The organism is Devosia sp. UYZn731 (assembly GCF_040546795.1).
Taxonomy (GTDB): domain Bacteria; phylum Pseudomonadota; class Alphaproteobacteria; order Rhizobiales; family Devosiaceae; genus Devosia.
In genome coordinates this window covers 169,364-224,221 of sequence record NZ_JBEPOL010000008.1, presented here as the reverse complement: position 1 = coordinate 224,221, position 54,858 = coordinate 169,364, and the positions used below count along the sequence as shown (strand labels likewise).

Annotated in this window: 60 protein-coding genes and 1 other RNA gene (2 of these 61 only partly in view); 29 read left to right on the top strand and 32 right to left on the bottom strand. The window is 62.9% G+C overall.

From position 1 onward, the window contains the following. Positions 1-152, bottom strand: the beginning of a protein-coding gene (locus ABIB57_RS20240; RefSeq protein WP_354043053.1) for a YebC/PmpR family DNA-binding transcriptional regulator. It extends 595 nt beyond the left edge of the window; 152 of the gene's 747 nt are visible here — the first part of the coding sequence; the start codon lies at positions 150-152; its stop codon lies beyond the left edge, outside the window. 172 nt (positions 153-324) lie between these two features. On the opposite strand from ABIB57_RS20240, the gene ABIB57_RS20235 reads away from it, so the two are divergent. Continuing rightward, entirely contained in the window at positions 325-720 is a 396-nt protein-coding gene (locus tag ABIB57_RS20235) for a DUF805 domain-containing protein (RefSeq protein WP_354043052.1), read from the top strand. 207 nt (positions 721-927) lie between these two features. On the opposite strand, the gene ABIB57_RS20230 is transcribed toward ABIB57_RS20235, so the two are convergent. The 5 genes from ABIB57_RS20230 to ABIB57_RS20210 all read right to left on the bottom strand — a co-directional run bounded on the left by ABIB57_RS20230 (position 928) and on the right by ABIB57_RS20210 (position 3,094). Next, positions 928-1,743, bottom strand: coding sequence for a TIGR00282 family metallophosphoesterase (locus tag ABIB57_RS20230; protein WP_354043051.1), 816 nt, complete (start codon positions 1,741-1,743; stop codon positions 928-930). Then, positions 1,740-2,327, bottom strand: a complete 588-nt coding sequence (locus tag ABIB57_RS20225; protein WP_354043050.1) for a 5-formyltetrahydrofolate cyclo-ligase — start codon at positions 2,325-2,327, stop codon at positions 1,740-1,742. The genes ABIB57_RS20230 and ABIB57_RS20225 overlap by 4 nt, the downstream gene beginning before the upstream one ends. A 28-nt stretch (positions 2,328-2,355) precedes the next feature. Beyond that, a non-coding RNA gene (gene ssrS / locus ABIB57_RS20220) (6S RNA) lies at positions 2,356-2,513 on the bottom strand. Between the two features lie 40 nt (positions 2,514-2,553). Continuing rightward, positions 2,554-2,886 (bottom strand): type II toxin-antitoxin system RelE/ParE family toxin, encoded by a 333-nt coding sequence (locus tag ABIB57_RS20215; RefSeq protein WP_354043049.1) that lies wholly within the window; start codon positions 2,884-2,886, stop codon positions 2,554-2,556. Then, on the bottom strand, positions 2,831-3,094 hold the full coding sequence (locus ABIB57_RS20210; RefSeq protein WP_354043048.1) for a type II toxin-antitoxin system ParD family antitoxin: 264 nt from the start codon (positions 3,092-3,094) through the stop codon (positions 2,831-2,833). Before ABIB57_RS20210 ends, ABIB57_RS20215 begins: the two co-directional genes overlap by 56 nt. Positions 3,095-3,205: 111 nt before the next feature. Here ABIB57_RS20210 and ABIB57_RS20205 point away from each other — a divergent pair, with 111 nt between their 5' ends. Then, positions 3,206-4,108 carry a lytic transglycosylase domain-containing protein gene (locus ABIB57_RS20205; protein ID WP_354043047.1) on the top strand — a complete coding sequence of 301 codons (903 nt, stop codon included), beginning with the start codon at positions 3,206-3,208 and terminating at the stop codon, positions 4,106-4,108. Here the strand turns inward: ABIB57_RS20205 and ABIB57_RS20200 are convergent. Both ABIB57_RS20200 and ABIB57_RS20195 read right to left on the bottom strand, forming a co-directional pair. Then, positions 4,105-4,476 carry a cell division protein ZapA gene (locus tag ABIB57_RS20200; RefSeq protein WP_354043046.1) on the bottom strand — a complete coding sequence of 124 codons (372 nt, stop codon included), beginning with the start codon at positions 4,474-4,476 and terminating at the stop codon, positions 4,105-4,107. The two genes, ABIB57_RS20205 and ABIB57_RS20200, sit on opposite strands and share 4 nt — an antisense overlap. Positions 4,477-4,633: 157 nt before the next feature. After that, a complete protein-coding gene (locus ABIB57_RS20195; RefSeq protein ID WP_354043045.1) occupies positions 4,634-4,915 on the bottom strand; it encodes a DUF4164 family protein in 282 nt (93 codons plus the stop codon). Between the two features lie 188 nt (positions 4,916-5,103). Here ABIB57_RS20195 and tkt point away from each other — a divergent pair, with 188 nt between their 5' ends. The 15 genes from tkt (at position 5,104) to ABIB57_RS20120 (ending at position 19,199) form a co-directional block, all read left to right on the top strand. Further along, the gene (gene tkt / locus ABIB57_RS20190) at positions 5,104-7,077 is read left to right on the top strand and encodes a transketolase (protein ID WP_354043044.1); all 1,974 of its coding nucleotides are present in this window, start codon (positions 5,104-5,106) and stop codon (positions 7,075-7,077) included. A 45-nt stretch (positions 7,078-7,122) separates the two neighbouring features. Then, complete coding sequence (gene gap / locus ABIB57_RS20185) at positions 7,123-8,130, top strand: type I glyceraldehyde-3-phosphate dehydrogenase (protein WP_299724308.1); 1,008 nt, start codon at positions 7,123-7,125, stop codon at positions 8,128-8,130. A gap of 108 nt (positions 8,131-8,238) precedes the next feature. Further along, entirely contained in the window at positions 8,239-8,850 is a 612-nt protein-coding gene (locus ABIB57_RS20180) for a GyrI-like domain-containing protein (protein WP_354043043.1), read from the top strand. Positions 8,851-8,919: 69 nt separating this feature from the next. Continuing rightward, the gene (locus ABIB57_RS20175; protein WP_354043042.1) at positions 8,920-9,453 is read left to right on the top strand and encodes a putative glycolipid-binding domain-containing protein; all 534 of its coding nucleotides are present in this window, start codon (positions 8,920-8,922) and stop codon (positions 9,451-9,453) included. A 64-nt stretch (positions 9,454-9,517) separates the two neighbouring features. Next, a complete protein-coding gene (locus ABIB57_RS20170; protein ID WP_354043041.1) occupies positions 9,518-9,808 on the top strand; it encodes a hypothetical protein in 291 nt (96 codons plus the stop codon). A gap of 74 nt (positions 9,809-9,882) precedes the next feature. Next, positions 9,883-11,085, top strand: a complete 1,203-nt coding sequence (locus ABIB57_RS20165; protein ID WP_354043040.1) for a phosphoglycerate kinase — start codon at positions 9,883-9,885, stop codon at positions 11,083-11,085. Between the two features lie 58 nt (positions 11,086-11,143). Next, positions 11,144-11,407 (top strand): BrnT family toxin, encoded by a 264-nt coding sequence (locus tag ABIB57_RS20160; RefSeq protein WP_354043039.1) that lies wholly within the window; start codon positions 11,144-11,146, stop codon positions 11,405-11,407. Then, positions 11,391-11,687, top strand: a complete 297-nt coding sequence (locus tag ABIB57_RS20155; RefSeq protein ID WP_354043038.1) for a BrnA antitoxin family protein — start codon at positions 11,391-11,393, stop codon at positions 11,685-11,687. The genes ABIB57_RS20160 and ABIB57_RS20155 overlap by 17 nt, the downstream gene beginning before the upstream one ends. Positions 11,688-11,810: 123 nt before the next feature. Then, positions 11,811-12,833, top strand: a complete 1,023-nt coding sequence (locus ABIB57_RS20150) for a class I fructose-bisphosphate aldolase (protein ID WP_354043037.1) — start codon at positions 11,811-11,813, stop codon at positions 12,831-12,833. 172 nt (positions 12,834-13,005) lie between these two features. Then, positions 13,006-13,602: a thiamine phosphate synthase gene (locus ABIB57_RS20145; RefSeq protein WP_354043036.1), complete on the top strand. Its 597-nt coding sequence runs from the start codon at positions 13,006-13,008 to the stop codon at positions 13,600-13,602. After that, the gene (locus tag ABIB57_RS20140; protein ID WP_354043035.1) at positions 13,602-14,726 is read left to right on the top strand and encodes a tetratricopeptide repeat protein; all 1,125 of its coding nucleotides are present in this window, start codon (positions 13,602-13,604) and stop codon (positions 14,724-14,726) included. The genes ABIB57_RS20145 and ABIB57_RS20140 overlap by 1 nt, the downstream gene beginning before the upstream one ends. 120 nt (positions 14,727-14,846) lie before the next feature. Continuing rightward, positions 14,847-15,413, top strand: a complete 567-nt coding sequence (gene efp / locus ABIB57_RS20135) for an elongation factor P (protein ID WP_354043034.1) — start codon at positions 14,847-14,849, stop codon at positions 15,411-15,413. Positions 15,414-15,416: 3 nt separating this feature from the next. Further along, a complete protein-coding gene (locus tag ABIB57_RS20130; RefSeq protein ID WP_354043033.1) occupies positions 15,417-16,211 on the top strand; it encodes an inositol monophosphatase family protein in 795 nt (264 codons plus the stop codon). A gap of 963 nt (positions 16,212-17,174) precedes the next feature. Beyond that, complete coding sequence (locus ABIB57_RS20125; protein ID WP_354043032.1) at positions 17,175-18,170, top strand: flagellar motor protein MotA; 996 nt, start codon at positions 17,175-17,177, stop codon at positions 18,168-18,170. 3 nt (positions 18,171-18,173) lie between these two features. Then, positions 18,174-19,199, top strand: a complete 1,026-nt coding sequence (locus ABIB57_RS20120; RefSeq protein ID WP_354043031.1) for a peptidoglycan -binding protein — start codon at positions 18,174-18,176, stop codon at positions 19,197-19,199. Between the two features lie 147 nt (positions 19,200-19,346). Here the strand turns inward: ABIB57_RS20120 and ABIB57_RS20115 are convergent, their stop codons facing one another. Beyond that, a complete protein-coding gene (locus ABIB57_RS20115) occupies positions 19,347-21,161 on the bottom strand; it encodes an ABC transporter ATP-binding protein (RefSeq protein WP_354043030.1) in 1,815 nt (604 codons plus the stop codon). A 215-nt stretch (positions 21,162-21,376) separates the two neighbouring features. Here ABIB57_RS20115 and rpmE point away from each other — a divergent pair, with 215 nt between their 5' ends. Further along, a complete protein-coding gene (rpmE, locus tag ABIB57_RS20110; RefSeq protein WP_299722216.1) occupies positions 21,377-21,598 on the top strand; it encodes a 50S ribosomal protein L31 in 222 nt (73 codons plus the stop codon). Here the strand turns inward: rpmE and ABIB57_RS20105 are convergent. The 3 genes from ABIB57_RS20105 to ABIB57_RS20095 all read right to left on the bottom strand — a co-directional run bounded on the left by ABIB57_RS20105 (position 21,595) and on the right by ABIB57_RS20095 (position 22,906). Then, positions 21,595-21,777, bottom strand: a complete 183-nt coding sequence (locus ABIB57_RS20105) for a hypothetical protein (protein ID WP_354043029.1) — start codon at positions 21,775-21,777, stop codon at positions 21,595-21,597. The two genes, rpmE and ABIB57_RS20105, sit on opposite strands and share 4 nt — an antisense overlap. A 124-nt stretch (positions 21,778-21,901) precedes the next feature. Further along, complete coding sequence (gene rcdA, locus ABIB57_RS20100; protein WP_354043028.1) at positions 21,902-22,423, bottom strand: protease adaptor protein RcdA; 522 nt, start codon at positions 22,421-22,423, stop codon at positions 21,902-21,904. A 300-nt stretch (positions 22,424-22,723) separates the two neighbouring features. Beyond that, positions 22,724-22,906: a DUF1192 domain-containing protein gene (locus ABIB57_RS20095; protein ID WP_354043027.1), complete on the bottom strand. Its 183-nt coding sequence runs from the start codon at positions 22,904-22,906 to the stop codon at positions 22,724-22,726. A gap of 198 nt (positions 22,907-23,104) precedes the next feature. Between ABIB57_RS20095 and ABIB57_RS20090 the strand changes: the two genes are divergently transcribed. From ABIB57_RS20090 to ABIB57_RS20080, 3 genes are read left to right on the top strand one after another with little or no spacing between them, the layout of a single operon-like run. Beyond that, positions 23,105-23,833 (top strand): DUF1013 domain-containing protein, encoded by a 729-nt coding sequence (locus ABIB57_RS20090; RefSeq protein WP_354043026.1) that lies wholly within the window; start codon positions 23,105-23,107, stop codon positions 23,831-23,833. A gap of 36 nt (positions 23,834-23,869) precedes the next feature. Further along, entirely contained in the window at positions 23,870-25,729 is a 1,860-nt protein-coding gene (locus ABIB57_RS20085; protein ID WP_354043158.1) for a monovalent cation:proton antiporter-2 (CPA2) family protein, read from the top strand. A gap of 27 nt (positions 25,730-25,756) precedes the next feature. After that, positions 25,757-26,530 (top strand): sulfite exporter TauE/SafE family protein, encoded by a 774-nt coding sequence (locus ABIB57_RS20080; protein ID WP_354043025.1) that lies wholly within the window; start codon positions 25,757-25,759, stop codon positions 26,528-26,530. 221 nt (positions 26,531-26,751) lie between these two features. Here the strand turns inward: ABIB57_RS20080 and ABIB57_RS20075 are convergent, their stop codons facing one another. Beyond that, positions 26,752-26,928, bottom strand: a complete 177-nt coding sequence (locus tag ABIB57_RS20075; RefSeq protein WP_299722231.1) for a YdcH family protein — start codon at positions 26,926-26,928, stop codon at positions 26,752-26,754. Between the two features lie 152 nt (positions 26,929-27,080). On the opposite strand from ABIB57_RS20075, the gene ABIB57_RS20070 reads away from it, so the two are divergent. The 3 genes from ABIB57_RS20070 (at position 27,081) to ABIB57_RS20060 (ending at position 28,950) form a co-directional block, all read left to right on the top strand. After that, the gene (locus tag ABIB57_RS20070; protein ID WP_299722234.1) at positions 27,081-27,296 is read left to right on the top strand and encodes a YdcH family protein; all 216 of its coding nucleotides are present in this window, start codon (positions 27,081-27,083) and stop codon (positions 27,294-27,296) included. Positions 27,297-27,366: 70 nt separating this feature from the next. Continuing rightward, positions 27,367-27,861: a 5-(carboxyamino)imidazole ribonucleotide mutase gene (gene purE, locus ABIB57_RS20065; protein ID WP_354043024.1), complete on the top strand. Its 495-nt coding sequence runs from the start codon at positions 27,367-27,369 to the stop codon at positions 27,859-27,861. Between the two features lie 3 nt (positions 27,862-27,864). Next, a complete protein-coding gene (locus ABIB57_RS20060) occupies positions 27,865-28,950 on the top strand; it encodes a 5-(carboxyamino)imidazole ribonucleotide synthase (RefSeq protein ID WP_354043023.1) in 1,086 nt (361 codons plus the stop codon). A gap of 149 nt (positions 28,951-29,099) precedes the next feature. Here the strand turns inward: ABIB57_RS20060 and ABIB57_RS20055 are convergent, their stop codons facing one another. Next, positions 29,100-29,792, bottom strand: coding sequence for an alpha/beta fold hydrolase (locus ABIB57_RS20055; protein WP_354043022.1), 693 nt, complete (start codon positions 29,790-29,792; stop codon positions 29,100-29,102). 228 nt (positions 29,793-30,020) lie between these two features. On the opposite strand from ABIB57_RS20055, the gene rpsU reads away from it, so the two are divergent. Continuing rightward, positions 30,021-30,320 (top strand): 30S ribosomal protein S21, encoded by a 300-nt coding sequence (gene rpsU, locus ABIB57_RS20050; protein ID WP_299722245.1) that lies wholly within the window; start codon positions 30,021-30,023, stop codon positions 30,318-30,320. Between the two features lie 58 nt (positions 30,321-30,378). Here the strand turns inward: rpsU and ABIB57_RS20045 are convergent, their stop codons facing one another. From ABIB57_RS20045 to ABIB57_RS20030, 4 genes are all read right to left on the bottom strand, one after another. Beyond that, positions 30,379-30,753 carry a SecDF P1 head subdomain-containing protein gene (locus ABIB57_RS20045; protein WP_354043021.1) on the bottom strand — a complete coding sequence of 125 codons (375 nt, stop codon included), beginning with the start codon at positions 30,751-30,753 and terminating at the stop codon, positions 30,379-30,381. Between the two features lie 16 nt (positions 30,754-30,769). Continuing rightward, on the bottom strand, positions 30,770-31,591 hold the full coding sequence (locus ABIB57_RS20040; protein WP_354043020.1) for an alpha/beta hydrolase: 822 nt from the start codon (positions 31,589-31,591) through the stop codon (positions 30,770-30,772). Further along, positions 31,592-32,230 carry a DsbA family oxidoreductase gene (locus ABIB57_RS20035; protein WP_354043019.1) on the bottom strand — a complete coding sequence of 213 codons (639 nt, stop codon included), beginning with the start codon at positions 32,228-32,230 and terminating at the stop codon, positions 31,592-31,594. A 158-nt stretch (positions 32,231-32,388) separates the two neighbouring features. Next, a complete protein-coding gene (locus ABIB57_RS20030) occupies positions 32,389-32,931 on the bottom strand; it encodes a hypothetical protein (protein ID WP_354043018.1) in 543 nt (180 codons plus the stop codon). Positions 32,932-33,085: 154 nt separating this feature from the next. On the opposite strand from ABIB57_RS20030, the gene ABIB57_RS20025 reads away from it, so the two are divergent. After that, entirely contained in the window at positions 33,086-33,301 is a 216-nt protein-coding gene (locus tag ABIB57_RS20025) for a SlyX family protein (protein WP_354043017.1), read from the top strand. A 15-nt stretch (positions 33,302-33,316) separates the two neighbouring features. Next, on the top strand, positions 33,317-33,670 hold the full coding sequence (locus ABIB57_RS20020) for a VOC family protein (RefSeq protein WP_354043016.1): 354 nt from the start codon (positions 33,317-33,319) through the stop codon (positions 33,668-33,670). A 240-nt stretch (positions 33,671-33,910) separates the two neighbouring features. On the opposite strand, the gene ABIB57_RS20015 is transcribed toward ABIB57_RS20020, so the two are convergent. The 5 genes from ABIB57_RS20015 to ABIB57_RS19995 all read right to left on the bottom strand — a co-directional run bounded on the left by ABIB57_RS20015 (position 33,911) and on the right by ABIB57_RS19995 (position 39,378). After that, the gene (locus ABIB57_RS20015; RefSeq protein ID WP_354043157.1) at positions 33,911-35,314 is read right to left on the bottom strand and encodes an NAD(P)(+) transhydrogenase (Re/Si-specific) subunit beta; all 1,404 of its coding nucleotides are present in this window, start codon (positions 35,312-35,314) and stop codon (positions 33,911-33,913) included. Positions 35,315-35,322: 8 nt separating this feature from the next. Continuing rightward, entirely contained in the window at positions 35,323-35,625 is a 303-nt protein-coding gene (locus ABIB57_RS20010) for a proton-translocating transhydrogenase family protein (RefSeq protein ID WP_299722266.1), read from the bottom strand. After that, positions 35,626-37,161 carry a Re/Si-specific NAD(P)(+) transhydrogenase subunit alpha gene (locus ABIB57_RS20005; protein WP_354043015.1) on the bottom strand — a complete coding sequence of 512 codons (1,536 nt, stop codon included), beginning with the start codon at positions 37,159-37,161 and terminating at the stop codon, positions 35,626-35,628. 122 nt (positions 37,162-37,283) lie between these two features. Further along, a complete protein-coding gene (locus ABIB57_RS20000; RefSeq protein WP_354043014.1) occupies positions 37,284-37,523 on the bottom strand; it encodes an aa3-type cytochrome c oxidase subunit IV in 240 nt (79 codons plus the stop codon). A 46-nt stretch (positions 37,524-37,569) separates the two neighbouring features. Next, positions 37,570-39,378 (bottom strand): M3 family oligoendopeptidase, encoded by a 1,809-nt coding sequence (locus tag ABIB57_RS19995; protein WP_354043013.1) that lies wholly within the window; start codon positions 39,376-39,378, stop codon positions 37,570-37,572. Positions 39,379-39,571: 193 nt separating this feature from the next. On the opposite strand from ABIB57_RS19995, the gene ABIB57_RS19990 reads away from it, so the two are divergent. Beyond that, on the top strand, positions 39,572-41,056 hold the full coding sequence (locus tag ABIB57_RS19990) for a sigma-54-dependent transcriptional regulator (RefSeq protein WP_354043012.1): 1,485 nt from the start codon (positions 39,572-39,574) through the stop codon (positions 41,054-41,056). Positions 41,057-41,129: 73 nt separating this feature from the next. Next, positions 41,130-43,106, top strand: a complete 1,977-nt coding sequence (locus ABIB57_RS19985; protein ID WP_354043011.1) for a PhoX family protein — start codon at positions 41,130-41,132, stop codon at positions 43,104-43,106. A 78-nt stretch (positions 43,107-43,184) separates the two neighbouring features. Here ABIB57_RS19985 and ABIB57_RS19980 read toward each other — a convergent pair whose 3' ends face one another. From ABIB57_RS19980 to ABIB57_RS19940, 9 genes are all read right to left on the bottom strand, one after another. After that, a complete protein-coding gene (locus tag ABIB57_RS19980) occupies positions 43,185-44,705 on the bottom strand; it encodes an alpha/beta hydrolase (RefSeq protein ID WP_354043010.1) in 1,521 nt (506 codons plus the stop codon). An 8-nt stretch (positions 44,706-44,713) separates the two neighbouring features. Further along, positions 44,714-45,568 carry an SEL1-like repeat protein gene (locus tag ABIB57_RS19975; protein WP_354043009.1) on the bottom strand — a complete coding sequence of 285 codons (855 nt, stop codon included), beginning with the start codon at positions 45,566-45,568 and terminating at the stop codon, positions 44,714-44,716. A 192-nt stretch (positions 45,569-45,760) separates the two neighbouring features. Next, complete coding sequence (ppk2, locus tag ABIB57_RS19970; RefSeq protein WP_354043007.1) at positions 45,761-46,672, bottom strand: polyphosphate kinase 2; 912 nt, start codon at positions 46,670-46,672, stop codon at positions 45,761-45,763. A 75-nt stretch (positions 46,673-46,747) separates the two neighbouring features. Further along, positions 46,748-50,395 (bottom strand): trifunctional transcriptional regulator/proline dehydrogenase/L-glutamate gamma-semialdehyde dehydrogenase, encoded by a 3,648-nt coding sequence (putA, locus tag ABIB57_RS19965; protein WP_354043006.1) that lies wholly within the window; start codon positions 50,393-50,395, stop codon positions 46,748-46,750. A gap of 69 nt (positions 50,396-50,464) precedes the next feature. Then, a complete protein-coding gene (locus tag ABIB57_RS19960; protein WP_354043005.1) occupies positions 50,465-51,532 on the bottom strand; it encodes an ABC transporter ATP-binding protein in 1,068 nt (355 codons plus the stop codon). Further along, a complete protein-coding gene (argH, locus tag ABIB57_RS19955) occupies positions 51,532-53,040 on the bottom strand; it encodes an argininosuccinate lyase (RefSeq protein WP_354043004.1) in 1,509 nt (502 codons plus the stop codon). Before argH ends, ABIB57_RS19960 begins: the two co-directional genes overlap by 1 nt. Before the next feature lie 3 nt (positions 53,041-53,043). Next, complete coding sequence (locus ABIB57_RS19950) at positions 53,044-53,904, bottom strand: carbohydrate ABC transporter permease (protein ID WP_354043003.1); 861 nt, start codon at positions 53,902-53,904, stop codon at positions 53,044-53,046. A gap of 1 nt (position 53,905) precedes the next feature. Beyond that, the gene (locus ABIB57_RS19945; protein ID WP_502914439.1) at positions 53,906-54,823 is read right to left on the bottom strand and encodes a carbohydrate ABC transporter permease; all 918 of its coding nucleotides are present in this window, start codon (positions 54,821-54,823) and stop codon (positions 53,906-53,908) included. 23 nt (positions 54,824-54,846) lie between these two features. Continuing rightward, positions 54,847-54,858, bottom strand: partial view of a sugar ABC transporter substrate-binding protein gene (locus ABIB57_RS19940; RefSeq protein ID WP_354043001.1) — the final stretch only. It continues 1,242 nt past the right edge of the window; only the last 12 of its 1,254 coding nucleotides appear in the window; the start codon falls outside the window, past its right edge; the stop codon is at positions 54,847-54,849.

Sequence of the window (54,858 nt, the reverse complement as noted above, 5' to 3'; positions counted from 1 at the left end):
AGGCGCAGGCGGGAATTGAACGCCGGGTCGGGCATGCCCAGCTTGGCAGCGACGGTGATTTCGCGCGCCAGCTTGGAAAAGACCTTGGAGCGAACCGCGTCGCTCTTGCCCTTGCGGTGCATGATATTCTTGGCGTGTGAATGGCCTGCCATTCTGGTCCCCATCTATGCTTATCGAGATTTTGCTTGGCTTATAGGGGCACGAAAGCCAATTGTGAAGCTTGCACGTCGCCTCCGCCGCACGCGCAATCGATAACCACATCTGCCAAGCCCCCTTGGCGCGCGCCGCGTGATATGCACCATGCGCCGCTATTGGAGACTGTGTGTGCAACCCTTGCTTTGGTGCTTTTTCTCGTGGCGCGGCCGGCTGAACCGGCAGGAATTCGCGCTCGCCTTCTTTTTCCTGGTGCTGGTGACCTATCTGGTCGGCCGTATCCTGGTCCAGAACATGGTCGGCCCGACCAATGCGGGCCAGCCATGGACCGCTGAAGATCTGACCATGGCCCAGACCGAGGCGCAGATGCTGGCCTATGTGCTGACCGCCTGGCCCACGCTGACGCTACAGGTGAAACGCCTGCGCGACCTCGGCTATTCCTGGCTTTACCTGGTGGGCGCCAATATCGCGGTGGCCGCAATCATGCTGATTGCGCCGGTTATTGCCATTATTCTGGCTGTTATTGCATCGCTCTGGCTGTTCTTCTGGCCGGGCAAGCAGGCGTAGCCTCCCACCCAGCAGGAGCAGCTTTTGGGGCACAACATAGCGCCACCCACCGATCTTCCCGCGGGCTTGACCCGCGGGCCTCTGGCCACTTGTGCCGTGTTGAGGGTGGCCCGCGGGTCAAGCCCGCGGGAAGGACAGTGGGTGGGGCGGCATTGACGGGCAATGGGGGATTGAAGCTGAGGCAGCAACAGATGCCGCCAACCAACCCTAGAACTCCGGCAGCGCCTGCGCCAGAACCCCGCCGATCCGCACCGGCATCACCTTGATCGCCAGCCCGGTACGCGGATCGGTCTCGACCGCCACGCCCGACAGCGTCGCCTCGCCCTCGGCCGGCGAGAACCGGCCACCCATGATGCCGGTCAAAAACCGGTTTAGCGGCTCGTCGGCCTCAACCCCGATGACCGAATCATAATCGCCGCACATGCCGGCATCGGCCATCAGCGCCGTGCCGCCCTTGAGAATGCGGTGATCCGAGGTTGGAATATGGGTATGCGTGCCCACCACCAGTGACACCCGGCCATCCAGAAAATGCCCCATGGCCTGGATTTCCGAGGTTGCCTCGGTGTGGAAATCCACGATGATCGCATCGGCTTGCTCGCCCAGCGGGCACGCCGCCACCGCCGCCTCGACGGCGCGGAACGGATCGTCGGCCGGCCCCATGAACACCCGGCCCAGTGCGTTGACCACCAGCACCCGATGGCCATTGCGGCCCTCGATAAACATCGCCCCGCGTCCCGGCGTGCCGGGGGCCATATTGATGGGGCGCACCAAAGTGGTTTCACGCTCGATATAAGTCAACGTCTCGCGCCGGTCGAAAGCATGGTCGCCCAGCGTCACGATATCGGCGCCGGCATCGCGAATGCCGCTAAAATGCGGCTCGGTCAGCCCATTGCCGTGGCTGGCATTCTCGCCATTGACCACCACGAAATCGAAGCCATAGGTGGCAATGATGCCGGGCAGGCGTTCGGCAACCGCATCGCGGCCGGCGCGGCCGACGACGTCGCCCAAAAACAGTAATTTCATTGCGACGATCCGAAATGGCGCACGCCGGTCTCGGTCACCACGACATCGAGCGGAATGTCATGCGCCTCGCGCGGGATGGCATCGAGTTCCTGGGCGGCGAAAGCCAGCCCGATAAGGCGCGGTCTCTTGGTCAGTTGCGCCAGGGTGCGATCATAATAGCCGCCGCCATAACCCAGTCGCGTGCCCAACCGGTCGAACCCCAACAGCGGCATCAGCACCACGTCCGGCTCCGCCTGCGGCGCCAGTTCCGCCGGCGCCAGAGTACCGAATCCCGAGGGATAAAGTGCTGCGCCCTGCTCCCAGACGCGCATTTCCAGCGCTTCTTCGGGCCCCAGCACCACAGGCAGCACCACAGGCTGGAAACTGTCCATCAGCCGCACCAGGATGGGCTGGCAATCCAACTCGTCGCGAATGCGCCAATAGGCGGCCACGACGGCGCCCGATGCCAGTTCGATATTGTTGAAGAAGTGTTCGGCGACGGCTTGCGCTGCCTCGGTGCGGGTGCCCTGCGGCAGGGCCGCGCGCGCCGCTAGAGCCTTCAGCCGCAGCGCCGCCTTGGCATTTTCGATTGTGTCGTCAGCCATGCCGCGCCGTTGGTCCGTCCGCCGGAAAATAGGTGCCGCCCTGGCCGTGGGATACACGATCCCGGGAACCTACTTTACGTAGGTGGGCGCCGTATGTCTGAGCCCAGGAGCCCAGTCAGGGACAGCTCCCTAAGGATCGTTAAGGCCCCGGGGATATAGGTATCCGCACGCGCCGGGCAGCACGCATAGATATAGTGCGTTCACGCGCGGAGTGCAAAGGGGGAAGTTAGAGCAGTCTGTTGATATCGCGCAATCCGTGAACGACACGAACAATCAAAACTCCGTCCTCACGGGCCTCAAATATCACCACGTGTGATTGATATCGATGCACACGCACGCTTCTCCTGGCGTTTTGATACTCCGGCACTGCAAGTGGGCGTTCAGCGATAAATGCCAAAGAAGCCAGCAATCCGTCGCGATAAGTCTCGGCTTGCTGCAGACCAAATTTCCTTGCGCTCTGGATAAAGATTGATGAGAGATCGCGCCTCGCGGCTTGCGAAAACTTAAGCCGCATCGCTGTCGGCTTCTCCAGCCAAGTAGCGTTGCCGGGCTTCTTCAAAAATCTGCTCGGCCGTTAGTTCACTGATGCCACTGGCAAAGCCTTCTTCAATCAGCCGGTCGAATTCGGCAATGGCGGCCGCCCGCTCCTGATCGTGCCGGATCAGATCGCGTACGTAATCGCTGGAATTTCCGTACTTCCCGTCGCGCACCTGTGCCTCAACCCATTCCTTCATTGGATCGGGGAGCGATACATTCATCGTGGCCATGGTAAATCTCCTTTGCCCCACGAATAGCAGGCTTTGGCAAACCTTGCCATAGCCTTGTCTTGCCCCGCTCGGCCAGTCGCAATAGTCTACAGCCGCTGTTAAAGGTGTACTGTGCGGACATTGATCCACTTGGGGCTGATCATTCTGGCGCTCATTCTGAGCGCTCCGGCCGCCACGGCCGAGGATGCCCAATCCCCTTCCTGCAGCACTCTTGACGGCCTCAAAATTTGCATCCGCCCGGCGGTCTATGTGGTGGACGTCTGCGAAGCCATCGCCACCTTCGCCAAGCGTTACGAGCTACCCGAAGCCTTCTTTGCCCGCCTGATCTGGCAGGAAAGCCGCTTCGATCCCGCCGCCATCAGCCCCGCCGGCGCGCAGGGCATTGCCCAGTTCATGGCCGGCACGGCAAAGCTGCGCCGCCTGGACAATGCCTTCGATCCCGCGCCGGCCTTGGCGAAATCGGCCGAATATCTGCGCGAACTCGAGGTCAAATACGGCAATCTGGGCCTGGCTGCCGCAGCCTATAATGCCGGGGAGGGCCGCATAACCCGCGTCGTCACGGCCGGTAGTGGCGTTCCGTTCGAAACCCGCGACTATGTGTCGATCATAACCGGCCGCCCGATCGACTACTGGCTCGGCGCTGCGCCCGAGGCGATTGACTACGCCTTGCGGCCCGAACGGTCTTTCATTGCCGCCTGCGTCGAGATGGCCAAGGCCACCCCGATGCCGCAATTCCTGCCCGATCCGGCGGCTTGGCAGCCCTGGGGCATCCTGATCGCGCAAAACTTCGGCCGCGATCTGGTGCTGCGCCGCTTCACCCGCGCCCAGGACAGCTATGCCGCCGTGCTCGGACCCGAAAAACTGATGCTGATTTCAGTGCGCAATTCCAACTTCGGCCCCCGCACCCGCTATTCCGCCATGGTCGGCCGCCCGACGCGCAAGGAGGCGCAACTGCTCTGCGATGCCTTGCTGGCGATTGGCGGCAATTGCATTGTTCAGAAGAACGGCCCCTAGGGCACCAGGCCCGTATCATCCAGCGCCGACGCCACCGATTCGAGTTTGCGCGCGGCTTCATCCAGCTTGGCGGCAAAGCGCTCTTCCAGCGCTTCGATCTCAGCCGACACTTCCTGTCCTGCCCGCGTCAGCACCGTCACTTCGGTCTGCAATTCCTTGATCTTGCGCTCGGCCTCGGCCAGCTCGTCGACCACGGCAATCCCGGCCATCACCGTCAGCCGGTTATCGCCAATCTCGCCGACCGCACCCTTGAGCCCCTCGACCTGCGCGTTGAACCGTGCCGCCAGCCCGATCAGGTGCTTTTGCTGGCCCTCTTCGCAGGCCATGCGATACTTGCGGCCATTGATCTCGACATTGACTTCGGGCATCGGGAAAAATCCTGAGGTGGGTTGAGATTCAGGTCAGACCGAGGCGAAAATGGCGGACTTCGAGAACCGGAGCGGAGCGTACTCCGAGTACGTGAGCACCGGAAGCGCAGAAGTCCGACATTTGCAGGCCGGTATCACCTGAATATCGACCCACCTCCTACTTTGCCAAGACTTCGCGAACGGTTTCCATCGCCACGACCAGGCGGCGCGACACGTCATGAGCGCTGTCATCGAGCCGCTTGGCCCGCGCCGCCGCTTTGTCCAACTCGGTCGCCAGCCGCGCGCGCTCGGTCACCAGCCGCTGGGTATCCACTTCCATGCGGTTGAGCTGCCGTATCCGACCGTTGAGGTTCTTGACGCTGGCATCGAGCCGCGCCATGGCCTGATCGAACCGGCCATTGGCCGCCTCCACGCTGTCGTGCTGTCCGCTCTCGCTCATGGTCCGCCGCACCTCGACCTCAGTCGGTCACCCGTATCAGTTAGCCCCAGGGGCCCACCGATGCAACGTCCGACCCCACCGTCATTGACAGGCAATCGGAACCTGTTATGCCTCGAACCGCCTCTGGAAGCGGGCTCGCGGGGCCGCTTCTCCACAGTTTTATGCGACATGAGAAAGCGGAACGGCAGATGACGAACACAGCCCAGCAGAACGATTTGGCCAATGCGATCCGGTCCCTATCCATGGATGCGGTCGAAAAAGCCAATTCCGGCCACCCGGGCCTGCCGATGGGCTGCGCCGATATCGCCACCGTCCTGTTCACCAAGGTGATGAAGTTCGATCCCGCCGACAGCAAATGGGCTGACCGCGACCGCTTCGTCCTCTCGGCCGGCCACGGCTCGATGCTGCTCTACTCCTCGCTCTATCTCCTCGGCTACGAGGACATGACCATCGAGCAGATCAAGAACTTCCGCCAGCTCGGCTCCAAGACCGCCGGCCACCCCGAATATCATTTCGCCCAGGGTATCGAAACGACGACCGGTCCCCTCGGCCAGGGCGTCGGCAATGCCGTCGGCATGGCCGTCGCCGAAGCCAAGCTCGCCGCCGAATTCGGCAATGACATCGTCGATCACCACACCTGGTGCCTCGCCGGTGACGGTTGCCTGATGGAAGGCATTTCCCAGGAAGCCATCGCGCTTGCGGGCCACCTCAAGCTCAACAAGCTGACCCTGATCTGGGACAACAATTCGATCACCATCGACGGCGCCGTCTCCAATTCCGACAGCACCGACCAGATCGCCCGCTTCAAGGCTTCGGGCTGGAACACCATCGCCATTGATGGCCACGACCAGGCCGCCATCGAAAAGGCGCTGCTCGACAGTAAGAAGTCGGACAAGCCGACCCTGATCGCCGCCAAGACCATTATCGGTTTTGGCGCTCCCAAGAAGCAGGGTACCGAGAAGGTCCATGGCGCTGCGCTCGGCGCCGAGGAACTGGCCGCCGCCAAGGCCAATCTGGGCATTACCTACCCGGCCTTTGAAATCCCGTCCGAGATTCTCTCCACGTGGCGCGCCGCCGGCACTCGCAGCCAGAACGTGCGTGGCGAATGGCAGTCGCGCCTTGCCGCCTCCGCCAACAAGGCCGAGTTCGAGCGCCGCACCAATGGCGAACTGCCGGTCGGCTTCCTCGAAGCCATGGACGCGCATAAGCGCAAGCTGACCGCCGACAAGCCCAAGGTGGCCTCGCGCAAGGCCAGCCAGATGGCGCTCGACGTCATCAACAAGGTGGTGCCCGAAGTGCAGGGCGGCTCGGCCGACCTGACCCACTCCAACCTGACCAATACCGTCGAAATGGTGCCCTTCACCGCCGCCAACCGCGCCGGCCGCTACATGATGTACGGCATTCGCGAACAGGGCATGGCCGCTACCATGAACGGCATCGCGCTGCATGGCGGGCTGATCCCCTACGGCGGCACCTTCATGTGCTTCACCGATTATGCCCGCCCCGCCATTCGCCTCTCGGCGCTGATGGGCCAGCGCGTCATCTATGTGATGACCCACGATTCCATCGGCCTCGGCGAAGACGGCCCGACCCATCAGCCGGTCGAGCACATGTCGGCGCTGCGCGCCATTCCGAACCTGCTGGTCTTCCGCCCCTGCGACGCGGTGGAAACCGCCGAATGCTGGCAGCTCGCCATGGAAAGCACCACGGCGCCGTCGATCCTGGCCCTCAGCCGCCAGAACCTGCCGACGGTCCGCACCGAATACACCATGGAAAACAAGTCGGCCAAGGGCGCCTATAACCTGATGGGCGACCTCGATGCGGACGTGGTGATCTTCGCCACCGGCTCCGAAGTCGCCATTGCGGTCGACGCCCTGCCGCTGTTCCAGGAAAAGGGCATTTCGGCCCGTATCGTCTCCGTGCCCTCCATGGAACTGTTCGCCAAGCAGTCCGACGCCTACCGCACCGAAATCATCGGCAAGGCCAAGGCCCGCGTTGCCATCGAAGCCGGCATTTCGATGAGCTGGGATAAGCTCCTGGGTGACAAGGGCCGCTTTGTCGGCATGCACTCGTTCGGCGCTTCGGGGAAAATCGAAGACCTGTACCCCTACTTTGGCATTACGCCTCAAGCCATTGTTGAAGCCGCCACCGCACAGTTGTAAGAAGCCCTCGGCTCCCCCCGCCACACTACTCTAAGGAACTTTTCCATGGCAGTTCGCGTCGCCATCAACGGCTTCGGCCGCATCGGCCGCAATGTCCTCCGCGCCATCATCGAGTCGGGTCGCACCGATATCGAAGTGGTCGCCATCAATGATCTCGGCCCAGTCGAGACCAATGCCCACCTGTTCCGCTTCGACAGCGTGCATGGCCGCTTCAAGGGCGACGTCGTCGTCGATGGCGATACCATCGACGTCGGCCGTGGCCCCATCAAAGTGACCGCTGTTCGCAATCCCGAAGAGCTGCCGCACGCCGCCATGGGCGTCGATATCGCTCTGGAATGCACCGGCATCTTCACCGCCCGCGACAAGGCCGCGATGCACCTCAAGGCCGGCGCCAAGCGCGTGCTGATCTCGGCTCCGGGCGAAGGCTCCGACCTGACCGTGGTCTATGGCATCAACCACCAGAAGCTGACGCACGAGCACATCATCGTCTCGAACGCCTCGTGCACCACCAACTGCCTGGCCCCGCTCGCCTATGTGCTGAACGAGACCGTCGGCATCGAAAAGGGAATGATGACCACCATCCATTCCTATACGGGTGACCAGCCGACCCTCGACACCATGCATAAGGACCTCTATCGCGGCCGCGCGGCCGCCCTGAGCCAGATCCCCACCTCGACCGGCGCCGCCAAGGCCATTGGCCTGGTCCTGCCCGACCTCAAGGGCAAGCTCGACGGCATCTCGATCCGCGTGCCGACCCCCAATGTGTCGCTGGTGGATTTCAAGTTCATCGCCAAGCGCAACACCACGGCCGACGAGATCAACGAGATCGTCAAGGGCTACGCCGACGGCGCCCTCAAGGGCATCCTCGGCTATACGCTGCACCCCAACGTATCGATCGACTTCAACCACGACAGCCATTCCTCGACCGTCGCCTTCGATCAGACCAAGGTCATGGACGGCAATTTCGTCGCGGTCCTGTCCTGGTACGACAATGAATGGGGCTTCTCCAACCGCATGGCCGACACCGCCGTGGCGCTGGGCAAGACGCTCTAAGCTGGCGGCTTTGCTGCACAATCGGCCCCGTCGCTCTGCGGCGGGGCTTTTTTCTGCCGGCAGCTTTTGGCCTACCAATTTGGTTTATGACCATCAGGAGGGACCGGCATGGACAAGATCGATTTCAAGGCAGAGCTGAAACACCTCTACCAGCCCGGCACCCGCGACTTCGTTTTTGTCGACGTGCCCGATATGACCTTCGTCATGATCGACGGCCAAGGCGATCCGAACACGGCCGCCAGCTATCGCACAGCCGTTGAATGGCTCTATGCGGCGAGCTACGCCATGAAGTTCGCCTCCAAAGACTTGGGGCAGGACTATTTCGTGCCACCGCTGGAAGGCCTCTGGTGGGCGGATGAACCCAATGATTTTGTCGTCAGCAACAAGGCGAACTGGCGCTGGACCATGATGATCATGGTGCCCGATTTCATCACCCGCGCCATGTATGACACCGCAGTCGAAAAATCCGCTGAAAAACTGGGCGACGCGCCAGCCAGCCTGCGCCTCGAGAGCTTTGCCGAGGGCCGCGGCCTCCAGATCATGCATCTGGGCAGCTATGACGAGGAAGGCCCCGCCCTGGAACACTTGCACGAAGTGGAGATGCCCGGTCGCAAGCTGGTGTACAACGGACATCACCACGAGATCTATCTCAACGATCCCCGCAAGACCGCGCCCGCCAAACTCAAGACTATCCTGCGCCAGCCGGTCAAACCTGCCTGAGCGCTTGCCAGCGCTGTGCCTGCACCCCTAGTCTTTGCCAATCCACCGCGCCCCGAGGGCAGACGCCGCATGAGCCTTGACCGTTCCGTCCGCTGGCGCGGCCTCGACCCCGCCACCATCGAACATTGCCACGTCATTTCCACCGAACGCGACACCCGCATTCGCGGCGCCATCATCACGCCCACCTATGGCCTGTTCTACCGCATCAAGCTCGACGACACCGAACACGTCCGGACCGTCAAACTCGAACGCACCGACGGCAAGGTGCTCGAACTGTTCTCCGACGGCGCCGGCAACTGGTCCGACGACCGCGCCGAGCCACTCTCGGCCCTCAAGGGCTGCATCGATATCGACATCTGGCCAACACCGCTAACCAATTCCCTGCCCATCTGGCGCAGCCAGTGGACAATCGGCACCCCGCAACGCTTCACCATGGCCTGGATCGACGGCGACGAAATGACCGTCCGACGCGACGAGCAAATTTACACCCAGCTCGACGCCACCCATTTCCGCTATCAGTCGGCCGACTTCGAACGCGATATCGAAGTCGACGCCGACCGGCTGGTGGTGACCTATCCCGGCCTGTTCGAACGCGTCGACTAACCCCTGTCGTCCCAGAGTCACCGACTCGCGCTAAAACTCCACACGCAAGCGTCTGGAGGCAATCATGTTTCACGTCATGCGCAAAATCCTGCCCGCCATTCCCCCCACCGCGGTCATCAGTGGCTGGATCGGCCAGCCGCTGATATTGCTGCTGCCCCCCGCCGCTGCCACCGGCTTCCTGCTCTGGCGTGATCGTGCCATCCGTCGCCGCGTCGGCCTCGCCGCCTGGCCCAGCGACGGCTTTGCCCGCCACGTGCTGACCGACGACCTGGGAACCCTGGCCACCATCACGCTGGCCAGCGCTCCGCTGTTTTTCATCGGCCAACTGGCCCATGCGGTGACCATGGTAGCCTGAGCAAGCGAGCCGCCTCTTCCCCCTCCGGGTCCACTCTGCTACGCACGGCAAACTTCGGCACGGCGGGGACCAGCATGAGCGCGACCTTCAAAACCCTTGATGAACTCGATCTGACCGGCAAGCGCGTGCTGCTGCGCGCCGACCTCAACGTGCCGGTCGCCGATGGCAAGGTCACCGACGCGACCCGCATCGAGCGCCTGATCCCCACCATCCGCGAAATCGTGCGCCACGACGGCAAGGTGATCCTGCTCAGCCATTTTGGTCGCCCCAAGGGCAAGGTCGATCCCGAATTTTCGTTGGAAATCGTCGCCTCCACCGTCGCCGACCTGACCGGCCATCCCGTGGGTTTCATTCCCACCGACTGGACCGATGTCTCGGGCGCCAAAAAGGCCATCGACGCCGCCCCCGCCGGCAGCGTCTTCATCCTCGAAAACACCCGCTTTCATCCCGGCGAAGAGACCAACGATATCGAACTTGCCAAGACCATGGCCAGCCTCGGCGACGTTTATGTCAACGACGCCTTCTCAGCCGCCCACCGCGCCCATGCCTCGACCGAAGCGCTGGCGCGCTTGCTCCCCGCCGCCGCGGGCCTCGCCATGCAGGCCGAACTCGAAGCGCTCGAAGCCGGCCTCGGCAAGCCCAGGAAACCTGTCGTCGCCATCGTGGGCGGCGCCAAGGTTTCCTCCAAGATCGATTTGCTGGAAAATCTCGTCACCAAGGTTGATGGCCTCGTCATCGGCGGCGGCATGGCCAATACGTTCCTGCATGCGCAGGGCTTTGGCGTCGGCAAGTCGCTGGCCGAAAAGGACCTCGCCGAAACCGCCCTGCGCATCATGGACAAGGCCATCGATAGCGGCTGCGCCATCATCCTGCCGATCGACGCGGTCGTCTCCTGGCACTTCAAGGCCAATTCCCCGACCCGCCTCTACAGCGCCGAAGCCATCGATCCCGAAGGCATGATTCTGGATATCGGCCCCTCCTCGATCGAGCGCATCAAGGGCGCCATCGACGATGCCCATACGGTGGTCTGGAACGGCCCCATGGGCGCCTTCGAAATGACCCCGTTCGACGCCGGCACCGTCGAAATCGCCCGCCACGTCGCCCACCGCACCAAGGCCGGCCTTTTGACCTCCGTCGCCGGCGGGGGCGACACCGTCTCCGCGCTCGCCCATGCCGGCGTCAAGAACGATTTCACCTACGTCTCCACCGCCGGCGGCGCGTTTTTGGAGTGGATGGAAGGCAAGCCATTGCCAGGGGTTGATGCGCTGAAGAAGTAGGCCGTCTACAAATTTTCGTACACGAATATTGATCTGATCAGATTTTTGGTGTACGGAAATGGTGCAACTGGTCTACGACGAAGCCAAGCGCCTCCAGAACATCGCGAAGCACGGCTATGATTTTGCCCTGCTTCGCCCTGAGTTCTTTCTTTCGGCTGTTGTCCTTGGCGCCCATAGTGGGCGCCGCAAGGCCATCGGCGAAGTCGATGGACAAGTTGTGATAACCGTGGTGCACGCGGTGCTTGGAACGGAAGCGATTTCAATCGTGTCTATGCGCCCTGCGAGTCGCAAGGAAAGAGCCACCTATGCGCGAATTGCGTGAATTGACAGACGAGGAAGAGGCCCAAATCCAGCGCCAGATCGCTAGCGACCCTGACGCGCCAGAAGCCACTGATGAAGAATTGGCTCAAAGCAAGTCGTTTGCGGAAGCCTTTCCCGAAATGGCCGAGGCAATCCGGCGCGGCCGTGGGCGCCCAAGAATCCATGCTCCCAAAGAAGCGGTTACCCTGCGTCTTGATCCCAACACCTTAGCAAAATTCCAAGCCACCGGCGACGACTGGCGGTCGAAAATGAGCGAAGTCTTGGACAAGGCAAAGGTCTAAGCTCGCCGCCAAAGGTTCCATATTCATCCCTCCACCCTTCGTCTAATAACCCTAGGTCTAATCGCCGTCGCCCAAACGAAAGTCTAATCTTGCCCTATCGCCAGCAAGATCAGGACGCCACCGATGTCGTTGAACGCCACCGCCCAGAAACTCATGGAAACGGGCAAGGGCATCCTTGCTGCCGATGAATCCGAAGGCACCATCGCCAAGCGCTTCACCAAGATCAACCTGCCCAATTCTCTGGACTTGCGTCGCGATTATCGCGAGATGCTGTTCCGCTCCACCGATGCGATGAAAAATTACATTTCCGGCGTCATCCTCACCGAGGAGACCTTGGAACAGTCCGCCGCCGATGGCACCTCGTTCCGCGCCATGATGGCCGATGCCGATGTCATCCCCGGCATCAAGGTCGACCGCGGCGCCTTCCCCATGCCGGGCGATGCCGGCGAAAAGATCACCGAAGGCCTCGATGGCCTGCGCCAGCGCCTGCAGCGTTATGCCACCCAAGGCGCCGGCTTTGCCAAATGGCGCGCCGTCATCACCATCAACGACGTCGCCCCCACCCGCAACAATATCCGCGCCAATGCCCATGCGCTGGCCCGCTACGCCATCCTCTGCCAGGAATCGGGCATCGTCCCCGTCGTCGAGCCCGAAGTCGTCGGCGACGGCGATCCAGGCAATCACTCGATGGAGCGCTGCGCCCAGGTCACCAGCGAAGTGCTCGAAAACGTGTTCAAGGAACTGCGCCTCGCCGGCGTCGATCTCGGCGGCATGCTGCTCAAGCCCAATATGATCATGCCCGGCATCAATTCGCGCGACCGCCCGACCGTGCAGGATATCGCCAAGCGCACCGTCGAGGTGCTGCGCGAGCACGTGCCCGCCGCCGTCCCCGGCATTGCGTTCCTGTCCGGCGGCCAGACCGACGAAGAGGCCACAGCCCACCTCTCGGCCATCAACCAGATCAAGGGCCTGCCCTGGCCGCTGACCTTCTCCTATGGCCGCGCCCTGCAGAATGTCGCCCTGCGTACCTGGGCCGGCCGCCGCGAAAACTTCCCCGCCGCCCAGGCCGCCTTCACCCACCGCGCCAAAATGAATTCGCTGGCCGCCCTTGGCCAGTGGGAGCCGGCCCTCGACCAAGCCGCCTGACCCCTTAGACGTCCCAACGTCAAACTCGACGCGCCCCTGCCCGGGGCGCGTTTTTTTTGCTGGCCAACTCCACATTGCGCCCGCCCCGGCTTTTCCATATTGAGACAGTCGTCCCTTTTGTCGCCCAAATGGCGCTGCATAGAGCGTCACTGCGTCAACTCTCCGGAAGCCCATGGCCGCACAATTGTTCATCGTCACCCCTGCGTCCGCCGATCCGGAAGCCTTTGCGCCCACGCTGATGGCCGTGCTGGCCGCCGCCCAGGTCTCGGCCATCCTGGTGCGCCGCGATGATCGCAGCGAGGCTGACTATGCCAAGCTCGCCACCGCCATCATCAATGTCGGCCAGGGTGCCGGTTGCGCCGTGCTGGTCGAGGAAGACCCCGCCCTCGCCAAGCGCCTCGGCGCCGATGGCGTCCATATCTCCGGGGGCGCGGCAGCCGTCAAAGCCGCCGTCAAGGCGCTCAAACCCGCCCTCATCGTCGGCGCTGGCAATGTTCAATCCCGCCACGATGCCATGACCATGGGCGAGATGGACGTCGACTACGTATTCTTCGGCCCGCTCGAAGGCGCGACCGACGCAGCCGCCAATGACCTCGCTTTGTGGTGGGCCGAAACCTTCGAAATCCCCGCCGTGCTGAGCGATCCCGGCGCCAACCCGGAACTGGCTCAAACCGCCGCTGTCGAATTCGTGGCGCTCTCCACCAGCCTCTGGACCGCCCAGCCTGCCACGACGGCCGCCCAGTTCGCCACAGCGATGGAGCAAGCCTGATGCGCCGCTTCGCCCCAGCCCTGCTGCTCGCCTCAATGCTCGTCCCGTCCATGGCCGCAGCGCAGGACAATGCGCCCGCCCCCACCAGCAATCCGGCCGAGGCGATCAGTAACGAAATCTTCGGGCCCCGCCAGCGCATCGACGAGGCCTTCGGCGCCTTCCAGCGCGGCTATTTCCTGACCGCGCTCGAATTGGCCCTGCCCCGCGCCGGCCAGGGCGATGCGGCCGCGCAGACCCTGATTGCCGAGATTTACGCCAAGGGCCTGGGCGTCGCCGAAAATCCCTCCCGCGCGGCCGGCTGGTATCAGCTTGCCAGCAATAATGGCGACATGCTCGCCAGTTTCGAATTGGCTTTGCTCTATCAGGAAGGCGCCGGCGTGCCGCTCAATCGCCAGCGCGCTGCCGACCTATTCAAGAAGGCCGCCGACGCCGGCTATATGCCCGCCAAGTACAACATGGCGCTGCTCCACGTCGAAGGCACCTATGCGTCCCCCAGCCTGACCGAAGCCGCCAAGCTGCTCAAGGAAGCCGCCGACGCCAAGCTCCCCGAAGCCCAATACGATTACGGCACCATGCTGATCGAAGGCGCCGGTTCCGTTCCCGACCCGGTCGGCGGTGCCAAATATATTGGCCTCGCCGCCGAGGCCGGCCTGATCGATGCGCAGATCGATTACGCCACCCTGCTCTATATGGGCCAGGGCATCGCCAAGAACGCCACCGACGCCGCCAGTTGGTATCAGCGCGCCGCCGAAGCCGGCAGTCCCGTGGCGCAGAACCGCTATGCCAAGCTGCTCGCGGTCGGCGAAGGCACCACCCTCAATCTCGAAGATGCCGCCATGTGGCGTGCCCTCGCCCGCCGCCAGGGCCTGAGCGATCCGGCGCTCGATCGCCTGCTGGTCTCCATTCCCGGCCCCGAACTGGCCCGCGCCGAAGAGCGCGCCCGCTTCTGGCCCTCCGAATTGCCCGACGCCAACGCCACCACCAAGCCGGCGGTCGACCCGGCCGCCGATGGCCAGACCACCCTGCCCGCGCCAACCGATGCCGGCCAGGCGCCGCCTGCCGCCGCGCCACCGGCGCCGGGCACCACCGACGCCCCCGTGCCCGCCATCAAGCAAAACCCTTGAACCGGCGCCCGTTCTGGGGCAATAAGCCCCCCACGCCCCTATAAACGTGTCGCTTTGAGCCAGCCGCCATCGCGGATGCTCCCGAGCGGCACTGCCAACCCACACCCGAAAAACGAGACAATGGCTAAAATCAACGGCAATGAAGTCCGCCCCGGCATGGCGATCATGCATCAGGATCGTCTGTGGGTCGCGGTCAAGGTCGATCACGTCAAGCCCGGCAAGGGCGGCGCCTATGCCCAGGTCGAGCTCAAGGCCATTCTGGGTGGCACCAAGCTCAATGAGCGCTTCCGTTCGGCCGAAACCGTCGAACAGGTCGATCTCGAATTCCGTGATTTCACCTATTTGTACGAGCAGGGCGACAGCCTGGTGTTCATGGATCAGGACAGCTACGAGCAGATCGAATTGCTCAAGGAATTTGTTGGCGACCGCGCCGCGTTCCTGCAGGACGGCATGAAGATCACCGTCGAAATGCACGAAGATACTCCGCTGGGCGTGCGCTTTCCCGCCAACGTCATCCTCGAAGTTGTCGAGGCCGATCCCGCCGTCAAGGGCCAGACTGCCGCCAACTCGTTCAAGCCCGCCAAGCTCTCCAATGGCCTCAAGGTGATGGTGCCCCAGTTCGTCAATACCGGCGAGCGCATCGTCGTCGACACCACCGATGTCACCTATATGCGCCGGGCCGACTAAGCCATGGCACGCTCGGCAATTCTTCACGTCATGGTTCAGGCCGCCATCAAGGCGGGCAAGTCGCTCACCAAGGATTTTGGCGAAGTCGAAAACCTGCAGGTCTCGCGCAAGGGCCCTGCCGATTTCGTCTCCAACGCCGATCGGCGCGCCGAACAGATCTGCTTCGATGAGCTTCAGAAGGCCCGCCCCACCTATGCGTTCCTGATGGAAGAGGGCGGCGAAGTCGCCGGTACCGATGGCCAGCATCGCTGGATCATTGACCCGCTCGACGGCACCACCAATTTCCTGCACTCGATCCCGTTATTCGCCGTCGCGATTGCCCTCGAGCGCGCCAACGAAATCGTCGCTTCGGTGATCTACAATCCGGTGATGGACGAACTCTACACCGCCGAAAAGGGCGGCGGCGCCTGGATCAACGATCGCAAGCGCCTGCGCGTCGCCGGCCGCAAGCACCTGGCCGACGCGGTGATTTCCACGGGCATCAAGACCCAGGGCACCGCCAATGACGGCCTGCAACTGCGTCAGCTTGCCCATATCAATCCCGCCGTCGCCGGCGTCCGCCGCTCCGGCTCGATCTCGGTCGACATGGCCTGGCTCGCCTCCGGCCGCTTTGATGGCCTGTGGGAAGCGGGCCTGTCCCCCTGGGACGTGGCGCCGGGCCTCCTGATGGTCAAGGAAGCCGGCGGTTTCGTCTCCGACTACGCCGGCGCCCCCGGCTCCGTCTGGAACGGCCAGATCGTCGCCGGCAACGAATACATCCAGCCAGCTTTGCTCAAAGAGCTCAAGGCCATTCAGTAGGACCGGGAGCAGGCGGGCTACCGCCCCGCCACTGCCGGCGCTTAAAGCGGCTCGTCTCTCCCCACCCACTGTCCTCCCGCGGGCTTGACCCGCGGGCCTCTCGCCACCCCACCCAATTCGGCGCGACCTGACAGTGCCCCGCGGGTCAAGCCCGCGGGAAGACCGAGTGCGGTGTGTGAGCGCGGTGATCAAGCCATACTCAACCTCTGACACGCCCACCTCGCCAATCCACCCGCTTCATCGTCCCCTCCCCCTTGAGGGGAGGGCCAGGGTGGGGGGAACTCTCCCCACGAGTGGAGCCCGTTGAAACCAACGCCACTGCGCGCCATGGCTGGTCTCGATCCGATCCCGCCCACCGCCCTTCCCGCGGGCTTGACCCGCGGGCCTCTCGCCAAGCCACCGAATTCGGCGCGACCTGACAGTGCCCCGCGGGTCAAGCCCGCGGGAAGACCGAGTGTGGTGTGAGCATCCCTTGCCCCCGAATTACTGCCCCTCATCCCCCTTATCCCCACCCCCAAAATCCGGCGTATCCTCACCTCCGATATCCCCACAATGGCTGCGGGTTCGCGACGAACGGCTGTGGGGCTTTGAGCCGTCCCGAAGGGCAAATCGATCCGGTGGATCGATTTGAGGCGAGAAGGCCATGAGAGCTACGCTCGAATGGCAGGGTGGGAGGGGAATGCGGTCGCGCAATCCCTGGGCCAGCGCGACGTTCGTCTCCTGAAACAATGGAGGCCACGTTCGAGCGGCCAGAAACCCCATCGCATGCGGCGAGGCGCTGTCTCGCTTACTACCAAAACCATGAGGCACGTCTCGCCGCATGCCGCAGTCTCCCCTACCCGCAGGTCACCAGACTGTGCGGCGCTCGCGCTTGCCCGTTAACCTTTCCGATTGTCACACCCATCTGCTCTGACTACTCTCCCCAGCATTGATTTGCCGAGCATGGACCAGGGCCCTACACCGATGACGCAAGGCTACGATCCCTATCATCTTGCCAGCCCCACGGTTTACCTCATCAAGATATTGATCTTCTTGATCATCGTCGGTCTGGTCGGTGCGATCCTGGCGAGCACGGTCCTGACCTTCTTCTGGGCCAACCCGTTCATCAATTCGCTGATCTTCTTCACTCTGTTCACCGGCATTTTCCTCAGTTTCCGCCAGATTTACCGGCTGTTTCCCGAGGTTAAATGGGTCAATTCCCTGCAGGACGGCAGCGCCACCACCGTGCGTCCGCCGATCCTGTTGGCGCCCGTCGCGGGCCTGCTGCGTGAGCGCATCGGCGAGGCGATCATCACCCCGTCCTCGATGCGCTCCATTCTGGATTCGGTCGGCAATCGCCTCGACGAAGCTAAGGATACCTCGCGCTATCTCACGGGCCTCCTGGTGTTCCTTGGCCTCATGGGCACGTTTTACGGACTGTTGCAGACCGTGACTTCGGTCGCCGGCGTCATCAATGCGCTGGACGTCACCAGCGGCGACACCGCCTCGCTGTTCGCCAATCTCAAGAACGGCCTGACCGCCCCGCTCGAAGGCATGGGCACCGCCTTCTCATCCTCGCTGTTCGGCCTTGCCGGCTCGCTGGTGCTGGGCTTTTTGGACCTGCAGACCAGCCAGGCGCAGAACGCCTTCTACACCGATCTCGAGGACTGGATGACCTCGATGACCGAGCTCGACCACCCCGTCACCGCCATGCAGGCCAATGGCCTGGGCATGCAGGGCGCCGACATGCAGGCCATGATCGATCGCCTCGGCAATACCATGCAGAACCAGAATTCCTCCCAGAACGCCATTCGCGCCATGGCCGAGCTGGCGCGCGGCATTGATGGGCTGGTCAAGCATATCCGCACCGAGCAGGACGACTTGCGCACCCACATCGTCGAGCAGGGCGAAACCAACCGCAAGCTGCGCGACCTGATCGAGGCCATGCTGGCGCAAGACGACACCGATCGGCGGAATTAGGCCATGCCCGGAGCCCGTTCGCGCCGCAGGATCGAGGCCAATTACTGGCCCGGCTTCGTCGACGCCCTGTCGAGCCTTTTGCTCGTCATCATCTTCCTGCTGTCGCTCTTCATGGTGACACAGTTCTTCCTCAATACCGAAATCCAGGGCAAGGACACCGCACTTTCGCGCCTCAACAGCCAGATCGCCGAACTGACCGACCTGCTCCAGCTCGAACGCGGCAATGCCGACGACCTGAATTCGCAAATCGCCAACCTCCAGGCGACCCTGGCCACCACGGCCGCCGAAAACACCGATCTCACCGGCCAGCTTGCCGGCATCGGCACCGGTCTTGCCGGCAAGGACGAGACAATAGCGGGCCTCAATGCCGAGCTGTCCCAAGCCCAGGATATGTCCGATGAGGCCAATGCCCAGGTCGCCCTGCTCAACCAGCAATTGGCGGCGCTGCGCACCCAGATCGGCGCCTTGGAACAGGCCCTCGATGCCTCCGAATCCCGCGATACGGAATCGCGCACCCAGATCGCCGATCTCGGCAAGCGCCTGAACCTGGCTTTGGCCCAGCGCGTGCAGGACCTGTCGCGCTACCGCTCCGACTTCTTCGGCCGGCTGCGCAAGATTCTCGAAGGCCGCGCCGATGTGCGCATCGTCGGCGACCGCTTCGTGTTCCAGTCCGAAGTGCTGTTCGACCCCGGCCAGGCCACCGTCCAACCTTCGGGCACCGCCGATCTCGACGCCCTCGCCGATGCCATCCTGCAGCTCGAAACCGAGATTCCGCCCGATATCAACTGGGTCCTCCGCATCGACGGCCACACCGACAAGCGCCCCATCTCCAACGCCCAGTTCCCCTCCAACTGGGAACTCTCCGCCTCGCGCGCCATCTCGGTGGCCAAATATCTGGTCAGCAAAGGCGTCTCCCCCAACCGCCTGATCGCCGCCGGCTTCGGCGAGTTCACCCCTCTCGATCCGGGCGACACCGAGGAAGCCTACCGCCGCAACCGAAGGATCGAGTTCAAGCTGACCGAGGGGTGAGGAGGTCTCTCACCTCTCCCTTGGGGGAGAGGTCGACCCTCTTGGGTCGGGTGAGGGCGCCTTTACCGGGCGCAATACGTGGGGAAGGCCCCCTCACCCGGCGCTGCACGCCGACCTCTCCCCCAAAGGGAGAGGTGAGAAGGCAGACTACCCCTCGATCTCATGCCGGAACTGCAATTTTGCCAGTTCCGCATAGCGACCGCCCTTGCTGACCAATTGGTCATGCGTGCCCTGGTCGATGATCCGTCCGCCATCCAGCACCAGGATCGTATCGGCATCGCGGATGGTCGCCAGCCGATGGGCGATGACCAGCGTGGTACGGCCGCGCATCAGATGCTCCAGCGCCGTCTGCACCAGCCGCTCGCTCTGCGCGTCGAGCGCACTAGTGGCTTCGTCGAGCAGCAGGATCGGGGCGTTCTTGAGGATCGCCCGTGCAATCGCCAGCCGCTGCTTCTGCCCGCCCGACAGCATGACCCCGCGCTCGCCCACGATGGCCCCATAGCCCAGCGGCAGGTCCATGACGAAATCATGCACCAGCGCCGCCTTTGCTGCGGCCTCGACGTCTTCATCGCTGGCATCGGGTTTGCCGAAGCGGATATTCTCGGCGATGGTGCCGGCAAAAATCGTCGGCTCCTGCTCCACATAGGCGAACCGCTGTCGCAGTTCGAACGGCGACACCTCGCGGACATCGAGCCCATCGACCTTTATGGCGCCGCCCGTGACATCATAAAACCGTTGCAACAGCGACAGCGTCGTCGACTTGCCCGAGCCCGAAGCGCCCACCAGCGCCACCGTCTGCCCCTTGGCCACGGCAAAATTGAGCTGCTTCAGCACCAGTTCGCCGCTCTCGGCCCCATAGGTGAAATCGACATGCTCGAACGCCACCGTGCCCAACGGCGGCACCGGCATCGGCACCGGATTGGCGGCGACTTCGATCTGCGGCTCGGTGTCGAGAATTTCCACCAGCCGCTCGGTCGAGCCGGCGACCGATTGCAGCGTGCCCAGCACTTCGCTGACATTGGTCAGCGCGCCCGAAGCCATCAGCGCATAGATCAAAAACTGCGCCAACTGCCCGGCTGTCACAGTGCCCTCGAACACCGAACGGGCGCCCCACCAGACGAGGAACACGATGGCCGACGTGCCGAGGAAGATCACCATGGCAACCAGCGCCGAGCGGGCGAACAGGCGTTTGACCTCGGCCTGGTAGCTCGCCTCGCTGCGTTCATTATAGACGCGCGACTGCACCTTTTCCTGGGTGAACGACTTGACCGTGCGAGTCGCCCCCAGCATTTCGGTGGCCATGGCGGACAGGTCCGCCAGCGCGTCTTGCGTGCGGCGCGACATGCCGCGCAGCCGGCGCGAGAACGTGACCAGCGGCAGCAGGATCGCCGGCGCAGCGATAACGACCGCCACGGTCAGCACCGGGCTGGTCAGCAGCATCATGATCAGGGCGCCCACGATGGTCACCAGCGAGCGCAGCGCCAGCGAGCCGCTGGAGCCGACGGCGCCGCGGATCACCGCGACGTCGCCGTTGAGCCGGCTGGTCAACTCCCCCACTCGATGGGTGTCGAAATAGCGCGCATCAAGCCCCAGCAGGTGCACGAACACCGCCTGGCGCAGATCCGCCAGCACGCGTTCACCCAGCACCGAGATGAAATAAAACCGCGCGCCACTGGCCACGCCCATGATCGCCGCGATGCCGACGATCAGATAGCCGTAATTGGCCACGCTCTGCAGGTTCTTCTCGACAAAGCCCTGGTCCACAACGCCGCCCAGCATGGCCGGAATGGCCAGCGAGGCGATTGTCGAGATCAACAGGAACAGGATTGTCAGCGCCAGGCGCCACGGATAGGCCAGGATAAACGGCAGCAGCCGCGTCAGCGGGCGCAGCTTGGGCGGCGTCGCAATCCTGGTTACGGGCGCTTTGGCATCGGCTGGCAGCGGAACGGCCTGATCGGTCATGGCAGAGTTTGCTATCCACAAGGAAGCGGCACGCGCAGGCGTTGCCGACTGTTCCGCCTACATAAGGACTGCCCAAACCCGCCGCAACCGCTTTGTCCCGAGACATATTAGCTCGCCCACAGCCCTTGCAGATTGGTCACGCTTTCGCTATGAAGCGGCCAACACCTGTTTGGCTTTCAGGGCGCCTGCTGGCGCCCGTTGCATTTGAGGCGATCATGAAGAGCGATATCCACCCGGACTACCACCTCGTCAACGTGGTAATGACCGACGGCACCAAGTATCAGACCAAGTCGACCTACGGCAAGGAAGGCGATACCCTTCAGCTCGATATCGATCCCAAGACCCACCCGGCCTGGACCGGCGGCACGGGCCAGCTGCTCGATCGCGGCGGCCGCGTTTCGCGCTTCAAGGAACGCTTCAAGGGCCTCGGCATTTAAAGCCGGCCTATCAAAGAATAGGAAAGCCCGGCCATTGTGCCGGGTTTTTTGTTGCCCGTTATCCCCACCGCCGAAAAGGAGCGCAGAATAGCCTCCGTTTCATTCTCTTTGGCGGCGGCATGCAAAATCGGTGGCTGTTTTCGGATCTGGCCGCCCCTGCACTTCAGCCAGCCTTGCATGCCCATCCACCGGCCCTTCCCGCGGACTTGATCCGCGGGCCTCTGCCAATCTGGCACGCGCTAAGAACGATCCCCCGATCAAGTCCGGGGACACCACGGTGGGAGGGGACGCATGGGAAGTAGCTTAGTCGGCGCGCCCGAAAGCCGCCTTCAGTCGTGCCAATTGGTCAACCACACCGTTGGCCGTGCCCGTATCACCGATCGTCATTGTGCCGCGTTCCAGGGTGTCGAACTGCATCACCTTATCGAACAGGCGGTCGCCCTTGACGATGAACTCGCGCAAGACTTCCGGCAGGTGCTCATATCCCGGCCCGCCGCGCTCGGATGGGGTGGCGGAAAACTTGACCTTCTCCTTTTCGGAGCGGGCATTTTCGGGGGTGATTTCGCCTTCGTTGACCGCACGCTGCAACAGCAGCCAGGAAGCCAGCTGCATCAGCCGCGTGGTCAGGCGCATGGATTCGGTGGCGTAGAGGAACGAAGCGTCACGCGGCAAGATCCGGCTATCGGCGCGGCCATGGCCATCCAGATAGGAGGCGACCTCCTCGATTAGCGTCATCCCCTCGCGATACAGCAGATCAAATCCGCCCGACGCCACGATGCGCGGACCGATGGCAATTGCCTGTGCTTTGTCGCCGATGTCCGCCACGCGTCCTCCTGCATCTGCAAGCAGTTTAGGCAAAAAAGGTTCCCCCGTCACCTCTGTCCACAGAACAGCCTGAAAAGAGCTTTAAGATCAAGGATTTGAGAAAGCAGAAAACAAAAAAAGAGCGGTAAGAACCGCTCTCGAAGTTAACAGGGAGGCGTCAAACAGAGGGAGAAATCGCTCTGAAAAATCCAGAAGAATCTGAATGAATTCAAGTTAACCCAAAGTTGTTAACTGCACGTTAACAGACCGCAATTTCTTAGTCCTGCCGAACAAGTCCCCACAAACCATGGCTGACTGGACCTAAAACTTGAATAGGGCGTCAGCATCGTTCCGGGTCTTGTTGCGGGCTGCAATCGCCGCTTGCAGCCGAGCGATTTCACCCTCCAGCAAGGCGATGCGTTCTTCCAATTCCTCGACCGACATCGCGTCGAGCACCATGCCCACTTCATGGCCCCTGGGCTTCCTGATCGCGTCCTCGTCCATTCCAGCCTCCTGCCTTCTATCGTCAGCTTAACCCGCCTCATGGCCGGAGCAACCCGGCTTTTGGCGCATGATTGCAGCGACATTGTCATTGCAGTTTAACGACCAAACCCATATATTAAGCGCGTTCCCCCTCAGCAGTACGCAAAGAGGCGGAGCGGCCCGGAGGAAGACCGGCCGCGCCTGCAGGAGAGTTTTACCATGTCCCAGCCCTTGTTGATGCCCAAGGCGACCGCCGTCTGGCTGGTCGACAACACCGCGTTGTCGTTCGAACAGATCGCCGCGTTCTGCACCCTGCATCCGCTGGAAGTGCAAGGCATTGCCGATGGCGACGTCGCCGGCGGCATCATGGGCGTGAACCCGATCCAGAACGGCCAGTTGACGCGCGAAGAAATCGAAAAGGCCGAGAAGGACCCGAAATATCGGCTCACGCTGCTCGAGCCCAAGGTTCGCGTTGCCGCTGCCAAGCGCAAGGGTCCGCGCTATACCCCGATTTCGCGCCGCAACGAGCGCCCTAATGCCATCAAGTGGCTGGTTCGGAACCATCCCGAACTCAAGGACGCTCAGATCATGCGTCTGGTCGGCACCACCAAGTCGACCATCGACTCGGTGCGTGAATCCACCCATTGGAACGCCGCCAATCTGGCCGCCATGGACCCAGTGACCCTGGGCCTGTGCAGCCAGATCGATCTCGATCTCGAGGTCAAGCGCGCCTCCAAGGGCGCCGTTGGGCCCGATGAGATGGATGAAGGCACGACGCTGATGACGGCCGAAGAGGCAATGTCCCGCTCGGGCGCCCGCGGCCACAGCGACGAGAACGCCCCCGATTTCGGCACCGGCGCCGATCACGGCCCCGAGCGTCAGGACGAGTTCGATGCGGACTCCGTGTTCGCTCGCCTCAAATCGCTCAAGAGCGATACCGACAACTAAGACGACCCACGAAAATAGAGCCGGCGGGAGGATAATCTGGAAAATAACCTCCTGCTGGCCATCTTCGTACTGCTGGCGGCCAGCGTCGCCCTGGTGCCTCTCTTCAAGGCCCTGGGCCTGGGTACTGTCCTCGGCTATCTCGCCGCCGGCGTTTTGATCGGGCCCTACGGGCTCCGCCTCGTTTCCGATACCGAGACCCTGCGCCACGCCTCCGAATTCGGCATCGTCATGATGCTGTTTCTCATCGGACTAGAGCTGCAACCGTCCGAAATCTGGCGCATGCGCCACAAGGTGCTCGGCCTGGGCGTCACCCAATTGGTGCTGACTGCGGTGCTGCTGGCGGTGATCATCCACTTCGCCGGCATCCATTGGAATGCTGCGATCGTCATCGGCCTGGCGCTGGCCATGTCCTCCACGGCCATTGCCATGCAGACGGTCGAGCAGCGCGATATCACTAAGACCGATACCGGAAGAGCCAGCCTCGCGATCCTCCTCGTGCAGGATGTGGCGGTCATTCCCATCCTGGCGGCCATTCCGATCCTGGCGACCTCAGGCATCAATGCCAGCGTGGGCGTTGACCTCACCGACGCGGTCGACGCGCTCGATAACCCGATCGATTGGCTGACCCCTCTCACCCTGATCGGCGTTTTCATCGCCGCCATCATCGCCGGCCGCTTTCTGGTGCGCCCACTACTGGGCTATGTGGCCCGCACCGGCGTGCGCGAGGCATTCACCGCTCTGGGACTGGCGCTGGTCATCGGCGCCGCGCTCCTCACCCAATATGTCGGGCTGTCGCCGGCGCTCGGTGCCTTTATCGGCGGCGTGCTGCTGGCCGATAGCGAATATCGCCACGAGCTGGAAAGCAATCTGGAGCCGTTCAAGGGCCTGTTGCTCGGCCTGTTCTTCATCTCGGTAGGCATGTCGATTGCCTTCTCGATCATGTTCACCGAGCCGCTGCGCCTGTTGGCGCTGGTGGCCGGCTTCGTGGGCGTCAAGTTCATGGTGCTGTTCGGGCTGGCCACGGTGTTCCGCATGCACCTGGCCGATCGGCTGCTGCTGGCCATTCTGCTCAGCCAGGCCGGTGAATTCGCCTTCGTCATCCTGCAATTCGCCCAGACCTCGAACGCCTTCGAAGGCGTCGAATACGATCTGCTGTCGGTAGCCATCGCCACCTCCATGGCGCTGACGCCCCTGCTGCTGCTGGCCTTCGACCGGCTGGTTGCCCCTCAGCTCGATGCTCGCCACGACAAACGCCAGACCGACGATATCGACGAGCAGCAAAAGATCGTCGTGCTCGGCTATGGCCGGTTCGGGCAGATCGTCACCCGCCTGTTGCGTGCCCAGGGCTTTGAAATGACCCTGATCGATGACGATCCGGCCCAGATCGACCTGGTGCGCAAATTCGGCGTCAAGGTGTTCTACGGCGACGCCTCACGGCTCGATCTGCTGCATGCCGCCGGCGTCAAGGACGCTGAACTCGTGGTCATCACCGTGGGTGGCCGTGATCGCATCCTGACCATCGCCCGCAATATCCGCCGCAATTTCCCCGACGTCACCATCGCCGCCCGCGCCATCGATCGCGGCCATGCCCATGAACTGATGGAACTGGGCGTCGAGGTCTTCGAGCGCGAAACCTTCCTCTCCGCCATCAGCCTGGGCGCCAAGGTGCTGGCTCAACTGGGTTACGAGCCCGACAAGGCGCTGGAGCTGGCCAAGACCTTCGAGGCGCATGACAACAAGCTGCTGCATGACAGTTTTGCCGTGCGCAATGACCAGGACGCCTATGTGGGGCTGGTGCGCCAGTCGATGGGCCTGCTCAACGCCGCCATGGCGGCCGATACCCTGCCCGATCCCCAGCGGCCGGTTGACAAATCGCCGACGACGGACTCTGACTAGCCCACCTCTTTCCCGGCGTCCTTTCCCATGTTCGATCCCTATTTCGTCGCGGTCGCTTCGATCGCGGTTCTGCTCGTCGGGCTGTCCAAATCCGGCCTGCTCGGCAGTCTGGGGGTCGTGGGGGTGCCGCTGCTGACTTTGGTCATGCCCGCCCGCGAAGCCGCCGGCATGATGCTGCCGGTGCTGCTGGCCATGGATTGCATCGCGGTCTACGCCTACCGCAAGGGATTCTCCTGGAACATCCTCAAGGTCATGCTGCCGGGCGCCGCCATCGGCACCATTATCGGCTGGGTCCTGTGGTCCTTCGTTTCCGACGCGGCGGTGCTGCTCTTCGTCGGCATCGTGACGCTGCTATTCGTGCTCGACGCCATGCTGCCCCTGCGCAAGAAGCTGGAAGGCCTGCCGCCGTCGACGCCATGGGGCGTGTTCTGGGGCGGCTTCTCGGGGTTTACCAGCTTCGTCTCCCACACCGGTGGCCCGCCATTCCAGATTTATGTGCTGCCCCAGCGCCTGGCGCCCGCGCTCTATTCGGGCACCACCGCTGTGTTCTTCGGCATCGTCAACACCGCCAAGCTGATCCCGTATTTCTTCCTCGGCCAGCTCTCTGTGCACAACCTGGAATTGTCCGCCGCGCTGATCCCCATCGGCATCATCGGCGTGCTGCTCGGCATCTATCTGGTGCGCCGCATCTCGGCCAAATACTTCTACCAGATCGCCTATGTGCTGGTGTTTTTCCTCGCCCTCAAGCTGATCTGGGACGGCGCTCAAGGCGTCTTCTTCGCGGGCACGCTGGCAGGCTAGCTGGTCAGGTTAGGGCACCGCATGACCGTTTGAAAATGTGGCTGGGCGAGTCGACTGACGTGGTTTGTCGAGCACCGGAGCGGAGCGTACGTTCGGTACGTGAGCACCGGAGCGCAGACAAACCGCGTCAGACGGCCGCCCAGGTGCATTTGCTAATGGTCATTAAAAAAGGGCCGCGACAAGTGTCGTGACCCTTTCCCAACTGGGGAAACTTTAGACGCTTACAGCGCGTTGGCGCCGGAGTATTTTGAGAGTTCGTCCTTCACTTCGAGCTTTTTGCGCTTGAGCGCGGTGACCATCAGATCGTCGTAGCGGGTATTCTGCAGTTCCGATTGGATTTGGCGGTCAAGCTCCAGATGGCGCCGTTCGAGCGCCGCGATGTGGCCTTCAGTCGTCATAACAACTCCTTAAGCTTGGTGGACGCACCCATCGTCACAAATAATTCACGACTTGTCGACCGTGTTCGTGCGGCAGTGGAAATTCTGGTGCAAATGGGTCCGTGATCGGTTAACCAAGTGTGAGGTTCTGGACCTCGGGACACGCCAAGACGATGCTTGAACTGACCAGAGAACAAGAAGCCGGCTTCGGCCTCGAACTTGCCACCAAACGGCAGGAACACGCCGATCTCGACGCCGCTATTCACACGCTGACCGAGTCGCAGGTGGCCGACCGGATGCTGATCCAGCGCCTCAAGAAGCGTAAGCTTGCGCTCAAGGATCGCATCGTCCAGCTCGAGAATATTCTCATTCCCGATATCATCGCTTGATGCCGCCCGCGCTTGAGTTGTGGCGACAATGGGGCTAAATGCCCGCTTTGCAGAGGGGTCGGGGGAATCAATGCTCACCAAGCCTAGCGTCGCCATCGTCATGGGCAGCCAGTCCGACTGGCCCACCATGCGCTTCGCCGCCGAAACCCTGGAAACCCTCGAAATCGAATATGAGGCGCGCATCGTTTCTGCGCACCGCACGCCCGAGCGCCTGGTCGAATTTGCCACCGGCGCCCGCGACGAAGAGTTCAAGGTCATCATTGCCGGAGCCGGCGGCGCGGCCCACCTGCCGGGCATGATCGCCGCCATGACCCCCCTGCCCGTGCTGGGCGTGCCGGTGCAGTCCAAGGCCCTGTCCGGCCAGGATAGCCTGCTGTCGATCGTGCAGATGCCCGGCGGTATTCCGGTGGGCACTCTGGCCATCGGCCAACCGGGCGCCATCAACGCCGCCCTCCTCGCCGCCGCTATCCTGGCGCTTGGCGATGAGGACTTGGCCGATCGCCTCGACGCATACCGCGCCCAGCAAACCGCCGCCGTCCCCCTGTTTCCGACCGACACCGAGTAGACCGTGCCCGATATATCTTCGCTGCCCCCCGGTACCATGATCGGCATCCTCGGCGGGGGCCAGCTTGGCCGCATGCTGTCGCTCGCTGCCAGCAAGCTGGGCATGCGCACCCATATCTATTGCCCCGATGCCCATAGCCCCGCCTTCGAAGTCACGCCGCACAAGACCGTCGCAGCCTATGACGATGAAGTGGCGCTGGCCGCCTTCGCCGACGCGGTCGACGTCATCACCTACGAGTTCGAGAACGTACCGGCCAAGACCGCCGAATTTCTCGCGGCCCGCAAACCGCTGCGCCCCGGCGCCAATGCGCTGGCCATCTCCCAGGATCGCCTGGCCGAAAAGGCCTTCCTCGCCTCCAAGAACATCCCCGTAGCGCCCCATCGCGCCGTGGAGAGCCTGGCTGACCTGGAAGCCGCCATCGACGCCCTTGGCCTGCCGGCGGTTCTGAAGACGACCCGCCTGGGCTATGACGGCAAGGGCCAGCGCGTCATCCGCGAGCGCACCGAGGCGGCAGCGGCCTTTGCCGAGCTTGAGCCCAAGCCGCTGGTGCTAGAGGCCTTCGTGCCGTTTGAAAAGGAAATCTCCGTCGTCGTGGCGCGAAGCCTTTCCGGTGAAGTCAAAAGCTTCGACGCCGCCGAGAACGTTCACCGCCACCACATCCTGTTCACCAGCACCGTGCCCGCCGCCATCTCCCCCGGCCTCGAAAAGCATGCCGCCATGCTCGCCAAGGTTATCGTCGTGGCGCTCGATTATGTCGGCGTGCTGGGCGTCGAATTCTTCGTCGTTCCCGGCGAGCGCCCAACCCTCTTGGTCAACGAAATCGCCCCCCGCGTCCACAATTCCGGCCACTGGACCGAGGCCGTCTGCCTCACCGACCAGTTCGAACAGCACATCCGCGCCATCCTCGGCTGGCCGCTGGGCGATCCCGCGCGTCTGGCCGATGCGGTGATGGAAAATCTGATCGGCGACGAAGTCGCCATCGTCCCTACGGGCCTCGACGGCAACACCCAACCCCATCTCTACGGCAAGACCGACGTCCGCCCCGGCCGAAAAATGGGGCATATCAATCGCATCGTACGAAAAGACTGAACCGCCTTTCTTCACCTCTCCCTTGGGGGAAGAGGTCGACCTCTTCGGTCGGGTGAGGGGGCCTTCTCCTCGCGCTACACCCGGCAAAGGCCCCATCACCCGGCGCTGTGCGCCGACCTCTCCCCCGAATGGAGAGGTGAAAGATCGCGCTACCGCCCCAACCACACCCGCAGCGCCTTGGCGACCGTCTCTGGCGCCTCCATCGTCGACAAATGCCCACTACCCGCAAACGTCACCAGCTCCGCCCCAGCAATCCCCGCTGCGATCTCCTGCGATAGTGTCGGCGGCGTCAGGATATCCAACTCGCCGACGCCCACCAATGTCGGCACCTTGATCTTGTCCAGTCCTGGCCGAGAATCTATCCGCTCCATGATCGCAGTCTGCTGGCGAATATAGGCCTCCTGCCCCACCCGCTCCGACATGGCCTGCACCTCGGCCGCCAGGGGCGTTCCCAGCCGCTGCGGCGCCACCAGGCTCTCCAGCAGCGCGGTTGATACGCCGATGAACCGCCCCAGCTTGATGCTCTCGATACCCGCGCGACGCTTGGCCCGCCGCGCCTCGTCATCCTGCTGGGCCGTGGTATCCAGCAGGGCTAGGTGGGTGACACGCTCGGGCGCCTGCCGCATGATTTCCAGCGCCACATAGCCACCCATCGACAGCCCGGCCAGTGCGAATCGGGCCGGCGCCACTGCCAGCGTCCGCGCCGCCATCGCCGCTATGCTGTCGTCCTGGCTCAGATCGGCAATCATTGGGCGAACGCCCGTGCCCAGCGGGGCGATCGCGTCGCGCCACAGCCGGGCGTCGCAGAGCAGTCCGGGCAGCAGGACAAGCTCTTGGGCCATGATGGGTCTCCGTGTTAAAGGTGGAGGACCTTGTGCCTCCTCTATCCACAGCCAGGCAAGCCAGACGCCAGGAAATTGGCGTTTTATCCTGACTCACAGTGGACAAGCCCCAACCCTTGGGCTATAGAGCGGCCCACGGTGACTGGCTCTGCTGGTCGGCGCGGGGTTTATTTGGCCCGGCGCTATCATCCAAACACATTGACCAAGCTTCGAAAGGGCGGTTGACCTTTGCAAGTAGTCGTTCGCGATAATAACGTTGATCAGGCGCTGCGCGCGCTCAAGAAGAAGCTGCAGCGCGAAGGCGTCTTCCGCGAGATGAAGCTGCGCAATTACTATGAGAAGCCCTCTGAAAAGAAGGCTCGCCAGAAGGCCGAGGCCGTTCGTCGCGCCCGTAAGCTGGCTCGCAAGCGCGCCCAGCGTGAGAGTGGCCTGCCCGCTCCAGCCGCTGCTCCACGTCCCGGCCAGAGCCCGCGTCCAGGCGCTCCGAGCGCTGGTGCCCCGCGCCCCGAGCGTCCCGCTTCCTTCTAAGGTTAGCGAACAAGTTTGAGAACGCCGTCCTTCGGGACGGCGTTTTTGTTTGTGCCGGTTATTCCGAAGCCAGTTCGACCGAGACCACGGCCTGGCCACTCGAAATACGGCGTGCCAATGCGACGACTTCGCTGGCGGTGAAATCGCCGCTGATGACCACTGAGGGGCCGGGAATCACTGTCTGGATGACCGGCGATGACACCACTGTGCCATCGATAAGCAAATCGAGGGTTTCCCCGACATGCCGCGCGGTTAGCTTGGCGAATGTACGCTGGGCATCTGCCTCCAGCTCGACCACGACTGTCGGCTGCCCGCCAAATATATCGGTCCCCACCGATGCGTCTTTGATGGCGAGGACAATCGGGGCGGCCAGAGCATTGCCCGCGCCCACAAGCAGCGCCAGCGCCACGACGACTACCATCTTCATGACCATAGGCATTTCTCCAACGTCACTTTTGCGCCGCAGCCTCGGAGCGTTCGAAGAACGGCTCCGCCTGATGCCACAGCCCACGATCCCACAGATCGCCATGGGTGCCGCCGGGCACGATCCACAACTCGTCCTGATGCCGCACCAGTTCGTAGAGCTGCTTGCCGTTGGACACGTCAATCGTGGTATCGGCCGTGCCATGGGCGATCAGCACCGGCTCCGTTACGCCCTTGATCCAGGTATCGACTGGGAACTGGTCCTGCATCACCCAATAGACCGGCAGATAGGGATAGCGCTCCGCCGCCACATGGACCGCTGACAGGAACGGCGTCTCCAGCAGCAGGGCATCGGCATCGCGCAGGCTCGCCACATAGGTGGCGGGCCCCGAGCCGAGCGACCGCCCCCAGATCACCACTGGAGCGCCCTTGGCCGCGCCCCAGTCGAACGCCGCCAGGGCATCCTCGAGTATCCCCTGCTGGGTGACGCTACCCGGCGAAGCGGGAAAGCCGCGATAGTCGAAGGCCAGGAACCCGTAGCCAGCCTGTGCCCAGGTGGCGAAGCGCTCGTGCTCGCGAGAGAAACTGCCCGAATTGCCCTTGTAATAGACGATCAGCGGCTTGCCGACCTTGGGCGCCTCATACCAGCCGTTGATCACGCTGCCCTTGACCGGGATCGCCACATCCTGGGCGCCCACGATCTCGGTATCCGCCAGCGCCGTGACCGGACCTTTCAGGTCGTCATATTGTAGACTGCGCTGCAACACATACATGCCACCCACGACACCGCCATAACCCAGCACGACAAGGACGATCAGCGCAACGACGATCCGACGGACAATTTTCACTCAAGCTTCTTCCAGCGTCTGGGCAATGGCCTTCTCGAAGACCTCCTGCGGCTGCGCGCCGCTCAGGGCATATTTCTCGTTGAAGACGAAAAACGGCACGCCGCGAATGCCTTGTTCGGCGGCCTGCACCGCCAACTGCTCGGTAATGGCCAGCTCGTTTGCGTCGTTCATGGCGTCCATGGCATCGCCGCGATCGAAGCCGAACTCCACCGCCAGATCGGCCAATACATTGTCGTCGTTGATCTGGCGATGCTGCAGGAAATACGCCTCGGCAATCGCATTGGCCAGTTCATGCTGCACCCCCAGCGGCTTGGCCAGCCGCGTGATGGTATGCGCCTTGGCGGTGGGGAACATGCGCGGTTGCTGGGACAGGTCGAGGTCGAGCCCGGCCTTCTTGGCCTCGCTCTCGACACGCTCCCACATTTCCTTGGGCTCCTTGCCGTATTTTTCGCGCAGCATGTCGGCCACGACCACGCCCTCCGGTGGGGTGGACGCATCGAGATAGAATGGGTGGTTCTCTACGATCACCTCGATATCATCCGGCAGATCGGCCAGGGCCTTGTCCAGCCGCGCCGAGCCCACCAGGCACCACGGGCAGACGACATCGGTGAACACGTCGATCTTGAGAGTCTTGGACAAGGGTAAATCCTTTCGCGCAGGCGAACCTATGGTGTCCTCAGATGGCGCGAAAGGGCGTGCGCCGCAAGGACGCACGCCAAGGTAACTACGAGAATGGCGGATTTGAGCGTTTCCAGGAAAAGTGTAAGCGGTTTTCTGGTTCGGAAACGCGACAAGCTCTAGTGTTTGTTGTGGTCGACCAGCGCAAAGGGCGGTGACCAGCCACCCGCCAGCGTGGTGAAGCCGATCAGCGAGCCCAACCCAAACCACACGAGGCCCGGCGCCAGCAGCAGCGCGGCGCCGCCCGACAGGGCCGATGCGCGCATGACCGCCACAACACCGGTCAGCAGCACCAGCATAGGCAGGAGACCGGTCATGAAGGGATTGGCGACGCTTAAGGCGAATGGCAGCAGAATAACGCCAGCGATCAGCGCGACGATCCAGCGACTGGCGGTACGCCCTGCAGGACCACGCTGTCCCACGAGCCACCGCGCCACGCCCCACATCGGCAGGGTCAGCATCATTGCCGCCGCTACGCTCCATTCCGGCAGGCCCAACGGGGGCGTGACCACCGGCAGGATGCCGAATGCATCGCCAAGCATGTCCGCAGCAAAATAGGCCGCCATGGGTAGGGCGGCGCTGAGGCCCAGTGTAACGACGCCCCGCACATCGGTGTGGGCGATTGCCAGGTCGTGATTATCAGTGGTCCAAGTGGTCGCCATTTTCGGCTCCCGCCGCTGGTTGTTCCGGCTAACCAATGGCTGCGGCACCCAAAGGGTTCCCTATACGTCAACATCCCGCCGCGAGCGTCTCAATTGCGCCACGCCCCCCGGCGGCCTATGGATGGCCCGAAATCACCCGCAAGGAGCATTGCCGATGAGCGATCCCGACCCCCTCGCCGACCGGCTCGACGCGCTGGAAACCCGCTTCGCCTATCAGGATGAAACCATCGAAGAACTGAACGCCACCATCACCGCCCAATGGGCCGTGATCGACGCGCTCAGCCGCAAGGTGAACCTGCTCGACGAACAGGCCCGCGCCGTCAGCAACATCGCCGACCCACGAACCGAACCGCCCCCGCCACATTATTAGGCCAAGGAAGCGCCAATGGCCGTTCGTCGTATCGTTCCCAATCTCGCCGCCGCCGATCCCAAGGCTGCGCAGAAGTTCTATCGGGATTTTCTGGAACTGGACCTCGTCATGGACCAAGGCTGGATCCTCACTTTCGCCTCTCCCATCATGGCAAAGCCCGAACTCAGCATCGCCAGCCAAGGCGGCTCCGGCACCGCTTTGCCAGTCCTCTCGATCGAGGTCGATGACGTCGACGCCATCCACGACCGCGCCACGTCACTCGGCCTCGACATCGTCTACGCGATCACCGACGAACCCTGGGGCGTCCGCCGCTTCTACGTCCGCGACCCGTTTGGCAATGTGATCAACATCCTGTCGCATCGCTCCTGAAACAAGCGTGGAAGCTGGCTCAGTCTCCGCCCTCAAGGCCTCCGCGGACACCCGCTCCACCATCCACCGACCTTCCCGCGGGCTTGACCCGCGGGCCACTCTCCCCACCGCGAATGCGACTGGAGACCCGCGGATCAAGTCCGCGGGACGGCACCGTGGACAGGATAGCTTGGGGGAGTTCCCACACCTGATCCAAAAAATAAAAGGCCCGCCGAAGCGGGCCTTTTCAGAGGAGTGGGATCAATGTCCTAAAGCCTTCACGATTTCCTCGGTCATCTTCTTGGCGTCGCCGAACAGCATCATGGTGTTGTCCCGGTAGAACAGCTCGTTCTGCACGCCCGCATAACCCGCCGCCATGCCGCGCTTGATGAACAGCACCGTGCCGGCATCCTCGACGTTGAGAACGGGCATGCCATAGATTGGCGAGGTCTTGTCGGTCTTGGCGGCCGGGTTGGTCACGTCATTGGCGCCGATGACGAAAGCCACGTCGGACTGGGCGAACTCCGAATTGATGTCTTCCAGCTCGAACACTTCGTCATAAGGCACGTTGGCTTCGGCCAGCAGCACGTTCATGTGCCCCGGCATACGGCCCGCCACCGGATGAATGGCGTATTTGACAGTGACGCCTTCCTTCTTGAGCAGGTCGGCCATCTCGCGCAGCGCGTGCTGGGCCTGCGCCACGGCCATGCCGTAACCCGGCACGATGATGACCTTGCTGGCATTTTTCATCAGGAAGGCGGCGTCGTCGGCCGCGCCCTGCTTGACGGGGCGATTGTCTTCGCCCTTGTCGGCGGCCGCGCCGCTATCGCCACCGAAGCCACCCAGGATCACCGAGATGAAGCTGCGGTTCATGGCCTTGCACATGATGTAGGAGAGGATCGCACCCGAGGACCCCACCAGCGCGCCGGTGATGATCAGCGCGGTATTGCCCAGCGTGAAGCCGATGCCGGCCGCCGCCCAACCCGAATAGGAATTGAGCATGGAGACGACCACCGGCATGTCCGCGCCGCCGATCGGGATGATCATCAGCCCGCCCAGAACCAGCGCCAGCACGGTGATCAGCCAGAAATAAACCGGATTGCCCGTGGTGGTCAGCAGATAGACCAGCACCAGCAGGGCCACGCCAAGCACGATATGGATGGCATGACGCGCCGGCAGGATGATTGGCTTGCCGCTCATATTGCCGTTGAGCTTGGCGAAGGCGATGATCGAGCCGGTAAAGGTGAAGGCGCCGATCGCCACGCCAATGGACATTTCGACCAGTGCCTGCGCATGGATCGCGCCCACTTCGCCGATGCCGAAGGCTTCAGGCGCATAAAGCGCTGCCGCCGCCACGAACACCGCGGCCAGACCCACCAGCGAGTGAAACGCCGCCACCAGCTGTGGCATGTCGGTCATCTTGACCGTGCGGGCCATATAGGCGCCGATGCCGCCGCCAAGCGCCAGCCCGCCAATGATCAGCACCCAGCTGACAACGTCGACGGGAGCCGCCAGCGCCAGCGTGGTCAGGATGGCAATGCCCATGCCGATCATGCCGAAGCGATTGCCCTGCTGGGCCGAGCGAGGATTGGAGAGCCCGCGCAGCGCCAGGATGAACAGCACGCCCGAGACCAGATAGAGAAGGGCGGCGATATCCGCGTTGATCATGGCGGTTAGCCCTTCTTCTTGTACATTGCCAGCATGCGCTGGGTGACGAGGAACCCGCCGAAGATATTGACGCTGGCGAACACCAGGGCGATGAAGCCGAACGCCTTGGAGACCCAGTTGCCATCAGCCGCCAGTTGCACGCCGACGGCGAGCAATGCACCCACCACGATCACCGAGGAGATGGCGTTGGTCACGCTCATCAGCGGGGTATGCAGCGCCGGGGTGACCGACCAGACCACGAAATAGCCCACGAAAATCGCCAGCACGAAAATGGCGAGCCGGAAGGTGAAGGGATCGATGGCTTCCATTTACTCGGCATCCTTGGCTGGGGTTGCGGGCTTTTTCGGTGCGGCCGGCTTCTTGGCCGCGGGCTTTTTGGCGACCGGCGCGGCCCCTGCCGCCTCGGTTACGACTGCGACCTTCTTGGCGGCAGGCTTTGCCTTGGGCGCGACCGGCGCAATAGCCTCGGCAGCGGCCGGCACGGACTGTTCCACACCCGGCGCAGCCTTCTTGGGCGCATCGGCCATAGCTGGAACGACGACTGCCGGTTTTGCGGCAGCCTTGTTGGCAGGTGTCTTCTTGGCGGGAGCCGCGCTGACCGCGCCGGTCTTGACCGGAGCGGCTTGCGGCTCGGCCTTGGTGGATGCAACCGGCTTTTTCGGCGCGGCCTTGGCGACGGCAGCCGGCTTAGCGTCGACAACCGGGGCGGCAACAGCCGCCGCAAACTGCGGATGCACCACCGCGCCGTCGCGCGTCAGCACCGTCGCCTTGACCAGCTCGTCATCCCAGTTGATCGCCAGAACCTTGGTCTTGGCATCGATCAACGTGGTGACGAACGCAAGGAGGTTCCGCGCATAGAGCTGGCTTGCCGTCGTCGGGATGCGACCCTGCACATTGGTGTAGCCAATGACCTTGACGCTGTTGTGCTCGATGATCTTGCCCGGCACGGTCAATTCGACATTACCACCGCGTTCCGCCGCTAGATCGACGATGATCGAGCCCGGTGCCATGGATTCCACCATCGCCTTGGTGATCAGCCGCGGCGCGGGGCGCCCCGGAATCAGCGCGGTGGTGATGACAATATCCTGCTTGGCGATGTGGCTGGCGGTCAGCTCGGCCTGCTTGGCCTGGTATTCGGCGCTCATCTGCTTGGCGTAACCGCCAGCGGTTTCGGCCTGCTTGAATTCCTCGTCCTCGACGGCGACGAACTTGCCGCCGAGCGACTCGACCTGCTCCTTGGCCGCCGGACGCACGTCAGTGGCGGACACGACAGCGCCCAGCCGCTTGGCGGTGGCGATGGCCTGCAGCCCGGCAACGCCGGCGCCCATCACAAACACCTTGGCGGGACGAACCGTACCGGCAGCAGTCATCATCATTGGGAAAGCGCGGTCAAATTCCGCCGCCGCATCGATGACGCCCTGATAGCCGGCCAGATTTGCCTGCGAGGACAGGATATCCATCACCTGGGCGCGGGTAATGCGCGGCATAAATTCCATGGAGACGGCGGTCACGCCGGCCTTGGCCAATGCTGCCAGTTCAACGTCATTGCCATAGGGGTCCAGCGCGCCGATCAGCAGCGCGCCCTTGGCGACGCCATTCAGGCTCGCCGCCGTCGGACGGCGCACCGTAAGAACGATTTCGGCATCCTTGAGCGCTGCGGCGGCGGTCGTCGCCACGCTGGCGCCCGCTGCCGCATAATCCGCATCAGGGATGCGCGCGCCCAGCCCGGCCCCCGCTTCGATCGAGACGCTGGCGCCCAGAGCGATCAGCTTGCCCACGGTTTCGGGAGTAGCCGCGACGCGGTTTTCTCCCTCGACGCGCTCGCGGACGATTGCGATTTTCATGCCGTTTCTCCTCCGGCAGCCGGCGCGCCCGAACGGGTGCGCGGCATGCGGTCAAACTTCATCAATGGGCTGATGCGCCACCTGGGCAGTCGAGTTTCACCGCGCCGAGGCGCGGCCAAACTCTATTTGCGCGACAGCATGGCCAGCACAGCTGGTACCACGACCGACGCCAGGATCAGCACCACGCCCAACACCGGCTGTGCGCCGATGATGGCAAAATACAGCCCGATCACCAGGATCGCCAGGCTCAGGACGCCATACTTCACCAGGGACACGAACCCATCATAGGTCCGCTGGTGTTCGGCGTAGTCCATCGCGCTTTCGTTGATCATTGCGGGCAGTGGTTCGTGCTTGCTAGCCATTTCATCCTCGGAAATAAAGCGGGCCTAAAGTCTATTCGCCCAAAGTTCAATTCGGGCTGGTTGCTTCCAGTTCGTCGATCAGGCCTTCGATCATCGAAAGCCCCAAAGACCAGAATTGCGGGTCTTTCGCATCCAGGCCAAACGGCGCCAGCAGTTCGGAATGATGCTTGGAGCCACCGGCCTTCAACAACTCGAAATACCGCTCGGCAAAGCCGTCTTCGGACTTCTCATACTGCGCGTAGAGCGAGTTCACAAGGCAGTCGCCGAACGCATAGGCATAGACGTAGAACGGCGAGTGGATGAAGTGCGGGATATAGCTCCAGAATATGTCGTAGCCCTCGTTGAGCACGATACCGTCGCCCAGCGATTCAGCCTGTACTTCCAGCCAGATGGCGTTGATTTCCTCGGTGCGCAGCTCGCCCTGCCGGCGCGCCGTGTGCACCTTGCGCTCGAAGGTGTAGAAGGCGATCTGCCGCACCACCGTATTGAGCATGTCCTCGACCTTGGAGCTCAACAACGCGAACCGTTGCTTGGAATCCGTGGTCTTGGCCAGTAGCGAGCGGAAGGTCAGCATTTCGCCAAACACCGATGCCGTCTCGGCCAGCGTCAGCGGCGTATTGCTCAGCAATGGCCCCTGCGCGGCGGCCAGCCGCTGGTGCACGCCATGGCCCAATTCATGCGCCAGCGTCATGATATCGCGCGAGCGGCCCATATAGTTGAGCATCAAATAGGGATGCGCGCTCGGCACTGTCGGATGCGCAAAGGCGCCCGACAGTTTGCCATCGGCGGTCGGCGCATCGATCCAGCCTGAGTCGAAGAATGGCGCCGCCACTTCCGCCAGCTTGGGCGAGAACTTGCCATAGGCCTCCATCACGGTCGCCTTGGCGGTTTCCCAATCCCAGGTGCGCTCGTCGCTGGTCGGCAGCGGCGCATTGCGGTCCCAGGCATTGAGCGCTTCCTTGCCGAACCACTTTGCCTTCATCTTGTAGTAGCGGTGGCTGAGCCGCGGATAGGCATCGCGTACAGCGCTCTGCAACGCATCGACCACTTCGCGCTCCACCGAATTGGCCATGTGGCGGCTATCGGCGATGTCCTGGTACCCGCGCCAGCGGTCGGAGATTTCCTTGTCCTTGGCCAGCACATTGGTGATGTGAGTAAATAGCCGGCCATTTTCCGTCAGCGTCTTGCTGACCGCCTTATAGGCGCTTTCGCGCTTCTTCTCGTCCCGCTCCGACAGCAGATGCAGCGTCGCTTCCAGCGTCAGCGTCTCGCCATCCACCTCCAGCCGCAGGCTCGCCAGCGTCTCGTCATACAGCCGGTTCCACGCCGAATAGGCGGTCACCGACTTGTCGTGGAACAGCTCTTCGAGTCTGTCCTCGAGCTGGTACGGTTTGGCCTTGCGCAGTTCGGCGAACCAGGTGCGATAGCGCGACAATTCGGCGCTTTGCGCAAACGCCGCCTCCAGCACCTCGTCTTCGATCCGGTTCAGCTCCAGATCGAAAAACAGCACCCTTGTGGAGAGATTGGTCAGCGCCTCGTTGGTATCGCCCATGAACTTGGCGCGATCGGGATCGGTGGTGTTCTGCGCATATTGCAGGAACGAATAGGACCCGATCTTGCCGGTCAAATCACCCAAGGCTTCGGTCCGCTTGATCGCCTCGATCAACTTGCCGGCCTTGGTCAGCTCGTTGAGCTTGCCCTTGTAGTCGGCCTCGAACGCCGCCGCATCGGCCTTGGCCTGTTCCAGATCGCCCTTGAACTCCGGCCCGTCCTTGCTGGGATAAAGGTCTGACAAATCCCATACCGGCAGGGCCCCGAACTGATTATGCCCCTTTTGCGCGGCTTGGTCGGTCATGGCTTGAGTCTCCGGACGGTCAAAAATGTGCGCGGACCATAGCCAGCGCAGCCCGGGATGTGAAGGGTTTTGCGGTGCCGGCCAAGCCACCCATCAGGCAAAATCCTCATGATTAATCCCCTCTTAAGTCCATACCGTCACAATCCTCCCAAAACGGCACACCGCGATTCGAGCGGAAAACGACCGAGGTCCAATGACGCGCGTTCTGATAGTTGACGATGATCCGGTGCAGTTGCGCCTCACCGCCGAAGTCGCCAACCGCGCTGGCTTCAAACCCCTCCTCGCTACCGGCGGCGAGCAGGCGCTGTCCATTCTGCGCGACGATCGCAATATCGGCGCCATGATACTCGATTTGGTGATGCCCGATCTCGATGGCATGGGCGTGATGGAAGTCATGGCCCGCGAGGGCCTCAACACCCCCGTCATCATCCAGACCGCCAATGCGTCGCTCGAAACCGTCGTCACCGCCATGCGCCAAGGAGCCGTCGACTATTTCGTCAAACCCGTCGCCCCCGAACGCCTGATCATTTCGCTGCGCAATGCCATGAAGCTCGATGCGCTCGAAGCCGCCGTGCGCTCCGAACGCTCGCGCCGTTCCGGCACCTTCACCGCCGCCGACATGATCGCCAAGGCCCCCACCATGGCGCGCGTGCTGTCGCTGTGCGCCAAGGCCGCCAAGAGCACCATTCCCGTGCTGATCGAAGGCGAAACCGGCGTCGGCAAGGAACTGATCGCCCGTATCATCCAGGGCACCGGCGACCGCGCCGGCAAACCGTTCATCACGGTCAACTGCGGCGCGATCCCCCCCAATCTGGTCGAGTCCATCCTCTTCGGCCACAAGAAGGGCAGCTTCACCGGCGCCACGTCCGACCAGGCCGGCAAGTTCGCCGAAGCCCATAACGGCACGCTGTTCCTCGACGAGGTCGGCGAGCTGCCGCTCGAAACCCAGGTCAAGCTGCTGCGCGCCCTGCAGGAGGGCGAAATCGAGCCCGTCGGCGCCAGCAAGCCCGAGCGCGTCAATGTCCGCGTCATCTCCGCCACCAATCGACGCCTGCTGAACCTGGCCAAATCCGGCGAGTTCCGCGAAGACCTGTATTACCGCCTAAACGTGTTCCCGATCTATGTGCCGCCTTTGCGCGAGCGCCTCGAGGACGTGCCGGCGCTGGTCGCCCATTTCATCGCCCGCTTCGCTGCCGAAGCCGGAAAACGCGTCATCGGCATCTCGCCCGTCGCACTCGACCTGCTCGCCAGCTACGCTTGGCCCGGCAATATCCGCCAGCTCGAAAATGCCGTCTATCGTGCGATCGTGCTCACCGATGGCGCCTTCCTCGAAAGCGTGGATTTCCCGCAGATCGTCGCCCAGATCAATGGCCGCGAGCTGGCCGCCAGCGCCATCGAAACGGCGCCCACGCAGCAAAGCCCCATCCATATCGATGACGCGCTGGGCCGCCAGCGCTATGCCCCGGAAGCGCCGGCCGCTATCGACCGCTTCATCGCCCCAACTGGCGAAGTCACCGCGCTTGCCGAAATCGAGCGCGCCGCCATCGTCTTCGCCATCGAGCACTATGGTGGGCGCATGTCGCAGGTCGCCCGCGCGCTCAAGATCGGTCGCTCGACGCTCTACCGCAAACTGCACGAATATGGTTTGGCCGAAACCCTGCTCAGCGACGCCGCCTGAATCGGTCTACTGTCACGTAACCTTCGTCTAGCCATGAAAAAGCTCCGCGCCATCAGCAAGCCCAGGAGCGTCCATGACCGATCGTCAGAAAACCCGCGAGCGCCCGACCCAGCGCCGTGCCTTTGCCCAGAGCTACGGCTCACTACTCAATGAAGGCTTCAACCGCCGCACCCTGCTCAAGGGTTTCCTCGCCACCACCGCCGTCGCCGCCATGGGCGACGCGTTCGGCGTGAGCCGCGCCGCGGCCGCCACCAACAATGCCTCGACCCTGACCTTCACCGAGCTCGACCGCGTCCGCGACGCCGCCGACCATTGGCCCGAAGGCTATGATCGCCAGGTGCTGCTGCGCTGGGGCGATGCGATTTTCCCCGACAGCCCGGAATTCGATCTCGCCACCCTGAACGGCGCTGCCGCCGAGCGCCAGTTCGGCTACAACAACGACTTCACCGTCTTCCTGCCGCTGCCGATCGGCTCCAAGAGCAACGATCACGGCCTGCTGCTGGTCAGCCACGAATATGCCAGCCCGTTCCTGATGTTCCCGGGCCTGACCGTTGACGACTACAAGGAGAAGATGACCGAAGACCAGATCCGCGCGGTCATGGCCTCCACCGGCGTCTCCGTAGTCGAAGTCAAGCGCACTGGCGCGCAGTGGGAAGTGGTAAAGGACGGCCAGTATAACCGCCGCATCCACATGGGCACCGAAATGGCGATGTCCGGCCCCGCTGCCGGCGACGACCGCCTCAAGACCAAGGCCGATCCCACCGGCACCGTGGTGTTCGGCACCATCTCCAACTGCAATGGCGGCCTGACCCCCTGGGGCACCATGCTTTCGGGCGAAGAAGGCGCCATGGACGTCTTCGCCGGCGACTACAAAACGCTCGCCAACCAGGAACTGGTGGAACGCCAGGGCTGGGACGAAGACGAGAACGACATTTATGCCGTCTCGCGCGTCGAGCCCCGCTTCAAGTTCGAGAACGAACCCAATGAATGGATGAAGTTCGACTGGGTCGTCGAGATCGACCCGATGGACCCGACCGCCAAGCCGATCAAGCGCACCGCTCTGGGCCGTATGACCCATGAAGGCGCCCAGGTCAGCGTCGCTCCCGATGGGCGCGTCGTAGTGTTCATGGGCGACGACGACGATTTCGAATATCTCTATCGCTTCGTCACCCGCGACAAGTTCAATCCGGACGATCGCGCCGCCAACAAGGACCTGCTCGACAACGGCACCCTGTCGGTCGCCCAGTTCGCCAGCGACGGCACCATGAAGTGGATCCCGCTGGTGGCCGGCGAAGGCCTGCTTACCGCTGAAGCCGGCTTCGCCACCCAGGCCGATGTCGTGCTCAACACCCGCGCCGCCGCCGACCTCGTTGGTGCCACCCCGATGGATGCCCCCGAAGGGTTTATCCCGCACACCGGCACCGGCAAGCTCTACGTCGCCATGACCGAGAACGAAGACCGCCTCCCGGCCGGCGAAGATGACCGTGAAAGCGTCAACGTCGCCAATCCGCGCGGCCCCAACCCACATGGCCATCTGCTGGAACTCGTGCCGCCCGGCGCCCCCGACAAGCCGGACCACGCCGCCGACGCCTTCACCTGGGACGTGTTCGTGCTCTGCGGCGACCCCGCCAAGCCCGAAGACGAGAGCCTTTACCACGCCGACACCACCGCCAATGGCTGGTTCACCGACCCCGACAATATCGGCGTCGATCCCGCCGGCCGCATCTGGGTGACCACCGATGGCCCGCCGCCCGACGGGATGGCCGACGCCGTCTATGCCATGGATACCGAAGGGGAAGGCCGCGCCCTGCCCCGCCTGTTCTACATCCCGCCGACCGGCTCGGAAGCCTGCTCGCCGACCTTCACCTCGGACGGCACGAGCCTCTTCCTCTCGGTCCAGCATCCGGGCGAACTGCGTCTCGAAGACATGGAAGACGCCTCCTCGATGGCCGATGCCGGCACCAACTGGCCCGACTTCGTCGATACCATGCCCGCCCGCCCCTCGCTGGTCGTCCTGACCAAGCGCGACGGCGGCGTGGTCGGCAGCTAGCAAATTGGCCACCGGCGGGTCTGCCGCCGGTGGCTCCTATTTTCAGCAAACGTCGGGAAATCCCCCAACGTCCAGCGCTCAGTTTGGCGGCAACCCGCAGCGCTCAACGACCACCGAATAGGGACCGGCGTCGGAGGTCAGGGGCTGCAGGCAGCCACGCTGTGCAGGATCGTAGCGGCCCGACAGCAGCGCCTGCAGGTCATCGGCAACCTCGGTGCGGTCAAAGATATAGCTGTGACCGAGGAAGGTGCCATAGGCGACGCCCCCGCTTTCAACCGCGCTCGCATCGATGGTCTGGAGGCGATCCAGGATCACGCGCCCATCGCCCCCCAGGCCCGCCATCCGCTCGTTCCACCAGCTCGGAACCGACCCGTTGTAAAATACCTGACCGGCCTGCAACGGCAGATCGCTGGCCGAAACATAGAGCGCCGCGTGCCCGATGCGCGCATTGATGATGGGAAATTCCGTGCGGAAGCGGCTTTCGGGAAGCGCCGGGGCGGCGAACACGGCCGTGTCGATCATGGTCTGGTCGGTTGCGCCGTCAACGGTCCACAGACCAAGATCGGAGCAGTTGCCCAGCATCGAATAACCCAAGACATTGCCGGCGCTATGCATGACCAGCGATACGTTTTGCGGTCCAAAGGCCTTGGAAATCTGCATCATCGGATCGCGGAAGTCGGCACAGGCCAGGTCCGCAGCGGCGACATCTGCAGGAAATGCAAAAGTGTCGGCGGCCGAGGACCAGCTCAGCACAATGGGCACACCGGGAAATCCCGATCGCTCAGCCGTGACGGCGGCCCGCCGGATGGCGTCGAAAAAATTGGTGTTGAACCCATGAATGAACACCAGCGCCCGTTGGGTCGGCACCTGTTGCTGCTCGCCCTGCGTTTTGGCCCAGGCGAAGAAGGCGGCTTGATCCACATCGCTCAGCGCCAGCTCGGTTGGATATTTGTCCCACTCCGTTAGGGACAACCGCTCGGCCTCCTCGGGAATATTGTCGAATACCCAATTGCCGCCGCCCGGACCAAACCGTTCATAGATATCGGTGAGGATCGCTTCGCTCCCATGGGCCGATATGGGGATATAGACATAGGCGATGCCGAGCCGGACGATATTGGCGGGGTCTTTGGCATTGGCAAAGTCCAGCAGTCCCGTGGTCTCGTCCAGGGCCCTGTCGGTGACAAAAAGGACCGGCACCGGAAGGCATTTCTGCCCTGGCGCCTCGCAGGTCCGAAACACCAGCTTGGCCGAACGCGCGCTCAGTTCGGGACTGTATTCGGCCGCGGAGAGCCCGGCATTGAGGCCCACGATCGGGTCGCCGAACGCCACCTCCTGCTCGGCCAGCGACATGACGGCCTCGGCGACGCCGCTATTTGCCGATTGTTGAAGCAGCGCAATGGCCCGCTCACGTGACCTCAGTTCCGGCTTGGCGAGCAACAGGTCGCCCAGGCGCAATTGAGACATCGGGCGATTGTTGATGTCGAAATTGTAGCTTTGCAGCGCCAGTTGCAATTGGGCCGGGTCATCGGCCGCCCGGACCGCAAAATAATCGCCTGCAGCGAGCGCCGCGAGCGGGCTGGTGGGCACTTGCTGGGTCAACTGGGAGATCAGTTCGTCAGCCTTGAACCGGTCGGATATTTATCGGCATAGGAGAGTGCCTTGATGGTGGCGCGCGTGTCGCCAAGCCCGGCGGCGCGGTTGAGCAGGCCGAACGCGGCGACGAGATCTTCGGCGCCGCCCTTGGCAAGCAATTGATCCGAATAGCTCACCATCGACACTGGATCTCCCAGCTCGATCCCCCGCTGCCAAAGCTCTGCCGACCGGGCGAGATCGGCCTTCCCTGCAATGCCGAACCGGTTGGCTTCGGCCGCGAGCTGCAGCGCCTGAATTTGTTGGGCGGCGTCGAGCTCGTTCAGCGCGGGGTTTTCGGTCAGCGTTTCAAAACCCCGGCGCGCCTGCAGCAGGTCAAGCGGCACGATCGTGCCCTTGAGATAGTCCGTGGCGACAAGCCGCTGGGCCAGCGGCTGCCCCTCGTCGGCCAGCGTCTGGTTGCGCGTGAAGTCGGCCAGGTAGTCGTCCTGTGTCCACTCCTGCGCGTCGGTGGGCAGCGAATTCAGATAGCCCGCCAGCGGATTGCCGGCCCGCTCGAGGTCACCCAGCAGCGCCGTGCCACGCTCTGCCTCCTGGGGGTCAAAAGAGAACCTGAGCTTTGCCGCCTCATCGAGCTTCTTGATCTGCAGCTGGCCAACTGGCCCGGCAATCGGCAATGCCTGATCGAGCGAGTTGTTACCCAATTGGCGAATGCGCGTGGCCAGATTGTCGTCACCCAGACCATCCTGCAATGGCAGGCCAGCGCCCTGCGCGAAGTTGAACTGTGAAAAACCAACGGGTTGCGCTTGCGTCCCTGTGATCTGGAGAAGCACTACGCCGAGAACAGCAAAACCCCAGGCCAGATTGCGCATGTCTTTCTCCAACTCTGCAGTTCACGAGAAAGTTTACATGATAGCGACACCAGTAATGCCCTGGCAAGGTAGCGTCGTGGCTGTTCCGTTATTGAGGCAAAATAGCTCCGGGCCGCCTCCCGATGTTTCGGGAGGTTCGAATTGTCATGCCTCGACAGGCCCACGACGCCACTTCGAATTGTGCGCCGGCGCCTAGTAAATCTCGGGAACGTACAATTCCGGCGGCACCGGGCTGCGGATATAGTCATCGTGGCGCACGCGGCCAGGCAGTTCCACATCGGCTTTGGGCACGTCCTCATAGGGTATCTGGCTCAGCAGATGCGCGATGCAATTGAGCCGCGCCTTCTTCTTGTCCACGGCCTGCACCACCCACCATGGCGCCTCGGGCGTATGGGTGCGCGCCAGCATTTCTTCCTTGGCCTTGGTGTATTCCTCCCAATGGACACGGCTTTCCATGTCCATGGGCGATAGCTTCCACTGCTTGAGCGGATCGTGGATGCGCATCTTGAAGCGGAATTCCTGCTCTTCGTCGGTGATGGAGAACCAGTATTTGACAAGAATAATCCCCGACCGAACCAGCATGCGCTCGAACTCGGGGACAGTACGGAAGAACTCCTCCAACTCCTCGGGCGTGCAGAAGCCCATCACCCGCTCGACACCGGCACGGTTGTACCAGGAGCGATCGAACAGCACCATTTCGCCGGCGGTCGGCAGATGCGGCACATAGCGCTGGAAGTACCATTGGTTCTTCTCGCGCTCGGTCGGCGCCGGCAGGGCTACGGTGCGGCAAACGCGCGGATTGAGCCGCTGCGTCACCCGCTTGATGGCGCCGCCCTTGCCCGCCGAGTCGCGGCCTTCGAACAACACCACCACCTTGAGCTTATTGTGCTGCACCCAATCCTGTAGCCGCACCAATTCGTGCTGGAGCCGGAACAACTCGCGGAAATACACTTTCCGATCGACCGTTTCCGGACCCGGCTCGGCCATCCCGTCGCTGACCAGTTCGTCGAGCCGATCGTCCTCCAACTGCATTTCGAGTTCTTCATCGAAACTGTCGGCGATTTCCGCGCGGATGCGGTCGAGATAGGCCTGCTCATTGGACATGGTCGAATTCCCTTTATGTGCAGGCACTCAAATCCGAGCTTTGTGAAACTGATGTGACAGTGCCGACCCCAACCGTCAGGCGATCGCCATCAGGCTCGCATTGCCACCGGCCGCAGCGGTGTTGGTGCTGATCGCGGTCTCGGTCACCAACAGATCAAGGCTGTAGCCACCCTGCCCCAGCGGCGCGCTCTGCACCGTGACAATGGGTCCCGGCCAACCCGTGACCCGGCGCGACACCGCGCGAACCGCCTCGGCATCGCCTTCGACCAGCACTGCCGCAACAGCGCCATCCTTCGCCGATGGTCGCGCCACTCGCCCGCGCACGATTGCGGGCAATTGGTCGATCAGCGCCCACAGTGCCGGCGACGCCTCGATAGCGGCGGAATTGCCCGTAGCCAGGATCGCGGCCAGTTGCAGCAACAGCCCATCCTCGCTGGCGGCGATGGCCAGCACAGTGCCCCGCGGCGCCGTGCCATAGAAATTGCGCTCGCCGACCGGACCGGCCAGCTCCACCGAGGCGTTGATCGCGCGATGCGCGCCATGGGCCAGGGCCTGTTGCGCCAACCCGGTTCGCCCGTTTGCCGCCAGCCAATCGGCCAGTGCCGATAGCGCCAGGTCGATCAGCGTATTCGGCGCAAGCCCGGCAATGGCGCCAGCATCGCCGCGCACCAGCCGCCGCAGATAGAGCGGCCCGCCCGCCTTCGGACCGGTGCCCGACAGCCCGTGCCCACCAAACGGCTGCACCCCGACCACGGCGCCGATCTGGTTGCGATTGACATAGATATTGCCGGCGGAAATCCGGCTGGTCACCCGCTCGATCGTCGTATCGATGCGCGTATGCAGCCCAAAAGTCAGCCCATACCCTAGGCCATTGATCCGATCGACCAGCGAGTCGATATCCTCGCGCCGATAGCGCACGACATGCAGCACCGGCCCGAACACTTCGCGCGTCAGCTCGGACAGTTCCTTCAATTCAATCAGCGTCGGGGCCACGAACGTGCCCAGCGCCGTGGCTGGATCAAGCGGCGCTTCGACGATGGTGCGGCCCTTGGCGCGCAGCGCCGACACATGGTCGGCGATGATCTTTTGCGCCTCGTCCGTGATGACCGGCCCGATATCGATACCCAGCCGGTCCGGATTGCCGGTGCGCAATTCGGCCATCGCGCCTTTGAGCATGGCCAGCGTCTTGTCGGCGATATCCTCCTGCAGGCACAGCACGCGCAGCGCCGAACAGCGCTGTCCCGCGCTATCGAAGGCCGAGGCCAGCACATCGCCCACCACCTGTTCGGTCAGCGCCGAGGAGTCCACGATCAGCGCATTCTGCCCGCCGGTTTCGGCCACGAAGGGCACCGGGCAGCCGTCGGGCAGCGTCCGCTCGGCCAATTGCTTGGCAATGAATCGCGCCACGTCGGTCGAGCCGGTGAACATCACCCCGCACGTGCCGGCATCGCCCACCAGGGCCGCGCCCATGCGGCCGTCGCCCGGCAGGAACTGCAGCACCTCGCGCGGCACGCCAGCCGCGTACAGCAGCTCAATCGCCTGCGCAGCGATCAACGGCGTTTCCTCGGCCGGCTTGGCGATCACCGGATTGCCGGCAACCAATGCCGCCGCCACCTGCCCGGTGAAAATCGCCAGCGGGAAATTCCACGGGCTGATGCAGACGACCGGCCCCAGCGGCGCATGCGCGGTACTATCGAGGCTCTCCGCCTGATCGGCGTAATAGCGCAGGAAATCCACCGCCTCCCGCACTTCCGAAATCGCATTCGCCGCCGACTTCCCCGCCTCACGAATGATGAGGCCCATCAACTTCTCGATCTGCGCTTCCATCCCCTCCGCAGCACGGCGCAGGCAAGCGGCGCGCTCGGTCGGTGCCGTCGCCGCCCAAGCGGGAGCAGCGGCGATCGCGACCTTCAAAGCCAGCGCAGCATTGTCCGGCGACGGTTCAACCACCGTGCCAACAACATCGCGATGATCCGCCGGGTTGAAAACTAGCCGCGCCGCCCCCGGCATCGCCTCCGCGCGCCATTGCACATCCACGCTCTGCCCGAGCGCTACCGCCAGCCGCTGCAATTGCGGCTCGTTCGACAAGTCCAGCCCCCGCGAATTGGCGCGTCCGCCCGCCAGAATATTGCGGGGCAAATCGATCGCCTGATGCGGAACGCCGACCGGTACCATGGCCCCGGCCACAGCCGCCGGATCATCCGCCAGCGCCTCCACCGGCACCTCCGGATCGGCGATCCGATTGACGAACGACGAATTTGCGCCATTCTCCAGCAGGCGCCGCACCAGATAGGCCAGCAGCGTCTCGTGGCTACCCACCGGCGCATAAATCCGACACGGTCGATCCAGCTTGCCCTTGCCGACCACCTCTTCATAAAGCGGCTCGCCCATCCCATGCAGGCACTGGAATTCGTATTGGCCGGGTACATAATCACCGGCCAGATTATAGATCGTCGCCATGGTCTGGGCGTTGTGCGTCGCAAACTGCGGATAGACCGCATCGGTCGCCGCCAGCAGCTTTTGCGCGCAGGCGATATAGGCGACGTCGGTATAGACCTTGCGCGTATAAACCGGGAAGCCATCCAGCCCGTCGAGCTGCGCGCGTTTGATCTCGCTATCCCAATAGGCGCCCTTTACCAGCCGCACCATGATGCGATGGCCGGACCGTCGCGCCAGGTCGATCAAGAAATCCAGCACGCTGGGACAACGCTTGGAATAAGCCTGCACCACAAAGCCGATGCCCTGCCACCCTGCCAGTTGTGGTTCGGCGCACAGCGCCTCAAGAATATCGAGCGAAATATCCAGCCGGTCGGCCTCTTCCGCGTCGATATTGAGCCCGATATCATAGGACTTTGCCAAGGCCGCCAGCTCGATCACCCGCGGCAGCAATTCGCCGATCACCCGGCCATATTGCGAGCGGCTATAACGCGGATGCAGCGCCGATAGCTTGATCGAAATCCCCGGCCCCTCGTAAACGCCGCGCCCCGCCGCCGCCTTGCCGATGGCATGGATCGCCGTCCGATAATCCTGCAGATAACGCTCTGCATCCCGCGCCGTCGTCGCCGCTTCCCCCAGCATGTCGTACGAATAGCGAAAGCCCTTGGCCTCCAGCGAACGGCCGTTTTTCAACGCTTCGCCAATGGTTTGACCCGAGACGAACTGCTCGCCCATCAGCTTCATCGCGAGATTCACGCCGGCCCGGATCACCGGTTCGCCCGAACGCGCCACGAGGCGGCTGAGTGCATTGCCCAGACCCGTCTCGTCCACAGGTGACACCAGCTTGCCGGTGACCACCAAGCCCCACGTGGCCGCATTGACGAACAGCGAGCGGCTGCCGCCGAGGTGAGATTGCCAATCGCCCGGTGCGATCTTGTCGGCAATCAGCGCATCGCGCGTGCCATTGTCCGGCGTGCGCAACAGTGCTTCGGCCAGGCACATCAGCGCCACGCCTTCCTGGCTCGACAGCGCATATTCCTGCACCAGGCTATCCACCCCGCCGCGACGCTTCTGTGCCCGCATGGCGGTAACGGTCTTGATGGTCAGCGAGCGAATGGCGGCGGCCGTTTCGGCTGGCAACGACGCCGCCGCGATCAGGGGCGGCACGCAGTCCGGCTCGGGCAGGCGATGCATAGCGTCGATTCGCGCCCGCAACGGATTGGCCCCGGGCCTGCGCTCCAAAAAATCGGCGAACGGACGGGACGACAGGACATCACTGGCGGGCATTCAAAGGTCTCCACAACGCGGGGCGAGTCTATGCTGCCGAGCGACGGACATCCATGGCGATAATGCTATTCAGAGCCGCCCCAGGCTGCGCTCATCGGCCGCGGCAAACAGGTAGAGCGAACCCGGAATGGCCGAGGCTGTCACCGTCGTATCGACCTTGGGCACCAGCTTGCCCGGCGCGGTGGCGATGACTTCAGTGCCGGCGATATCCAGATGCACAAGGGTTTCGGACCCGAGCGGCTCGACCGCGGTGACGAGCCCCGACATGGACAGACCAGTGCCAACTTGGCCAACGACCAGATCGTGCGGTCGCACGCCGATCAGCACGCCGCCGGTCGCAATGGTAGAGGCGTCGATGCCGGCAATCGTCACGCCCGGCGCCGTCAGCGCAGCGCCGGCGACCTGACCCGGCAGCAGGTTCATGGATGGGCTGCCGATGAACCGCGCTGTGAACACATCCACTGGGCTTTCGTAGAGTTCGGTCGGCGTGCCCACCTGCAGAATCTGTCCGTCGCGCATCACCACGATCTTGTCCGCCATGGTCATAGCTTCGATCTGGTCGTGCGTCACATAGACGATGGTGGTGCCCAGCCGCTGGTGCAGCCGCTTGATTTCGATGCGCATCTGCGCTCGCAATTGCGCGTCGAGATTGCTCAGCGGCTCGTCAAACAGAAACGCCACCGGATCGCGCACCATGGCGCGGCCAATGGCCACCCGCTGACGCTGCCCGCCCGAGAGCTCGGACGGTCGGCGTGCCAGTAGGTCTTCCATGCCAAGCGTCTTGGCCGTCGCCAGAATGCGCTGGTCCTTCTCGGCCTTGCTGAGCTTGGCGGTATAAAGCCCGAAGCCGATATTCTGCGCCACGCTCAAATGCGGATAGATGGCGTAGTTCTGGAACACCATGGCGATATTGCGCTGCTTGGGCTCGCGCTCGTTGACGACCTCGCCGCCAATCTTCAGCGTGCCGCCGGAAATGTCCTCCAGCCCCGCGATCATCCGCAGGGTGGTAGACTTGCCGCAGCCCGAGGGTCCAACCAGCACTACGAATTCGCCATCGGCAATATCCAGGTCGATGCCATGCACCGCCGTGGTCTTGCCATAGGTTTTGACCAGCCCTTGCAGTTCGATATTCGCCATCAGGCCGCTCCCACCAGGGCAGAAAATTTGTTGTTGAGTTCGCTGGCCGCCGCCGCTTCCGCCACGGCGTGACGCTGCATTCGTGCACCAAACTCAGCCGATTGGGTGCGGTAGCCGGCAATCGCTGCCGCCAGGGGTTCTGGCGCCGGGCCGCCAAATCGGTTGCGCACGGCGACGAAATGTTCGGGCGAAACCAGCTCGGCGAATAAGGTCGCATCGATTGCCGTCTTGCGCCCGGTCGCCTTTTCGAACGCAGCAAGGAATGGGGCGAAACCATCAACCGGCAAGTCGCCATCAATCGCCACCACGGCCTTCGCCACCGCCGCTGCGATCTCGTGCCCCTCGCGAAACGAGAGGCCCTCGCGACGGACCAGGCTATCGGCCAGCTCGGTTATGGTAATGCATGAGCGGCGAATATTGTTAGCAACACGCGCCGGATCGATCCGGATTTGCGCCACCAATGCGGCCAGCAGGTCGAACACGCGATAGGCGCTGTCGAAGGCCTGGTAGCCCATGGCCTGTGTCTCGCCCTCGCTGTCGTTCATGTCGGTGAAGGGCGTATTGTGCATCACGTCGAGCATGGCACGGGCGCGCCCAAAAGTTTGGCTGGCGAGGAGGCGCAGATGCTCGATCGGCACCGGATTGCGCTTCTGCGGCATGATCGAGGAAATCTGCACCAGTGCATTGGGCACATAGATCTGGCCCACCTCGAAACTGGTCCAGAATTGCAGGTCTTGGATCGGCCGCCCGAGATGCAGGAACATCAGCTCAATGGCACCATAGGTGCCGGTAATGTAGTCCACCGCCGCGATGCAGCTGTAGGAATTTTGCAGCGGCGCAGCAAAACCGAGCAAATGTGCCACCCGCGCCCTATCAATAGGGAAGCCGGATGTGGTGATCGCCGCAGCGCCCATCGGTGACAAGTCGACAGTCTCGCGCGCTTGGAACAGCCGTGCGATATCGCGGCCCAGCACTTCGATGACGGCCGCCAGATAGTGCCCTAACGTCGTCGGCTGCGCCGGCTGACCATGGGTGTAGGCCACGATCAGCGTCGCCTTTTCGCGCTCGGCCGCAACGACCAGCACGTCGTAGAGCGCCAGCGCCTTGCCCAACAAAGTGTCGATGCGGCTCTTCAGCCCCAACTTGAACAGCGTGTGATCGATATCGTTGCGCGAGCGGGCGGTATGCAACCGCCCCGCTAGGTCCAGCCCGAGCCGCGCCTTCAATTGCTTCTCGATCAGGAAGAAAAAGTCCTCGACCTCGCCGGTATAGACCAGCTTGGCCGGATCGACTTCCGCATCGATGGCTTCCAGCGCCCTGGCGATCTTGCCGGCCGAGGCAACATCGAGAATCCCGGTCTCCACGAGCATCACCAGATGCGCCCGGTCGATGGCGCGAAAGCCCTCGACATGGTGGGTCTTGGCGCCGTCAAACAGCGGCCGCAGTACCGTCTCTTTATAGACCGGATCGGGGAACACGCTGGCATCGCTCAAACGTGGGTCGGTCATGCTCTAGCCCTTCAATCCGGCCAGCATCACGCCGCGCACGATAAACCGCTGCAATACCAGGAACACCACCAGCGTCGGTATCGTCGCCAGCGCCGCCCCGGTCATGATCATTTCCCAGCGCGTGTCTTGCGCGTCCGAAAAGCTCGATAGCCCCACCGGCAGCGTATACAGCTCGCGGCTGGTGGTGACGATCAGCGGCCAGAAGAACGCCGTCCAATTGCCCAAAAAGGTGAAAATCGCCAGAGCCGACAAAGCCGGCGCCACCAGCGGCATCGCCACCTTCCACCAGATCTGGAACTCGTTGAGCCCGTCGATCCGCGCCGCCTCGAGGAAATCGTCGGGCACCGTTTCGAAAAATTGCTTCATCAGGAACGTGCCGAAAGCCGTCATCATGCCGGGGAACATGATGCCCCAATAGCTGTCGAGCCAATGGAGCTGGCTGCTCATCAGGTACCAGGGGATCACCAGCATTTCGGTGGGTATCATCAGGGTCGAGAGGATGGCGAGGAAGATGAAATAGCGGCCGCGAAACTCGAATTTGGCCAGCGTGTAACCAACCAGGCTATCGAAAAACACATTGGACAGCGTGACCGTGGTGGCGATGAACGTGGAATTTCCGAACCAGCGCAGGAAATTGCCGTCCGACAGCACCTTCACATAATTGTCGAAGCTCGGCGCGGCCGGGATCAGGCGCAGGTCATAGACCTGGCTGGCGGTCTTCAGCGAGGTCGAAAACATATAAAGGATGGGCATGACCATCAGCAGCCCGCCTAGCAGCAACAGCGTCCAGATCAGGATTTGACCTGGCCGGATGCGGCCGAATTTCAATGGCTGGCGGACGGCGTCGGCGGCAATCGTCGTCATCTCAGCGGTTCCTCAGCACAAACAGCTGCAATAGCGACACGATCAGCAGGATGGTGAACAACACCACCGTTTGCGCCGCCGCATAGCCCATGTCGAAGGACGAAAACGCCGTCTGGTAGATCATCAGCACGATCGGCTTGGTCGAGCCCAGCGGACCGCCCGGATCATTGCTGGTCATGTTGTAGACCGAGTCGAAAATCCGCAGGAACCCGATGGACGAAAACACCACGAGAAAGACTGTGGTGGGTTTCAGCAGCGGCAGCGTGATCTTGCGCAGGATGGCGCCCTCGCCAAGCCCGTCGATGCGCGCAGCCTCATAGTAGGTCGACGGTATCGCGCGCAGGCCGGCGAGAAAAATGATGACCTGGAAGCCTAGCCCAGCCCAGATCGCCGTCACCATGATGGCCGGCAGGCCCTGCGTCGTCGATTTGAGGAAGGGTTGCTGCGGAATGCCGAACTGCGACAGCAGCCCGTTGATCAGCCCCACCGGCACCGGCTGGTAAATCCAGCGCCACACCCAGGCCAAAGCCGCCGCCGTGGTCAGGAACGGCAGAAAATATAACGCCCTGATGAAGCCGTGCATGAACCGCACGCGGTCCAGATAGTAGGCCACGAGGAAGGCGATCACGAGACTGATCGGCGTGCCGACGATGAGATAGGTGAAGGTGTTGCGGAACACTTTCCAGAACTGCGGATCGTGCACCAGCTTGTCGTAATTCTCGAGGCCGACGAATTGCGCGGGCTTCAGGATGTCCCAATCGGTGAATGAAATCCAGAATGCCTGGAAGGTCGGATAAAACCGGATCCAGCCGTAAAAGATGATGGGCAGGGCGAGAAACGCCCACGCCCAGATGACGCGTTTGGTGCGGATCGAGAACCGGTCCCAGGCACGGCCCCTGGGGACCGTGTCGTCGGTGATTGCGCCTTGCGCCACGGTGCCGCTTACTTCGCTGC

Excerpts from the sequence above, each read along its gene's own strand:
- ABIB57_RS20230 (WP_354043051.1), bottom strand. The coding sequence starts at position 1,743 with ATGAAATTACTGTTTTTGGGCGACGTCGTCGGCCGCGCCGGCCGCGAT.
- ABIB57_RS20225 (WP_354043050.1), bottom strand. The coding sequence starts at position 2,327 with ATGGCTGACGACACAATCGAAAATGCCAAGGCGGCGCTGCGGCTGAAG.
- ABIB57_RS20210 (WP_354043048.1), bottom strand. The coding sequence starts at position 3,094 with ATGGCCACGATGAATGTATCGCTCCCCGATCCAATGAAGGAATGGGTT.
- ABIB57_RS20200 (WP_354043046.1), bottom strand. The coding sequence starts at position 4,476 with ATGCCCGAAGTCAATGTCGAGATCAATGGCCGCAAGTATCGCATGGCC.
- ABIB57_RS20195 (WP_354043045.1), bottom strand. The coding sequence starts at position 4,915 with ATGAGCGAGAGCGGACAGCACGACAGCGTGGAGGCGGCCAATGGCCGG.
- tkt (WP_354043044.1), top strand. The coding sequence starts at position 5,104 with ATGACGAACACAGCCCAGCAGAACGATTTGGCCAATGCGATCCGGTCC.
- gap (WP_299724308.1), top strand. The coding sequence starts at position 7,123 with ATGGCAGTTCGCGTCGCCATCAACGGCTTCGGCCGCATCGGCCGCAAT.
- ABIB57_RS20180 (WP_354043043.1), top strand. The coding sequence starts at position 8,239 with ATGGACAAGATCGATTTCAAGGCAGAGCTGAAACACCTCTACCAGCCC.
- ABIB57_RS20175 (WP_354043042.1), top strand. The coding sequence starts at position 8,920 with ATGAGCCTTGACCGTTCCGTCCGCTGGCGCGGCCTCGACCCCGCCACC.
- ABIB57_RS20170 (WP_354043041.1), top strand. The coding sequence starts at position 9,518 with ATGTTTCACGTCATGCGCAAAATCCTGCCCGCCATTCCCCCCACCGCG.
- ABIB57_RS20165 (WP_354043040.1), top strand. The coding sequence starts at position 9,883 with ATGAGCGCGACCTTCAAAACCCTTGATGAACTCGATCTGACCGGCAAG.
- ABIB57_RS20160 (WP_354043039.1), top strand. The coding sequence starts at position 11,144 with ATGGTGCAACTGGTCTACGACGAAGCCAAGCGCCTCCAGAACATCGCG.
- ABIB57_RS20155 (WP_354043038.1), top strand. The coding sequence starts at position 11,391 with ATGCGCGAATTGCGTGAATTGACAGACGAGGAAGAGGCCCAAATCCAG.
- ABIB57_RS20150 (WP_354043037.1), top strand. The coding sequence starts at position 11,811 with ATGTCGTTGAACGCCACCGCCCAGAAACTCATGGAAACGGGCAAGGGC.
- ABIB57_RS20145 (WP_354043036.1), top strand. The coding sequence starts at position 13,006 with ATGGCCGCACAATTGTTCATCGTCACCCCTGCGTCCGCCGATCCGGAA.
- ABIB57_RS20140 (WP_354043035.1), top strand. The coding sequence starts at position 13,602 with ATGCGCCGCTTCGCCCCAGCCCTGCTGCTCGCCTCAATGCTCGTCCCG.
- efp (WP_354043034.1), top strand. The coding sequence starts at position 14,847 with ATGGCTAAAATCAACGGCAATGAAGTCCGCCCCGGCATGGCGATCATG.
- ABIB57_RS20130 (WP_354043033.1), top strand. The coding sequence starts at position 15,417 with ATGGCACGCTCGGCAATTCTTCACGTCATGGTTCAGGCCGCCATCAAG.
- ABIB57_RS20125 (WP_354043032.1), top strand. The coding sequence starts at position 17,175 with ATGACGCAAGGCTACGATCCCTATCATCTTGCCAGCCCCACGGTTTAC.
- ABIB57_RS20120 (WP_354043031.1), top strand. The coding sequence starts at position 18,174 with ATGCCCGGAGCCCGTTCGCGCCGCAGGATCGAGGCCAATTACTGGCCC.
- ABIB57_RS20115 (WP_354043030.1), bottom strand. The coding sequence starts at position 21,161 with ATGACCGATCAGGCCGTTCCGCTGCCAGCCGATGCCAAAGCGCCCGTA.
- rpmE (WP_299722216.1), top strand. The coding sequence starts at position 21,377 with ATGAAGAGCGATATCCACCCGGACTACCACCTCGTCAACGTGGTAATG.
- ABIB57_RS20105 (WP_354043029.1), bottom strand. The coding sequence starts at position 21,777 with ATGCAAGGCTGGCTGAAGTGCAGGGGCGGCCAGATCCGAAAACAGCCA.
- ABIB57_RS20095 (WP_354043027.1), bottom strand. The coding sequence starts at position 22,906 with ATGGACGAGGACGCGATCAGGAAGCCCAGGGGCCATGAAGTGGGCATG.
- ABIB57_RS20090 (WP_354043026.1), top strand. The coding sequence starts at position 23,105 with ATGTCCCAGCCCTTGTTGATGCCCAAGGCGACCGCCGTCTGGCTGGTC.
- ABIB57_RS20080 (WP_354043025.1), top strand. The coding sequence starts at position 25,757 with ATGTTCGATCCCTATTTCGTCGCGGTCGCTTCGATCGCGGTTCTGCTC.
- ABIB57_RS20075 (WP_299722231.1), bottom strand. The coding sequence starts at position 26,928 with ATGACGACTGAAGGCCACATCGCGGCGCTCGAACGGCGCCATCTGGAG.
- ABIB57_RS20070 (WP_299722234.1), top strand. The coding sequence starts at position 27,081 with ATGCTTGAACTGACCAGAGAACAAGAAGCCGGCTTCGGCCTCGAACTT.
- purE (WP_354043024.1), top strand. The coding sequence starts at position 27,367 with ATGCTCACCAAGCCTAGCGTCGCCATCGTCATGGGCAGCCAGTCCGAC.
- ABIB57_RS20055 (WP_354043022.1), bottom strand. The coding sequence starts at position 29,792 with ATGGCCCAAGAGCTTGTCCTGCTGCCCGGACTGCTCTGCGACGCCCGG.
- ABIB57_RS20045 (WP_354043021.1), bottom strand. The coding sequence starts at position 30,753 with ATGGTCATGAAGATGGTAGTCGTCGTGGCGCTGGCGCTGCTTGTGGGC.
- ABIB57_RS20030 (WP_354043018.1), bottom strand. The coding sequence starts at position 32,931 with ATGGCGACCACTTGGACCACTGATAATCACGACCTGGCAATCGCCCAC.
- ABIB57_RS20025 (WP_354043017.1), top strand. The coding sequence starts at position 33,086 with ATGAGCGATCCCGACCCCCTCGCCGACCGGCTCGACGCGCTGGAAACC.
- ABIB57_RS20020 (WP_354043016.1), top strand. The coding sequence starts at position 33,317 with ATGGCCGTTCGTCGTATCGTTCCCAATCTCGCCGCCGCCGATCCCAAG.
- ABIB57_RS20010 (WP_299722266.1), bottom strand. The coding sequence starts at position 35,625 with ATGGAAGCCATCGATCCCTTCACCTTCCGGCTCGCCATTTTCGTGCTG.
- ABIB57_RS20005 (WP_354043015.1), bottom strand. The coding sequence starts at position 37,161 with ATGAAAATCGCAATCGTCCGCGAGCGCGTCGAGGGAGAAAACCGCGTC.
- ABIB57_RS20000 (WP_354043014.1), bottom strand. The coding sequence starts at position 37,523 with ATGGCTAGCAAGCACGAACCACTGCCCGCAATGATCAACGAAAGCGCG.
- ABIB57_RS19995 (WP_354043013.1), bottom strand. The coding sequence starts at position 39,378 with ATGACCGACCAAGCCGCGCAAAAGGGGCATAATCAGTTCGGGGCCCTG.
- ABIB57_RS19990 (WP_354043012.1), top strand. The coding sequence starts at position 39,572 with ATGACGCGCGTTCTGATAGTTGACGATGATCCGGTGCAGTTGCGCCTC.
- ABIB57_RS19985 (WP_354043011.1), top strand. The coding sequence starts at position 41,130 with ATGACCGATCGTCAGAAAACCCGCGAGCGCCCGACCCAGCGCCGTGCC.
- ABIB57_RS19975 (WP_354043009.1), bottom strand. The coding sequence starts at position 45,568 with ATGCGCAATCTGGCCTGGGGTTTTGCTGTTCTCGGCGTAGTGCTTCTC.
- ppk2 (WP_354043007.1), bottom strand. The coding sequence starts at position 46,672 with ATGTCCAATGAGCAGGCCTATCTCGACCGCATCCGCGCGGAAATCGCC.
- putA (WP_354043006.1), bottom strand. The coding sequence starts at position 50,395 with ATGCCCGCCAGTGATGTCCTGTCGTCCCGTCCGTTCGCCGATTTTTTG.
- ABIB57_RS19960 (WP_354043005.1), bottom strand. The coding sequence starts at position 51,532 with ATGGCGAATATCGAACTGCAAGGGCTGGTCAAAACCTATGGCAAGACC.
- argH (WP_354043004.1), bottom strand. The coding sequence starts at position 53,040 with ATGACCGACCCACGTTTGAGCGATGCCAGCGTGTTCCCCGATCCGGTC.
- ABIB57_RS19950 (WP_354043003.1), bottom strand. The coding sequence starts at position 53,904 with ATGACGACGATTGCCGCCGACGCCGTCCGCCAGCCATTGAAATTCGGC.